The organism is Streptomyces sp. NPDC044033, assembly GCF_056434425.1.
Window position 1 is genome coordinate 57,043 of record NZ_JBWKFF010000016.1, and the last position, 56,830, is coordinate 113,872.

Genomic DNA, 56,830 nt, shown 5'->3' on the forward strand with positions numbered 1-56,830 from the left:
AGGACCGCGGCGGCGACGTGGTCGTGCGGCTGTACGAGTCGCGCGGCGGGCGGGCCGACGGGGTGCTCCGCGCCGGATTCCCGCTCGCCGGGGCGGAGGTGACGGACCTGCTGGAACGGCCGCTGCGGCCGGCCGACTCGGGGCCGGAGGGGGTGGTGGTATCGCTGCGGCCGTTCCAGATCCTGACGCTGCGTCTGCGGCCGTACCGGGATCGGATGTGACGGACCGACAGGCGGCCCGCGGCCGTGGTCACGTAACGTCAGAGGTGGTTCCTATATGACGTGACGTCAGGGGCGGGGCACGTTGCGCAGGTTGGAGCGCGCCATCTGGAGCATCCGGCCCACGCCGCCGTCCAGCACGATCTTGCCCGCGGAGAGCGCGAAGCCGCTGACCATCTCGGCGCTGATCTTCGGCGGGATGGAGAGGGCGTTCGGGTCGGTGACGATGTCCACGAGCGCCGGGCCCTTGTGGGCGAAGGCATCGCGCAGTGCGCCCCGCACCTGCTTGGGCTTCTCGACCCGCACGCCGTACGCCCCCGCCGCCCGGGCGATCGCCGCGAAGTCGGTCTCGTGGTGGGTCGTGCCGTACGAGGGGAGCCCGCCGACCAGCATCTCCAACTCGACCATGCCCAGCGCGGAGTTGTTGAAGAGGACCACCTTCACCGGCAGGTCGTACTGGACGAGCGTGAGGAAGTCGCCCATCAGCATGGAGAACCCGCCGTCGCCCGACATCGAGACGACCTGCCGGCCGCGGTCGAGGAACTGCGCGCCGATCGCCTGCGGCAGGGCGTTGGCCATCGAGCCGTGGGTGAACGAACCGATCACCCTGCGACGGCCGTTGGGGGTGAGGTAGCGGGCCGCCCAGACGTTGTTCATCCCCGTGTCGACGGTGAAGACCGCGTCCTCGGCGGCCTCCTCGTCCAGGATCGAGGCGACGTACTCCGGGTGGATCGGCACATGCTTGTCGACCTTGCGGGTGTACGCCTTGACGACGCCTTCGAGCGCGTCGGCGTGCTTCTTGAGCATCTTGTCGAGGAACTTGCGGCTGGGCTTGGCCCGCACCTTCGGCGTCAGGCCGCGCAGCGTCTCGCGAACGTCGCCCCACACGGCGAGGTCGAGCTTGGAGCGGCGGCCGAGGTGCTCGGGGCGCACATCGACCTGGACGATCTTCACATCGTCGGGGAGGAAGGCGTTGTACGGGAAGTCGGTGCCCAGCAGGATCAGCAGATCGCACTCGTGCGTGGCCTCGTACGCGGCGCCGTAGCCGAGCAGGCCGCTCATGCCGACGTCGTACGGGTTGTCGTACTGGATCCACTCCTTGCCGCGCAGCGCGTGCCCCACCGGGGACTTCACCCGCTCCGCGAACTCCATCACCTCGTCGTGCGCGCCCGCCGTGCCGCTGCCGCAGAACAGGGTGACCCGGTCGGCGTCGTCCACCATCCGGGCGAGCGCCTCGATCTCGGCGTCCCCGGGCCGTACCGAGGGGCGCGCGGTGACGAGGGCGTGCTCGATGGACCGCTCCGGGGCCTGCTGCCCGGCGATGTCGCCGGGCAGCGAGATGACGCTGACGCCGCCCTGTCCGATCGCGTTCTGGATGCCGGTCTGCAGGACGCGCGGCATCTGCTGCGGGCTGGAGATCAGCTCGCTGTAGTGACTGCACTCGCGGAACAGCTGGTCGGGGTGGGTCTCCTGGAAGAATCCGGTGCCGATCTCGCTGCTCGGGATGTGGGAGGCGATGGCGAGGACCGGGGCCATCGAGCGGTGCGCGTCGTACAGGCCGTTGATGAGGTGCAGATTGCCGGGGCCGCAGGAGCCCGCGCAGGCCGCCAGCTTCCCCGTGAGCTGGGCCTCGGCGCCCGCCGCGAAGGCCGCCACTTCCTCGTGGCGGACCTGGATCCAGTCGATGGCGGCGTTACGGCGAATGGCGTCCACGATGGGGTTGAGGCTGTCGCCCACGACGCCGTAGAGCCGCTGCACCCCGGCCCTCACCAGGATGTCCACGGTCTGCTCCGCCACGGTCTGCTTCGCCATTGCGCGCTCGTCCCTTCGGGTGCTGCCGGTCGCTCCCGCACCGGTCGCGCGGGGCCACCCTCCATCAACCCACGGATCGCTCCGCTATGCCTCCCAGACGACGCACGCGGTGCGGTCGTCGGCGTACCCCTTCACCCGCAGCTGCGCGTCGGCCAGGAACGCGGCAAGTCCGGGCGGTTCCGCGCCCGGCTCCGTACCCGCCCAGCGCGCGGCCAGCCGCTCGGCGAACGCGGGCTCGCCGCGCAGCGGGTCGGCGAGGCCGGGACTGCACAGGAGGAGGGCGTCGCCGGGCTGGGCGGCGGAGACCTGGAAGCGGAACGGCTCGGTGGGCGGCGGTTCCGGGTCGGCGGCACGGTCGGTTTCGGGGCCGGGGCCGGGGCCGGGGCCGGGGCCGGAGGTGACGATGCCGAGGTCGACGGTGATGCGGTCACCGGCCGCGCCCTCGCCGGGCCCGGCGCTCCTCCGGGGCTCCTGGGATTCCTGGGGCTCCAGGTCCTGCCAGGTCCCGTCGCGGAGCCGGAAGAGGCCGCCCTCGCCGACACCGAAGAAGACCCGCGCGCCGCACTTCGGGTCGGCGGGCAACAGCAGACAGCGCAGGGTGGCCGAGTACTCGCCCGGGTGACGGCCCAGCTCATGGGCGCGGCTCCGCAGCCGCCCGTACGCACGGTCGGTGAGCCGGTGCAGCCCGGAGCTCAGCGCACTGCGGCGACCGTCGCGAATGTCCTCCGCCAGGCGCTCCCGACTCCGCCCGATGGCCCCGCCGATCCACTCGCAGGCGTCCTGGGCGGCGCGGTGCGCATCCTCGGCGGCCCGCGCCCCGCTCGCCACGGCCACCAGTACGAGCGCGCTGTCGCCGGTCCCGAACCGGGCGGTGAGCAGCGCGTCACGGCGCGGCTCACCCCGGTAGCGCGCGGAATCCCCGCGCAGGGACACGGCCCGCAGGGTCACCGCCCCGTACCGCGCGCCATCCAGCACCGTGTCCGGTACGAGCCCGCCGAGATCGGCGGGATCGGCATCGGGCAGCGCGGTCGGCTCCGCCTCGTAGGTGGGCGGCCGATCCCCGACGAAGCCGGCTCCGCCGGGCGGTGAGGGATGAGGGGGTGCTGGGGCCCCGAGGTCGGCTACGGCTTCGGCTACGGGCCCGGCCCCGGCTGCGGTTACGGTCTCGCCCCTGGCTATATCCGGGGCTCGGGTGCCGGTGCCGGTGTCGGTGTCGGCTTCGGCTTCGGCTTGGGCTTCGGCTTCGGCTTCGGCTTCGGCTTCGGCTTCGGCTTCGGCTTCGGCTTCGGGGGCGCTTACGGGTCCGTCCGAGGGCCCGTCGACCGGATGGGCCGCTGTGCTTGGTAGGCCGGGGAGGTGGGGCGGCTCTGCGGCGTACGGGACCGCCGGCAAGTCCGGTGGTCCGGGGAGGCGGGATGGCTCCGACACGTCCGGAGCCCAGTACGAGTCCGGTGGCTCGGGGCCATTCGACGGCCCCGCGTCCCCCGGGCCCCGGAGCGAGTCATCGTCGCCGGAGTCAGAGCCGGAGCCAGAGGCAGAAGCCCCGACCGTCTCCCACGACGGCCACCAAGAGAAGGACACCCCTCCTCCCGGCGGGACGGCCGGTGGCGAGGTCGGGGGGTCAGCCGACGGGTCCGCTCTGGAGGAGTTCGTGTCGGGCTGATTCTCGTCGTACAACTGGCCCCACCAGTCGTCGTCGTTGCCGTCGCGCTGCTCCCCCTGCTGGCTCATGCCCTTATTGTCCACAGTCCGGGGCATACAGGAACAGGGCCGAGCCAAGTCCCCCCGAGTGGGTGTGGGACGGCGGGGCCCCGGTGCGCGGCACCGGGGCCCCGCCCCGTGCTCACCGCACGTCGTAGGCGCGGGTCACCGTCTGGCTGACGGCGTTCCCCTTCGCGTCCGTCAGGGAGGTCTTCAGAGTGACCGGCTTCCCGGACGCGCCGGCGTGGTCGACCACGGCGTTCCAAGTGCCGCCCGTGTGAGACACCTTGGCGGTGGTCCACGTCTTGCCGTCGTCGTACGAGTACGCCAGCGACGCCTTGGTGATCGCGCCCGGCTCGTACCCGGCGTGACCGTGTGCCGAGAGGCGGATGCGCTGGCCGTCGATGGCCGGGAGGGTGTTGAGGCCGTCGACCGGGAGGTCGTAGGCGGGGAAGAGGACCGGCAGCCCTCGCGAGTAGACGTCGGGTTCGAGGTGTGAGCGGAAGCTCCATGTGGTGGTGGTGTCCGTGGAGCGCAGCCAGTTGCGGTCGGAGCTGGGCAACTTGGTGGTGTTCAGCTGGAGTTCGTACGCGGCGTCGCCGTCCGGTACGTCGAAGGCACCGTAGGGGTACGGGCTTTCGCCAATCGTCTCGCCGTCCCGACGCAGCGTCAGGTTGCCGATGTCTCCGAAGGATCCGCCGTACGACCAGTGGTCACCCGAGCCGTCGTTCCAGAACGCGGGCTGGATTCCCATCCGGCCGCCCTGCCGCTCCGCGACGAGCAGCGGCTTGCCCTGTGCGTCACGTGCGGCGTCCGGCCGCAGCACACCCCGGTACCACTCCTCGCTGCGCCGCTCGCCGGCCCGGTAGACGCGATCCTGGTCCTGGAGGACCGCGGCGAACGGGAAGGTGGTCTGCGCCAGGTGCTGCCAGCTGCCGCCGCCCGGCGTGTAGTACTCGGTGCGGGTGCTGGGCGCGTGGACCTGGTCGAAGACGCCGATGCCGATGGAGGCGGCAGGGTTCCACGCGGGTCGCAGCGACACGATGTCGGCGTAGTCGGCCGCCTTGCCGACCGCGTTCCAGCGGGCAGTGACGGCGGCGAGCTTCTTGTCCCGTGCCCGGTAGGAGCGGTCGGAGCCGATGGGTCCGCGCTCCGGGTACGAGAGGTTGTAGACGTAAGGACCCTTGGCGTCGGAGCCGTACGCACGCCAGTTGCTGCTGAACTCGTATCCGCCATCCTTGGCCCGGCCGACCACGGAGGCGTAGACCTTCTTGACGTCGGCGGGGGCGCTGAGCGTCCCGGCCGTCACCCAGGTGCCGTCCCACCAGCGTCCGTACGACAGGACGGTGCGCCGCACCTCCGTCTTCCGGTCGGTGCGCACGCTGAGCCGGTGGGCCTTGCGCGCGTCGAGGACGACGGTGGTGTCCTTGGTAAGGGAGAACTGCGGATGAGCGAGGTAACTGACAGAGTCAGCAGCGGAGTTGACTGCTCCCTCGCCGCTGGTGACGAAGCTGCTGAGCAGGTAGTCGCCGGGGCGGAGCGCGAACAGCTGCTCTTTTGCACCGTCGTTGACGCGCTGCTCCCCCGTGCTGGCGTCGGTGCTGACGACGTCGAGCGAGGACGCGCCCCGCGCGGGCACGCCGTCCCGGTCGATGAGCTTGACCCTGAGCGTGACCGTCTGCGGCTGGATGTAGAGCGAGAAGGGAACGGAGACACTGACTCCCTTACTCTTGGCGAGAATTCGCCCGGATATATCGCCGTACTGAGCGCGCTTCAGATGCGCGGTGGGGTCGAGCCGCAGCGGCACCCGCACCGTGCCGCCCGCCGGAACGGTGATCTGCCGCTTGCCGAGCCCGGCCACCCCCGAGGCGACCGAAGAGCCATCATTGCCGCGCACGCCGCTCACCGACAGCGCCAACGTGACGTCGGACTCCGTGGTGTTGGTGTACGGGACGCTCACGCTCGTACGGTCCGAGGAGTCCTGCGGCCAGTTGAAGCTGCCGCCCTGCACAGCGGGCGCGGCGAGCACCTTCTGCCGGTACGCCGCACCCGCGTCGAGCCGGCCGCCGCCGGTCTCGTCCGCGCCGCCGACCTTGCCCCCGGTCTGCGCGGAGCCGACCAGTGCGGCCTTGACCTGCTGCGCGGTCCAGTCGGGGTGCGCCTGCCGGACGATGGCGGCGGCGCCCGCCACGTGCGGGGTGGCCATCGAGGTGCCGCTCATCGACTGGTACGCGTACACCCCGCGGCCCCCGGCCGCCGCGGCGGAGATGCCGACGCCGGGGGCGGCGACCTCCGGCTTGAGGGTGTGCGTGGTGAGCACCGGGCCGCGGCTGGAGAACTGCGCGGTGGTGTCGTCGCGGTCGACCGCGCCGACGGTGAGGACGTCCGGCACGCAGCCGGGCGAGGTGACGGTCGGCTTGGCCGGTCCGGCGTTGCCCGCGGCGACGACGAAGAGCGTCTTGTCGCCGTGCGCGAGCTGCTTCGCGGCCTCGCTCATGGGGTCGGTGCAGTCGCTGGGCTCCGGGGAGCCGAGACTCATCGAGACGACGTCGGCCTTCTGGTCGACGGCCCACTGCATGCCCGCGATGATCCATGAACTCGCGCCGGAACCCGAGTCGTTGAGCACCTTGCCGACGAGCAGGTCCGCCCCCGGCGCCACGCCCTTCTTCTTGCCGCCGCTGGCCGCGCCCGAGCCGCCGACGGTGGACGCGGTGTGCGTGCCGTGCCCCTGCCGGTCGTCGGTGGAGGGCGAGTCGGTGAAGTTGCGGGAGGCGGCGACGCGGCCCTTGAGGTCCGGGTGCTCCGCGTCCACGCCGGTGTCCAGGACGGCGACCTTGGCCCCCTTGCCGTCGTACCCGGCCGCCCACGCCTGGTCCGCGTTGATCTGCTTCGTCGACCGGTCGAGGGTGGTGGCGACCTTGCGGTCCAGCCACAGCTTCTTCAGCCCGGAGCCCGAGCGGGAGCGGCGGTCGGCCACGTCCTGCCACACCCGGCCCGCCTGCTTCTTGTCGGCCTTGAGCGCGACGCCGTCCACGGCGGGGAGCAGCACTCCACGCCGTGCCCCGCGCGGGGCGGCGGGCGCGCCGCGGGCGACGCTCACGGAGCGGTCGTAGGTGGCGATGAGCGGCAGATCTCCGGTGTGGGCGTCGTCGTAGCCCTGCCGGATCAGACCGGTGACGTTGAACAGCTCCTCGTCGACCCGTTTCGCGGCGAGCGCCGCCGACGCGGACTCCGGGTAGACGTAGAGGTCCTTGCCCGACTGCCGGGTCCGTACGAGCGGTTGGCGGCCCTGCGGGTCCGGCAGGGGCGTTGCGGTGCTGTGCCCCTGGCTGTCGGTGACGACCTGGACCCGGTCGCCGGTCACCAGCGTGACGGTCGCGGCGCTGCCCTGCTTCGCCGCCGCTCTCGCCGCCTCGCTGCCGACCAGCGGTCTCTTCCCCGCGTCACCGTCGTGCGGCGCCCCGGCCGCTGACGGTGCGAACGCGGTGACGGCCAGGACCGCGGCGCTCGCCGCCGCCAGGGCCGTACGCGATATCGGACGCATCGGTCTCCTCAATCTCCCCAAGTGGTGTGCCGAAAGCGGTGTCTCGTAGGCGCTGTGCCGCACGTCGTATGCCGAGTGGTTCATCGAGTGGCGCGCGTGGCGTTCGGGGACGGCGGACAACGCCCGTGGCTGCGGCTTCCGCTGGTGCGGGAGCTGCCGTCCGGTGCTGTGGTGCCGTCACATTGGCAGAGCGGCGGGGAGTGCGGGGATGATGTCCGAGGCGGAATTGTGCCGTGGCTCATTTCCGCCACGGGGCGCTGGAACCGGTGGCGGAACCGGCGGGAACGGCCTATGGGGAGGGCACATCGCATGCTGACCGCGCTCGGTCTGGACGAGGCACAGGAAACGGCCTACCGGACGCTCGTGGCGCTCGGCGCCGCCGAGCTGACCGACCTCGCACACCGGCTGACGCTGCCGGAGGAGGAGGCCGTACGCACCCTGCGCCGCCTGGAGCGCCAGGGGCTGGCCGCGCAGTCCTCGGCCCGCCCCGGCCGCTGGGTCGCGGCGCCGCCCGCCGTCGCCCTGGGGGCGCTGCTGACCCAGCAGCGCCATGAGCTGGATCAGGCGGAGCTGGCGGCGGCGCTGCTCGCCGAGGAGTACCGGGCCGAGGCCGCGGAGCCCGCGGTGCACGACCTGGTGGAGGTGGTGACGGGGGCGAGCGCCGTGGCGCACCGGTTCCTGCAACTGCAACTGGGGGCGGCCGAGGAGGTGTGCGCCCTGGTCACCGGGGTTCCGCAGGCGGTGACGGGGATCGAGAACGACGCGGAGGAGCAGGCCGCGAAGCGCGGCGTCCGCTACCGCGCGGTGCTGGAGCGGGCGGTCCTCTCCGGTCCGCACGGGCTGGCCGAGCTGTCCGCCGCCCTGGGCCGCGACGAACAGGTGCGGGTCGTGGACCGAGTGCCCACCAAGCTCGTGGTCGTCGACCGTACGCTCGCGATGGTGCCGCTGACCTCGCGGTCCGCCGAGCCCGCGGCCCTCGTCGTGCACGCCAGCGGCCTGCTCGAATCGCTGATGGGGCTCTTCGAGGGGGTGTGGCGCGACGCGTTGCCGCTGCGCCTGGGCGTGGCGGGCTCGATCCGCGAGGACCCGCCGGAGGGGCCGGACGGCACGGATCTGGAGATCCTCTCGCTGCTGCTGGCGGGGCTGACCGACGCGAGCGTCGCCAAGCAGCTCGATCTCGGACTGCGGACGGTGCAGCGGCGGGTGAAGGGGCTCATGGGCCTGGCGGGGGTGACCACCCGGCTACAGCTGGGGTGGCACGCGTACGAGCGCGGCTGGGTGTCCCGCAGCGGGCGGTGACGACACGGGCCCGCGGTGACGACACGGGCGCGCGGACGTACGTCGGACGCAGGGCGGACGTACGCCGGACCCAGGCGCGCGGACGTACGCCGGATGCGGGCGCACGGCCGTACGCCGGATGCGGGCGCGCACGGCCACGCGCCCGCGCGCACGAGCGGTCGGCAGCCTCGCGTCCGCTTCGACGACGACCGGGAAAATCATGATGTGTGGGGCCTTCGCGCCCGTAAGCGATGATTGTCGATATTCGCCCGGAAGCGGACCCGCACGGCTTCCGGCAACCTTGGCTTATGGAGACGCCGCAGCTACTCCTGGTCGGGCTGGTGATGCTGCTCGGCCTGCTCGGCGTGGTCACCCCCGGCGTGCCCGGGCCGCCGATCGTCTGGGCCGGCGTGCTGTGGTGGTCGATGACCACGCGGACCACGCCGGCCTGGGCCGTACTGGCCGGGGCGACCGCGGTGCTGCTGCTGAACCAGGCGGTGCAGTGGCTGCTGCCCGCCCGTTCGCTGCGGGGCGCCGGCATCACCCGGCGTACGTTCCGGCTGGCCGGGGCCGCCGGGGTCGTGGGGTTCTTCGTGGTGCCGCTGATCGGGGCGGTGCTGGGCTTCGTCGCGGCGATCTACGGCGTGGAGCGGCAGCGCCTCGGCGGCCACGGCCAGGCGTGGGCGTCCACGCGGGGCGTGATGCGGGCGATCGGGACGAGCGTGCTGGTCGAACTGTTCGCCTGCCTGCTCGCGGTGGGCGCGTGGGCGGGCGCGGTCCTCTGGGGCTGACCCGGCCCGTACACCTCACACGCTCGCGACGCACACCGCACACACCACACTCATCGGATCTCTGTCAGAACTATTGACGACTCCTTCCGCACTTCCTACGTTCCTCCGGTGGAAACCTCGGATGAATCAGAGGAACCAGAGGAATCAGTGTGAGCTCATCGCACGCGCCTGGAGGCGGAATGGACACCTCGAACGGAACATCCAGCGGTACGTCCAGACGGGCCGTGCTCGGCGGAGCCCTCGCCGCGGGCGCGGCGAGCGCCGTAGGGCTCGGGGCCCCGCCCGCGTACGCACTCCCCACCGCCTCCGCCCCCGGTCCCGCCCCCGGTCCCGAGGACACCGGCCTCGCGGACGATCAGCGGCACGGACGCGACCCCTGGCGCGAGGTGCTGTCCGACGCCGATCTCGTCTGGCGGACGATGCCGAAGACCTGGTACGAGGGCCCGTTCCTCGGCAACGCGCTGCTCGGCTCCGGCATCTACGCCGAACCCGGCCGCAACGCGATCCGGTTCAACGTCCAGCACAGCGAGGTGCAGGACCACCGCCCCGAGTTCGGCTCCCTCTTCGGCCTCGCCCGGCTGCCCATCGGCTGGTTCACCCTCGAACCGGTCGGGAGGATCACCGGCCTCGACTGGCGGCTCGGCCTGCACGACGCCGAACTGACCGGCACTCTCACCACCGAGGCGGGCACCCTCACACTGCGCGCCATGGTGCACAACTCCCGCTCCGTGCTCACCGTGGAGGCCGTCCCGAGCGCGGGCGAGCGCGGCTTCCGCTGGACCTTCCACCCCGCCGAGGCGATCAGCCCGCGCGCCGCCTTCAAGCCGCTGCCCGCCGGGTACACCGGCAACCCGCCCGCCGCCGTCGAGAACCACGGCGGCATACGGGCCGCGGTGCAGCCGCTGCTGGCCGGCGGCCAGCACGTCACCGCGTGGCGGGAGCGGGCGCACGGGCACGGCGGCGGGCGCACGCTGTACGCCACCGTCGCCTGGTCCCACCCCCGGACCACCGCCCGCGCGAAGGCGCTGCGGACCGTCCGGAGCGCGTCGGCGCTGCCGTACGACGCGCTCGCGCCCTCCCATCGCGCCTGGTGGCACCGGTACTACCGGAAAAGCTTCCTGTCGGTCCCCGACGCCCGGCTCCAGCGCTTCTACTGGGCCCAGCTGTACAAGGCCGCCTCCGCCGCCCGCCGCGACGCGCCCGTCATGGCGACGTCCGGCCCCTGGCTGGAGCCCACGCCCTGGCCCGCCACCTGGTGGAACCTCAATGTGCAGCTGGAGTACTGGCTGATCCACGGCTCCAACCACCTCGAACTCGACGCCGTGACACGGGCGCTCGGCGAGTTCCGGCACCGGCTCGGCGACGAGCTGGCGAAGCCGTACCGGGCGGATTCGGCGGGGATCGCCCGTACCACCGACATGACGCTCCTCAATGGCGCGTCCGTCGCGAACGGCGGCTACGCGGTCGGCGTGCCCGGCCAGGACCCGCCCACGCCCGAGGTCGGCAACCTCACCTGGGCGCTGCACAACGTCTGGCTGAGCTACCGCCACACCATGGACGAATCGATCCTCCGCGATGTCCTCTTCCCCTTGCTGCGCAAGGCCGTCACCTACTATCTGCACTTCCTCACGCCCGGCGGGGACGGCAAGCTGCACCTGCCCGCCACCTTCTCCCCCGAGTACGGCGTCAACGCGCCGGACTGCAACTACGACCTGATGCTGCTGCGCTGGGGCTGCTCGACCCTGCTGGACGCGGCCGAGACGCTGCGCGTCCGCGACCCGCTCGCCCCGCGCTGGCGCGAGGTGCTCACCAAGCTGACCCCGTACCCGACCGACGCCGACGGCTTCATGATCGGCGCGGGGGTGCCGTTCGCCAAGTCCCACCGCCACTACTCCCACATGCTCGCGGTGTACCCCCTCTACGAGGTGACGTGGGAGCAGCCCGAGCACCGCGCGCTGATCGAGAAGTCGCTGAACCACTGGGTCGGCTTCGAGGGTGCCCTCCAGGGCTATACCTTCACCGGGGCCGCCTCGATGTCCGCCCAAATGGGGCGCGGCGACGCCGCGTTGACGTACCTGGACGAGCTGATGGCCCGTTTCATCCAGCCGAACACCATGTACAAGGAGTCCGGCCCGGTCATCGAGACCCCGCTGTCGGCCGCGCAGTCCCTGCACGACATGGTGTGCCAGAGCTGGGGCGGGGTGGTCCGGGTCTTCCCCGCGCTGCCCGGCTCCTGGCGCGAGGCGGCGCTGCGGGACTTCCGTACGCAGGGCGCGTTCCTGCTGAGCGCGGTCCGCGAGGAGGGCCGGACCCGGTGGGTGCGGCTGCACAGCGAGGCGGGCGCGCCCTGCGTGGTCCGGCACGGGATCGAGGGGCCGGTGGAGGTCCGCGACGAGCGCGGGCGACGGCTGCGGTACGAGCGGGCCGCCGGGAACGGTGCGCATGACCGTACGGGCGGCACCATCCGCATCGCGCTGCGCGCGGGCGAGACGGCGCTGATCACAGCGCGCGGGGACCGCCCCGACCTCACCGTCGGCCCGGTCCCCGCGAACGCCCCCGCCCCGCGCTGGGGGCTGCCGGACGCCTGAGCGAAGCCCCGAGGATAAGGGGTGCGTCCGGGATATCCCCGATGGCCGTGATCCGCCCGGAGCCGATGATCGGCTGATGGACTCTCATACAGGCCCCGGGCGGGCCGAGCAGGAAGCCGCGGCGGCCGGCCCTCCCCCGGCCCCCGAGCGTGGGGGGACCGGCGCGCCCCGGCTCCGGCGCGCCGGAGCGCGGCTCAAGGCGTGGGTGGTGACGGCCCCGGCCACCACCGCCCTCTGGGCCTTCCTCGTCGTCCACTCGGTGGTCCTCGTCCATCTGGACCCGGGCGGCCGGGCCGAGGTGCTGCGCAGCCACAGCACCAACCTCACCCAGCTCGCCGAGCACCCCGCCGCCGTCCTGATCGACTCCGCCCTGTGGATCGAGATACCGGATCTGCCGATGGTCGCCCTGCTGGCGCTGTGCGTCCTCGCGCCCGCGGAGCGCCGGCTCGGCACGTTCCGGACCGTCGTGGTGTTCTTCGTCGGCCATGTGCTGGCCACGCTGATCACCGCCGGGGTGCTGACCACCCTGCTCCACGTGGAGAGCGCGCACTTCCCGGACCGCGGTTTCGGCGGCGCGATCGACGTCGGCGTCAGCTACGGCAGCCTGTGCGTGGCCGGGCTGCTCACCTACCGGGTGCCGAGTCCGCCCGTACGCCTGCTGGCCATGGCGGGGCTGCTGGCGGCGGTGTGCGCGTCCGGCGCGTTCTTCGAGGACTACACCGCTTTCGGGCACAACACCGCCGTCGTCCTCGGCTTTCTGCTCTATCCGGTCGCGGCGCCGGTGTGGGGCAGGAGGGCGGAGAACCACGGCGGTGCGTCCGTCGGCGTGGCCGGTTAGCCGCGGACCTGGCCCGCGATGCGCCCCGTCAGGCGGTCGAGGGACAGGGCTCCGGGGCCGGTGAAGACCAGGAGCAGGAAGGCGAAGGCGAAGGCGGCGGAGAGTTCGCCGCCGTTCTGGAGCGGCCACAGGGCGGTGGCCTGGTGCGCGTCGAAGTACGCGTAGGCCATCGAGCCGGAGCAGATCAGGGCAGCCGTGCGGGTGCCGAAGCCGGCCATCACCAGGCCGCCGCCGACGAGTTGGATGACGGCCGCGTACCAGCTCGGCCACTCGCCGGCGGCGACCGTGCCGCCCTGCGGTCCCGCGCCGCCGAGCACGCCGAAGAGGCCGGCGGCGCCGTGGCAGAGGAAGAGCAGGCCGATGACGGTGCGGAAGAGGGCGAGCGCGTACGGCCGGGCGGCATCGAGCCGCTCGGTGAGCGGCTCGTACGGGCCGGCGGCGGGAGGGGGCACGGTGGGCGGCGCGGAGGTACGGGCCGCGGTGGTGGCAGGCATGGCGGGCTCCTCGGATCGGTTGGCGAGCGGTCGTCCCGAGGCCGCTCGGAGCGGATCAGTCGCCTTCCACCATTGCCGAGGTCCGGCGTCCCCGCGTCGTACGGCGGGCGGCTCGTGCCGTACTCCGCGGGCGGTACACCAAGGGCGCCGGGCGCTATGACTCCAGGGCCAGCAGCAGCCGCTTGCGCTCCAGGCCGCCCGCGTACCCGGTCATCGAGCCGTCCGCGCCGATCACCCGGTGGCAGGGGCGCAGCACGAGCAGCGGGTTGGCGCCGATCGCGCCGCCGACGGCGCGCACCGCCATCCGGGAGGCCCCGATGCGGGCGGCGATCTCGCCGTAGCTGGTCGTCCGCCCGTAGGGCACGGCGTCCAGCGCGGACCAGACCCTTTCGCGGAACTCGGTGCCGTGCGTGGCGTATTCGAGCCCGAAGTCCCGCAGCTCGCCCGCGAAGTACGCCATCAGGCGGCGCTCGGCCTCCGCGAAGGCGGCGGGTTCGCGCCGGTCGTCGGGGCCCGGCCGTACGGCGCCCTTCTGGCCGGGTACGGACAGGGAGGCCAGGGCGGTGCCGCCGGGCGCGGTGGGCGAGGGCTCGCCGGTGAGCAGCAGCAGCCCGAGGGGGCTGTCAATCTCGGTGTACAGCACTGTCATCCGCTCTTTTCCGTTTTCGTCGTCGTCGTCGCGGCGTTCCAGAGGTGGTGCAGCGCGTACGAGCGCCAGGGCCGCCAGCCCTCGGCCGCCTCCGCCGTCGCGCCGACCGCCGCCAGCCCGTGCCGGACGCCCGCGTCGCCCGGCAGGAACACGTCGGGGTCGCCGAGCGCCCGCATCCGCATGTAGCGGGCGGTCCACGGGCCGATGCCGGTCAGGGCGAGCAGCGCCTGTTCGGTGGCGTCGCGGTCGACGCCGGGGTCGAGGGCGACCCGGCCGTCGGCGAGCGCGCCGGAGACGGTGCGCAGGGCGCGCCGCCGGGCGTCGGGCATCCCCAGCTCGGCGAGGGTCGCGTCGGCGAGGATGCCGGGCTCGGGGAAGACGTGGGTGAGGGCGCCGTCGGGGGCGGAGAGGGGTTTTCCGTACGCCGCCACGAGTACGCCCGCGAGTCGGCGGCCCGCCGCCACGGTGACCTGCTGGCCGAGTACGGCCCGTACCGCCAGTTCGTCGCTGTCGGCCGAGCCGGGCGAGCGCAGTCCGGGCCGGGCGGCGACCAGCGGGCCCAGCCAGGGGTCGGCGCCGAGCCGTTCGGCGACGGCGTAGGGGTCGGCGTCCAGATCGAACAGCCGCCGCAGCCGGGCCACGGCGGTGGCGAGGTCCCGGAGGTCGGTGAGGCGCAGCCGGCACTCCAGCCAGCCGCCGTCGGCCGCCACCGCGCCGGACGCGGTCGCGCTGCGGGCGTTCCGGCGCCCCGCGCCGCCGTGCTCGTCCACCTCCGCGACGGCGGTGCCGTACGGGAGGCGGAGGGTGCGCCGGTAGGTCCGGGCGCCGGGCGGGCCGAGGGTTTCCTCGATGCCGGCGATGGCCCGGCGCTCCAGGAAGCCGAAGATCTCGTGGGCGGCGTACGGGCCGCGGTAGGCGAGCCGCAGGGGGATGCCGGCCGGGGCGGGGTGGTCGCGTTCGTCCTGCGCCGTGTTCCTGACGTGAGCGCCGGAAGCCGGGCGGGCGGAGGTCCGCAGTCCGGTCGGTGTGCTGGCGTAGATCGCGCGGATCGTGTCGTTGAACTGGCGGACGCTGGCGAAGCCCGCGGCGAAGGCCAGCTCGGTGACGGGCAGCGTGGTGGTTTGCAGCAGCACACGCGCGGTGTGGGCACGCTGGGCCCGCGCGAGGGCGACGGGCCCCGCGCCCAGCTCCTCGGTGAGCTGCCGGTGCACCTGCCGGGAGCTGTAGCCCAGCCGCGCGGCGAGGCCGACGACGCCCTCCCGGTCGACGACGCCGTCGCCGATCAGGCGCATGGCGCGGCCGACCAGGTCGGCGCGGACGTTCCACTCGGCCGACCCGGGGGCGGCGTCCGGCCTGCATCTGCGGCAGGCACGGAAACCGGCCCCCTGGGCCGCGGCGGCCGACGCGTAGAACCGCACGTTGGCGCGTTTCGGCGTGACCGCCGGGCAGCTCGGCCGGCAGTAGATGCCGGTGGTCGAGACGGCGAAGAAGAACTCTCCGTCGAAGCGCGCGTCCCGCCCGCGCACCGCCTCATACCTGGTCTCTTCGTTCATCACGCCTACCAGTCTGCGGTACCCGCACCCCGACGACCGGCGGAAATCGGACGTGACGCTCGGGGGCGGGCGGGGCCGGCTGGCTACTTCTTCAGCGGCCCCCGCTTCCGCTCCGACATGTGCCGTCCGAGCGCCTGCTGCTGCTGCCAGCCGCGGCGCCGTTCGGCCCGCAGCCGGACATCCGTACGGGCGGCGAGCCGCTCGTTCTCGCGCAGCAGCTTGCGGTAGCTCGTCAGCCGCCGCTCCGGCAGCTCACCGGATTCGACCGCGGCCAGCACCGCGCAGCCCGGCTCCGCGACATGGCCGCAGTCGTGGAAACGGCACTCCTCGGCGAGCGCTTCGACCTCGGCGAAGACCTGCGCGACCCCGCTCTGGGCGTCCCACAGGCCGACGCCGCGCAGCCCGGGGGTGTCGATGAGCACTCCGCCCTGCGGCAGCGGCAGCAGATTGCGCGTCGTGGTGGTGTGACGCCCCTTTCCATCGCGATCGCGAATGGTCTGTACGTGCTGCGCCTCCGACCCGAACAGTGCGTTGGCGAGCGTGGACTTGCCCGCGCCGGACGGTCCGAGGAGTACGGCCGTACCCCCGGTGAGCACCGCGGCGAGCACGTCGACGCCCTGCCCCGTCTCCGAGCTCACCGCGAGGACGAGCACTCCGGGCGCGGCGCCCTCGGTGTCGGCGACGAGGTGGCCGAGTACGACGGGGTCGGTGACGAGGTCGGCTTTGGTGAGCACGACCAGCGGCGTGGCCCCGCTCTCCCAGGCGAGCGCGAGGAACCGCTCGATGCGCCCGAGGTCGAGTTCGGCGGTCAGCGGCACGGCGATGACCGCGTGGTCGACGTTGGCGGCCAGGATCTGGCCCTCGGACCGCTTGCTGGAGGTGGACCGTACGAACGCGGTGCGGCGCGGCAGCAGCGCCCGTACGTATCCCTGTTCCAGGTCGACGGCGGCCCAGTCGCCGGTGCACATGATGCGCACCGGGTCGCCGGTGGTGACGAGGGAGGTGTCACCCTGCACGGTGGCCGTGGTGTCGCCGTCGGCCACGACGAGATCGCAGCGGCCGCGGTCGACGCGCACGATCCGCCCGGGCACGAGCCCCTCGGCGGCGTAGGGAGCGAAGCTTTCGGCGAACCCCTCGTCCCAGCCGTAGGCCGTGAGCGGGTGCGCGGAAATGGTGTCTGACAACGGGATGACCCTTCACAAGGTCGGCCCCGGCCGCGCGCCGAACGGCGCGCGCAGAGAAGGAAGTCGAGTCAGCCGGAGACCGTGGGGGTGGGATTGATGAACTCGTGAACCTGGGCAGCGCCCAGCGCGATGACAGCCGTCACGAATCTCACCTCCGCTTCCCTCGCACAGCCTCCGACGGCGGCCGTCGGCCGCCGTCCTGAACACGGCAGATGCTAGCCCGCCCGCTCGCACGGGCGCCACGGGTTTTTCCGGCCGGTGTCCATACGCGGCTCCCTTCTCACTCCGTATCGGAGCCGATCGCCTCCAGCAGCGGGATACGCGCCGCCCGGCGGCCCGGCCACAGGGCCGCGAGCACGCCGATGGCAGCGGTGGCGAGGAAGCACAGCGCGATCCGGTCCCAGGGCATCGCGAGGGGGACGCCCTCCTGGCTGAGGACCGCAGCCGCCCCGACGACGACTCCGGCGAGCAGCCCCATGGCGGCCCCCAGGAGGGCGATGGCGACCGATTCGAGGCGCAGGACCGAGGCGAGGTGGCGGCGGTCCAGGCCCAGGGCGCGCAGGAGGCCGATCTCCCGGACGCGTTCGGAGACGGCCATGCCCATGGTGTTGACCACGCCCAGGGCGCCGATCAGGACGGTGACGCTGAGCAGGCCGTACATGATGTTCAGGACCGGGGCGCTCCGGTCGGCCGCCGCCTGCCTGGCGGCGGCGCGGTCCCGCACCAGGAGCGCGGGGTTGTCCAGGGTGCGCTGGATGGCGTCGCGGAGCGCGGCGGTGCGGCCGTGGGCGGCGTCGACGAGTACGGACTCGACGCGCGGGCGGTGCCGGGCGTCGGTGGTGCGCGGGAGGGCGGCGGCGGAGAGGAGGACGGGGTGCGGGGGCGGTTCGCCCGTTCTCGCGCCGCCTTCACACGGGGTGCCCGCGTCGCCTTCACACGGGGTGAGCGGGCATCGGTCCTCTGACGCATGGCGTATCGCTCCTGCACGGCTCTGTACGGCTCCGCACGGTTCTGTACGGAAAGAGAGCGGCCGCGCCCGGCAGTTGTGCTCCGGGGGACGTCCGCCGCTCGATCGTGCGCCGCGGCGCGGGGACGGCGGATCGGCCGTACAGCCGACGTGCCCCCGCCCCCATCGGCCGAAAGGCCGACGGGGGCGCGCTGGGGAGAGCAGGGGAGGGAGGGGCGGGAGGGGGTTACCCGGCCGGAGTTCCGCGCCGCGCCGCCGGAGTTCCGCGCCGCGCCGCCGCCTCGGCGACCAGCGCGAGCACCACCAGCACCACGGCCACCAGGCCCGTACCGGGAGACCACAGCCACTCGACGAACGCCGTTATGGCCGCGCCCGCCACGATGGCGAGCAGCCGCCCGCCCACCCACCGGTCGGCCGGGCGCAGCGACCGGTTCCCCGCGCGGCCCGCGAGGGCGGTGAGCGTGCCGGTGATGTAGTTGGTCGGGGAGACGCAGATGCTCCCCTGCACCCCCATGGCCAGGGACACGGCCAGCAGCAGCGCGAAATGCGGCCAGCCGCTCTGTCCGAGGCCCGCTGCCCACACCACCGCGACGGCCACGAGCAGGGCGGTCTCCACGATCAGGACGGTCCGCCATCGACCTCGCGAGCGCGCGACCAGCCACGCTCCGAAGGCCGCTCCGGCCACGTATCCGATCAGGGTCGTCCCGGCACGGAAGGCCACTCTGTCGCCCCCGGAGCCGAGGGACACGCCGATCAGGATGAGGTTTCCCGTCATCACCCCGGCGAAGACCTTGCCGAGACAGATGAAGGCGAACGCGTCCACCGCTCCGGACGCCGCACTGAGGGACAGCAGCGCGCCGTCGGCGCGCAATCGGCCGTGACTCTGGTCGTCTGCTGTTACCCCTACAGAACTCGCTGATGTGGTTGCAGAACTCATTTGATCAACGTAAACCTGTCCGCATTCCGGATAACCCCGGTACGGCGTGTTACGGCGCGGAGGTCACTTCTTGTCCTGCTTGGAGTGGTGGAGCCGGGATTTTATGTCCTCCGGGGGCAGGAACGAGGCCCAGCGCTCCGGGAATTCGGACGGGGGTTCCACGTCCTCGTCGGCCGGGCCGTCCTCCTCGTCCCCGTCGTCCTCGGTGTCGTCGACCAGCCCCCGCGCGGCCCGCTCCACCGCGTGTGCCGCGGCGGCGGCCAGCACGGCGGCGTCCCGGGTCCGTTCGACCTCGGCGCGCGCGGCGGTCGTGGCGACGGACGGCCAGACGCGGTCTATGGCGGCGTTGACGGCGGCGCCGACGAGCACCGCGAAGGCGGAGACACCGATCCACAGCAGCACGGCGACGGGGGCGGCGAGCGAGCCGTAGATGGTGGGGCCCTCGACGGTGTGCGTGAGGTAGATCCGCAGCAGGAAGCTGCCCAGGACCCAGATCGCCAGGGCCACGAGGGCGCCCGGAATGTCCTCCTGCCACGGCGAGCGGACCGGTACGGACACGTGGTAAAGCGTGGTCAGGAAGACGATGGACAGCAGGATGACCACCGGCCAGTACAGGATGCGCACGAGGTCCGCGCTCCAGGGCACGAGCGAGACCACGGTCTCGGGGCCCACCACCATCAGGGGCAGCACCACCGCGCCTATCAGCAGCGCGACGATATAGAGCAGGAAGGCGAGCAACCGCGTCTTGACGATGCCGCGCCTGCCCTCCAGCCCGTACATGATGGTGATCGTGTCGACGAAGACGTTGACCGCCCGGGAGCCGGACCACAGGGCGATGGCGAAGCCGATGGAGGCGACGTCCGGGCCGCCGCCCTTGACGATGTCGTCGAGCAGCGGCCGGGCGATCTCGTTGACGCCCCGCTCGGACAGGACGGTGGCGGACGCCTTGAGGATGTTCTCCTGCACGCTGGCGATGATGTGGGAATCGGTCCACACATCGAGGTAGCCGAGCAGGCCGAGGATGCCGAGCAGCAGGGGCGGCAGGGAGAGCAGGGTGAAGAAGGCCGCCTCGGCGGCGAGCCCGGTGACCCGGTACTCCATGCAGGAGTTGACGGTGTCCTTGAGGAGCAGCCACGCCAACTTGCGTTTGGACACGTTGCGGTAGAGGGCCCGAGCCCTGCGGAGGAGCCCGACCGGCCGATCCGGTGGTTGATTCGCTGGCTGCACCTCCTCACCGTATCCGCCATCCTGGGGATGACCTGCACGGCAGGGAGACAGTGGAGGGTGGTGCCGCGCCGACTCGGCACCACCCTCCGACCGCTCACCGCCACCTTCGGCCACCGCGCCGGCGGTCCGCAACAGTTGCAGTGCGTTGCAACCATTGGATATCGGATCTCCCCGATGGCGGCGTGCACGGCCCGCCACAGCGGCACCATGGCAGCGTGAACCGCAGACCAATCCCCCAAAGTTGCCTGCCGGCCGTCCGGGATGCCGTCCTGGGCGACGGGAAGCCACCGGCGTCGCTACGCCCCGTGATCGGCGACTCCTGGCACCGGGTGCGCCGCAGCGGCCTCGACCCGGACACCGGGCGGCCGTCCCGGCCGCTGTCGGCGGAGGAGATCGAGCACCGCCGGCACGCGTCCGCGCTGAGCCAGTTGCTGCCGCAGCTCAAGACCGGGCTGATGTCCGCCGCCGACGCCGAGCGCCATCTGCTGGTCGTCACCGACCCCGAGGGCAGAGTGCTGTGGCGGTACGGCGACCGGGCGGTGCGCCGCAGCGCCGACCGGATCGAATTCGGCCTCGGCGCCGCCTGGTCGGAGGAGGCGGTCGGCACCAACGCGATCGGCACCGCCCTGGTGGAGCGGCGGCCGGTGCAGGTCCACTCCGCCGAGCACTTCGTGCGCAGCCACCACTCGTGGACGTGCGCGGCGTCGCCGCTGCACGATCCGCGGGACGGCCGGCTGCTGGGCGTGGTGGACGTCAGCGGCCCGGCCGAGACGTTCTATCCGGCGACGCTGGCGCTGGTGACCGCGGTGGCCAAGGTCGCCGAGGGGGAACTGCGCGCCCGGCACTGGGAGACCGTGGACCGGCTGCGGTCGATGGCCGCGCCCCTGCTGTGCCGGCTGGGCGGCCGCGCGCTGGTCGTCGACCGCGACGGCTGGACCGCGGCGGTCGTCGGGATGGCCTCGGCGGGCCGGGTGGCGCTGCCCAAGTCCGTACAGGCGGGCCGCCTCTGGCTGCCGTCGCTCGGGATGTGCTCGGTGCAGCCGCTCCCGGACGGCTGGCTGGTGCGGCTCGACGACTCCGAGGCGCAGGCCGACGAACGGGCCCGGGCGGCCAACCGGGTCGTGGTGGACCTGCGGCGGCCCCGGCCCTGGACCATCACCGTCTCGGGCGAGGCCGGCCACTGGGCCCAGGACCTGACCCCGCGCCACGCGGAGCTGCTCTACGCGCTGGCCCGGTACCGGGCGGGGCGCACGGCCGCGGAGCTGGCGGTGGACCTGTTCGGCGACGCGACGCGCACGGTGACGGTACGGGCCGAGATGTCCCGGATGCGGCGCACGCTGGCGGGGGTGCTGACGCACCGCCCGTACCGCTTCGCGGAGGGCGTCGACGTGCAGTTGCGCTGCCCGCCGGACGCGGCGGAGCTGCTGCCCGGCTCGACGGCCCCTCTCGTGCTGGGCGCGCGGCGCGGCCGGGACGCCGTGCCTTGACTCGGCGGGGCCCGCGCCCGCGGACGTCGTGGGCGCGTGGTTGGGTGACGCGCATGAGCGATCGCATCACGGTGACCACCTGGTACCTGGAACAGACCTCGCCGGCCGACCTGACCCCCGCGGACGGCGCGGACAGGGCGGAGGGTGTCCGGATCGTACGGGCCGAGGTGCCCTCGCCGGAGTTCAGCCGCTTCCTCTATACGGCCGTGGGCCAGGACGTGACATGGACCGACCGGCTCGGGTGGTCGTACGAGCGGTGGCGGGAGTTCCTGGACCGGCCGGGCGTGGAGACCTGGGTGGCGTACGACCGGGGGACGCCGGCCGGGTTCATCGAGCTGGACGGCGGGGCCTCGGGCGCGCGGACCGGCCAGGGCGACCAGGGTGGACAGGGGGAACAGGGCGACCAGGGCGAATCAGTGGTCGAGATCAGCTATTTCGGGCTGCTCCCGGCCTTCCGCGGACGCCGTATCGGCGGGCGGCTGCTGTCGTTCGGGACGGCGCGGGCCTGGGACCTGGCCGACCGCCGGCCGGGGCGGGCGGCGACGAAGCGGGTGTGGGTGCACACGTGCAGCAAGGACGGGCCGCACGCGCTGAGCAACTATGAGCGGCGCGGCTTCCGGGTGTTCAGGACGACGACGGAGGAAGAACCCGCGACCCCGACGCCGGGTCCGTGGCCCGGCGCGTAGCGGCGCCGCGCCCCGGACGCCCTCGGGGGCGCGGACCCGGCGCGTAGCGGCGCCCTGTTCGAAGCCCCCGGCGCGTCATGACAGCTCCTTCGAAGCCCTCGACGCGTATCGACGCCTCATCCGAAGCCCCCGGTGCGTATCGACGCCCCTCGTTCAGGCCCCTGGGACGGCGTGGCGGCGGCCTCCCTTCAGGCCCCAAGGCGGCGCCCCGGCGGGCGCCTCACGACACGCTGTCCCAGAATACGGGACACATCCGTCCGCACTACGGACAACGGTGGACTGCCCGCAGACCCCCGTGCCACGCTTCCGTCATGTCTCGCGCCGGAATTGCCTTGGTGAGTCGACTCCACGTCGACTTCGGCCGCATGTCCAGCGCCATCTGTCCGGCGGGCTGAGAGTCCCAGCACCGCCGACCTCTCCCGCCGTCCCGGTCGTCCCCGTCGCCGCGGACGAGCCGCACCCCTGATACGCCCATCGCCGACGTGGCTCCCTGTGCCCTGCCGGGTACGCCTGCCTGCCCGGGGGCGTCCGGGGTGCCCGCGGGCACGATCCGCTATCTCAGAGCCGCCCGAAGGACACCGCCATGGCTGCCACCACGCCGGAACGCCCCGTCACCGCCCCGTCCCGCCGCAAGACCGGTCGCCACCGCGGCGAAGGCCAGTGGGGCGTAGGACATCACACGCCGCTCAACGCCAACGAGCAGTTCAAGAAGGACGACGACGGTCTCAATGTGCGGACACGTATTGAGACGATCTACTCGAAGGCCGGTTTCGACTCGATCGACCCCAGCGATCTGCGCGGGCGGATGCGCTGGTGGGGCCTGTACACCCAGCGCAAGCCCGGCATCGACGGCGGCAAGACGGCGATCTTGTCCCCGGAGGAGCTGGACGACAAGTACTTCATGCTGCGGGTGCGCGTCGACGGCGGCCGGCTGACCGTCCGGCAGCTGCGCGCCATCGGCGAGGTCTCGCAGGAGTACGCCCGCGGCACCGCCGACATCACCGACCGGCAGAACATCCAGCTGCACTGGATCCGGATCGAGGACGTGCCCGCGATCTGGGAGAAGCTGGAGGCCGTCGGGCTGTCCACGACCGAGGCGTGCGGCGACTGCCCCCGCGTGATCATCGGTTCGCCGGTGGCCGGGGTCGCCGAGGACGAGATCATCGACGGCACGCCGGCGGTGGAGGAGATCCACGACCGCTACATCGGCAGCCCGGAGTTCTCCAACCTGCCGCGCAAGTTCAAGACCGCGGTCTCCGGCTCGCCCGTGCAGGACGTGGTGCACGAGATCAACGACATCGCCTTCGTCGGGGTCGTGCACCCGGTGCACGGGCCCGGGTTCGACCTGTGGGTGGGCGGCGGCCTGTCCACCAACCCGCGGCTCGCCGAACGGCTGGGCGCCTGGGTGCCGCTGGAGGAGGTGGCGGACGTCTGGGCCGGGGTCGTCGGGATTTTCCGCGACTACGGCTACCGGCGGCTGCGCAACCGCGCCCGGCTGAAGTACCTGATGGCCGACTGGGGACCGGCCCGGTTCCGGCAGGTGCTGGAGGACGAGTACCTCGGCCGCGCGCTCCTCGACGGGCCCGCCCCCGAGGAGCCCGTCTCCCGCTGGCGCGACCACGTGGGCGTGCACCGGCAGCGGGACGGCCGCTTCTACGTCGGGTTCGCGCCGCGCGTCGGCCGGGTCGACGGGGCCACCCTGACGAAGATCTCCGAACTCGCGGAGGCACACGGCTCGGACCGGCTGCGCACCACCGTCGAGCAGAAGATGATCGTCCTGGACGTGGCCGAGGACCGGGTCGACTCGCTCGTCGCGGGCCTGGAGGCGCTGGACTTCCAGGTCGCGCCCTCGCCGTTCCGGCGCGCCACGCTGGCCTGCACGGGCATCGAGTTCTGCAAGCTGGCCATCGTCGAGACGAAGGCGCGCGGCGCCCGGCTCATCGACGAACTGGAGCGCCGGATGCCGGAGTTCGAGGAGCCCGTCTCCATCAACCTCAACGGCTGCCCCAACGCCTGCGCCCGTATCCAGACCGCGGACATCGGTCTCAAGGGACAGCTGGTGCTGGACGAGCACGGCAACCAGGTCGAGGGTTACCAGGTGCACCTCGGCGGCGCGCTGGGCCTGGAGGCCGGCTTCGGCCGCAAGGTCCGCGGCCTCAAGGTCACCTCGGACGAGCTCCCCGACTACGTCGAGCGCCTGCTGACCCGCTTCGAGGCGCAGCGCGCGGAGGGCGAGCGGTTCGCGGTCTGGGCGGCGCGCGCCTCGGAGGCCGATCTCTCATGAGCGAGCGCGCCGCACCGTTCCACTGCCCGTACTGCGGTGACGAGGACCTGCGCCCCTCCGAGGAGGGGCACGGCGGCTGGGAGTGCCACAGCTGCAACCGCGCCTTCCAGCTCAGGTACCGGGGGCTGCTGACGCGGGGCCTGACCGCCGGCGCCCCCGCCGAAGCGTCCGAAGGAGAAGGCTCGTGACCGCTACCACGGACCTGCCGCACCTCGCCGAGCAGGCGGGCCGGAAGCTGGAGGACGCCTCCGCGCTCGACATACTCGGCTGGGCCGCCGACACCTTCGGCGCCCGCTTCTGCGTCACCTCCTCCATGGAGGACGCGGTCGTCGCCCACCTCGCCTCGCGCGTCCTGCCGGGCGTACGCGTCGTCTTCCTGGACACCGGCTACCACTTCCCGGAGACCATCGGCACCCGGGACGCGGTCGCCGCCGTCATGGACGTCGAGGTCGTCACACTGACGCCTCGTCAGTCGGTGGCCGAGCAGGACGCCCGGTACGGCCCGCGGCTGCACGACCGCGACCCGGACCTGTGCTGCGCGCTGCGCAAGGTCCAGCCGCTGGAGGAGGGGCTCGCCGGGTACGACGCGTGGGCGACCGGGCTGCGCCGTGACGAGTCCCCGACCCGGGCCGGCACCCCCGTCGTCGGCTGGGACGCCAAGCGGCGGAAGGTCAAGGTCTCGCCCATAGCCCGCTGGACACAGGATGATGTCGACGCGTACGTAGCCGAGCACGGCGTGCTCACCAACCCCCTGCTGACGGACGGCTACGCCTCGGTGGGCTGCGCGCCCTGCACCCGCCGGGTACGGGCGGGCGAGGACGCGCGCGCCGGGCGCTGGGCGGGCAGCGGCAAGACCGAGTGCGGGCTGCACGGCTGATATGACGAGACCTCAGGAGACTGCGATGAGCCTGCCGGACCAGGGGGCCACGATCTGGCTGACCGGTCTGCCGAGCGCCGGCAAGACCACGATCGCGTACGCACTGGCGGAGCGGCTGCGCGCGGACGGGCACCGGGTGGAGGTGCTCGACGGCGACGAGATCCGGGAGTTCCTCTCCGCCGGGCTCGGCTTCTCCCGCGCGGACCGGGACACCAATGTGCGGCGGATCGGCTTCGTCGCCGGGCTGCTCGCCGCGAACGGGGTGAAGGTGCTGGTCCCGGTCATCGCGCCGTACGCGGACTCCCGGGAGGCGGTGCGCGAGCGGCACCAGAAGGCCGGCACCCCGTATCTGGAGGTGCACGTCGCCACGCCCGTCGAGGTGTGTTCCGTACGGGACGTCAAGGGGCTCTACGCCAAACAGGCGGCGGGTGAGCTGACGGGGCTGACCGGGGTAGACGATCCCTATGAGGCCCCGGTCGATCCGGACCTGCGGATCGCGGCGCACGAACAGGGTGTCCACGAATCCGCGGCGGCGCTGTTCGCGCTGCTCAGTGAGAGGGGACTGGCATGACGACGGTGGCAGCTGTGGGGGAGGACACCGAGAACCCTTACGCTCTGTCGCACTTGGACGCGCTGGAGTCCGAGGCGGTGCACATCTTCCGGGAGGTGGCCGGGGAGTTCGAGCGGCCGGTGATCCTCTTCTCCGGCGGCAAGGACTCGATCCTGATGCTGCACCTGGCGCTGAAGGCGTTCGCGCCCGCGCCGGTGCCGTTCGCCCTGCTGCACGTGGACACCGGGCACAACTTCCCCGAGGTCCTCGACTACCGCGACCGCACCGTCGCGGAGCACGGGCTGCGCCTGCACGTCGCCTCCGTCCAGGAGTTCATCGACGACGGGCGGCTGCGCGAGCGCCCCGACGGCACCCGCAACCCCCTCCAGACGGTGCCGCTGCTCGACGCCATCGAGACGGGCCGCTTCGACGCCGTCTTCGGCGGCGGCCGCCGCGACGAGGAGAAGGCCCGCGCCAAGGAGCGGGTGTTCTCGCTGCGCGACGAGTTCGGCGGCTGGGACCCGCGGCGCCAGCGCCCGGAGCTGTGGCAGCTCTACAACGGCCGGCACTCCCCCGGCGAGCACGTCCGCGTCTTCCCGCTGTCCAACTGGACCGAGCTGGACGTGTGGCAGTACATCGGCCGCGAGAAGATCGAGCTGCCCGCGATCTACTACGCGCACGAGCGCGAGGTCTTCGCGCGCTCCGGCATGTGGCTGGCCCCCGGCGAGTGGGGCGGCCCCAAGGACGGCGAGCGGATCGAGCGGCGCACGGTCCGCTACCGCACGGTGGGCGACATGTCCTGCACCGGCGCCGTCGACTCGGACGCCGCCACCATCGAGGCGGTCATCACGGAGATCGCCGCCTCCCGGCTCACCGAGCGGGGCGCGACGCGCGCCGACGACAAGATGTCCGAGGCCGCCATGGAGGACCGCAAGCGCGAGGGGTATTTCTAACCATGACCACGACCTTCGACACCTCCCTCGGTACGGGCGCCACCTCGCTGCTGCGCTTCGCGACGGCCGGGTCGGTCGACGACGGCAAGTCCACCCTGGTGGGCCGGCTGCTGCACGACTCCAAGTCGGTGCTGAGCGATCAGCTGGAGGCCGTCGAGCACGCCTCCCGCAACCGCGGCCAGCAGGCGCCGGACCTCGCGCTGCTCACGGACGGGCTGCGCGCCGAGCGCGAGCAGGGCATCACCATCGACGTCGCGTACCGCTACTTCGCCACGCCCCGGCGGCGGTTCATCCTCGCCGACACCCCGGGGCATGTGCAGTACACCCGCAACATGGTCACCGGCGCGTCCACCGCCGAGCTGGCCGTGGTGCTGGTCGACGCCCGCAACGGGGTGGTCGAGCAGACCCGCCGGCACGCCGCCGTGGCCGCCCTGCTGCGGGTGCCGCACGTGGTCCTCGCGGTCAACAAGATGGACCTCGCGGACTACGCGGAGCCCGTGTTCGCGACGATCGCCGAGGAGTTCACCGCGTACGCCGCCTCACTCGGCGTCCCGGAGATCACCGCGATCCCGATCTCCGCGCTGGCCGGCGACAATGTGGTCACCCCGTCCGCGAACATGGACTGGTACGGCGGGCCGACCGTCCTGGAGCACCTGGAGACGGTGGCTGTGGTCGCCGACCCGTCCCGCGACCCCGCGCGCTTCCCTGTCCAGGTCGTGATCCGCCCGCAGACCCCCGAGCACCCCGACTACCGCGGCTACGCCGGGCAGATAGCGTCCGGCGTGCTCCGCGTCGGCGACGCCGTGACGGTCCTGCCGTCGGGCCGTACGAGCACCATCACCGGCATCGACGCGCTGGGCCGGGGCGTGAACGTGGCCTGGGCCCCGCAGTCCGTGACGCTGCGCCTCGCCGACGACCTCGACATCTCCCGCGGCGACCTCATCGCGCCGAGCGCGGGCGCGCCCGCGACGACGCGGGACATCGAGGCGACGGTCTGCCATGTCGCGGACCGGCCCCTGAAAACCGGCGACCGGGTGCTGCTCAAGCACACCACCCGCACGGTCAAGGCGATCGTCAAGGACATCCCCTCGCGGCTGACGCTCGACGACCTCTCCCAGCACCCGGCCCCCGGCCGGCTGGCCGCCAACGACATCGGCCGCGTCGTGCTGCGCACCGCCGAGCCGCTGGCGCTGGACGCGTACGCCGACTCCCGGCGCACCGGCTCCTTCCTCCTCATCGACCCCACCGACGGCACGACGCTGACCGCCGGGATGGCGGGCGCCGCGTTCGCCGACGACGGCGACGAGGCCGACGCGGGCTGGGACTTCTGATGGCGGCCCGGGACTTCTTCTCGACCTTCGACAAGGAGGGCGGCCGCGTCGGCAGCGGCTCCCTCGGCAGCGGCCAGGGCGGGGTCGGGCGATGTGCGTGCTGACAGCGGTCTCCCCCCTGTGTGCCATCCGGTCCCGAAGCCCCGCTGAACCGCCGGGCGCGCCTTAGGGCGCGCTGTTCCCGGCCCTGTGAGAGGAACCCCTCCCATGTCTGCCGTACACCCGCCCCGCCGCCGCCTGCTGGCGGCCGCCGCCCTTCCGCTGCTGATCGGCGCCCTGGGGGCCTGCGGATACGGCTCCCAGCGGCAGGACGACTCCGGCAAGGTCGCCGCGGCGGGCAAGAAGATCGACGGCCTCGACTCCGTGAAGATCGGCTACTTCCCGAACCTCACACACGCGACGGCGCTCGTCGGCGACCACGAGGGGATCATCCAGAAGGAGCTGGGCGGCACCAAGGTCAAGTCGACCACGTTCAACGCGGGCCCGTCCGAGATCGAGGCGCTCAACGCGGGCTCGATCGACATCGGCTGGGTCGGCCCGTCCCCGGCCATCAACGGCTACGTCAAGACGCACGGCACCGGCCTGCGGATCATCTCCGGTTCCGCGTCCGGCGGCGTGAAGCTGGTGGTGAACCCCAAGAAGATCAAGTCCCTGGACGACGTCAAGGGCAAGAAGATCGCCACGCCGCAGAAGGGCAACACCCAGGACGTGGCGTTCCTCAACTGGATCGCCCAGCGGGGCTGGAAGGTCGACCCGCAGAGCGGTAAGGGCGACGTCTCGGTGGTCCGTACGGACAACAAGGTGACCCCGGACGCCTTCAAGTCCGGTTCCGTGGACGGCGCGTGGGTGCCCGAGCCGACCGCGTCGCGGCTGGTGGCCGACGGCGGCAAGGTGCTGCTGGACGAGTCCACGCTGTGGCCGGACCGCAAGTTCGTGATCACCAATGTGATCGTGTCGCAGAAGTTCCTGGCCCGGCACCCGGACGCCGTCGAGGCCGTGCTGCGCGGCTCGGTGAAGACCAACACCTGGATCAAGGCGAACCCCGCCAAGGCGCGGGCCTCCGCCAACGCCGCCCTCGGGACCCTGGCGGGCAAGGCGCTGCCGCCCGCCATCCTCGACCCTGCCTGGCGGAGCATCGCCGTCACCGACGACCCGCTGGCCTCGACCCTGGACGCCGAGGCGCGGCACGCCGTCAAGGCGGGGCTGCTGACCGAGCCCGATCTGCACGGCATCTACGACCTGACCCTCCTCAACAAGGTGCTGGGGGCCGCGGGCAGGCCGACGGTGGACGCCGCGGGGCTCGGCAGGAAATAGCGCCCCGCCCCCCCATCCGCACCGCACACCCAGCTGACAGGAGGTGACCGGCGATGGCACCGGCACTGACCACCGAGAAGCCCCTGAAGGACAACGGCGGCGCGGCCGCACCGGCCGCCGTACGGATCGACCACGTCCACAAGGTCTTCGGCCGCCCCGGCACGGCGCAGCCCGTCCTGGACGACATCACCCTCGACATCCGGCCGGGCGAGTTCGTCTGCATCCTCGGCGCCTCCGGCTGCGGCAAGTCGACGCTGCTGAACCTGGTGGCGGGGCTGGACGAGCCGACGGCCGGCGCCATCGAGGTGACCGGCGGCCGGCCCGCGCTGATGTTCCAGGAGCACGCGCTGTTCCCGTGGCTGACCGCGGGCCGGAACATCGAGCTGACGCTGCGGATGCGGGGCGTACCGCGGGCCGGGCGGCGGGCGGAGGCGGAGCGGCTGCTGGAGCTCGTACGGCTCGGCGGCGCGTACGGCAAGCGGGTGCACGAGCTGTCCGGCGGCATGCGGCAGCGGGTGGCGCTGGCCCGCGCGCTCGCGCAGGACTCCAAGGTGCTGCTGATGGACGAGCCGTTCGCGGCGCTGGACGCGATCACCCGGGACGTGCTGCACGGCGAGCTGACCCGGGTGTGGGAGGGGACGGAGCTGTCGGTCCTCTTCGTCACCCACAACGTCCGCGAGGCCGTGCGGCTCGCCGAGCGCGTGGTGCTGCTGTCCTCGCGGCCCGGCCGGGTCGCGCGCGAATGGGCGGTGGACATCCCGCAGCCGCGCCGCATCGAGGACGCCGCCGTCGCGGATCTGTCCGTCGAGATCACCGAAGAACTGCGTGGGGAGATCCGCCGCCATGGCCAGCACTGAGACCACCGCGGAGGAGACCGGCGGGCCGGGCGGCCGGCACGACCTGGCGAGCGTCGAGGCCGGTCTGGACGCGCTCGACACCGTGCAGGTCAAGCGGGTGCCGATCTCCCACACCCTGATCCACAAGGTGCTGCCGCCGGTGGTCGCCGTGCTGCTCGTACTGGCGGTGTGGAAGCTGCTCGTGGTGGCGGAGGTCACCGACGACTACAAGCTGCCCGACCCCTCGGCCGTCTGGCACAGCCTGCGCGTCCTGTGGCTCCAGGGCACGCTCGGCGACATCGTCTGGACGAGCGTCTCGCGTGGCCTGCTCGGCTTCCTCGCCGCGCTCGCCATCGGCACGCCGCTGGGGCTGCTCGTCGCCCGTGTGAAGGTCGTACGCTCCGCACTCGGCCCGATCCTCTCCGGCCTCCAGTCGCTGCCGTCGGTGGCCTGGGTGCCGGCCGCCGTGATCTGGCTCGGCATCACCGACTCCGCGATGTACGCGGTCATCCTGCTCGGCGCGGTGCCCTCCATAGCCAACGGCCTGGTGTCCGGCATCGACCAGGTGCCGCCGCTGTATCTGCGCGCGGGCCGCACCATCGGCGCCACCGGGCTGCGCGGGGCGTGGCACGTGCTGCTGCCGGCCGCGCTGCCCGGGTACATCTCGGGGCTCAAGCAGGGCTGGGCGTTCTCCTGGCGGTCCCTGATGGCCGCCGAGCTCATCGCCTCCTCCCCCGATCTCGGGCTGGGGCTGGGGCAGTACCTGGAGAACGCCCGTACCGACTCCGACATGCCGGGCGTGCTGCTGGGCATCCTCCTCATCCTCTTCGTCGGCATCGCCATCGACCTGATCGTCTTCAGTCCGCTGGAACGCCGTGTGCTGCGCAACCGCGGCCTGCTGGCGGGCGCCCGCTGATGGGCGTGCGGCACCTGGCGGCCCCGGCCCCCGCCCTGCTCGTCGTCGCCCACGGCAGCCGCGACCCGCGGCACGCGGCGACCGTCGCCGCGCTCGTCGCGCGCGTCCGCTCGCGGTGTCCGGGCCTCCGCATCGAGGCCGGCTACCTGGACTTCTGCGCGCCGAGCGTGCCGCAGGCGCTGTCGCGGCTCGCGGCGGACGGGGTACGGGAGGTGGTCGCCCTGCCGCTGCTGCTGACCCGGGCGTTCCACGCGAAGTCCGACATCCCGGCCGTCCTGCACGCGGCGGCGGCCCGGCTGCCGGGGCTGACGGTCCGTCGGGCCGAGGTGCTGGGGCCCTCGCCGCTGCTGGTGAGCGCGCTGGAACGGCGGCTGTACGAGGCCGGGGTGGGCCCCGAGGACCGTGGCTCGACCGGGGTCGTGCTGGCCTCGGCGGGCTCCAGCGACCCGGAGGCGGTCGCGGTGATCGACGGCATCGCGCGCCGGTGGCGGCGCGCCGGCTGGTGCGCGGTGCGGCCCGCGTACGCCTCCGCCCGGCTGCCGGGGACCGCGGACGTGGTGCGGGAGCTGCGCGCCGAAGGGGTCCGGCGCGTCGCCGTGGCCCCGTACGTCATCGCGCCCGGCCGGCTGCCGGACCGTATCGCGCGGGGAGCGCGGGAGGCGGGTGCGGACGTGCTCGCCGATGTGCTGGGGCCGTGCGAGGAGTTGGCGCGGCTGATGGCGCTGCGGTACGAGCGGGCGCGGTCGGCGCCGATGGCGCGAAACGGCGGGTTCGCGGCGCTCAGCGCGTGACCGGGCGGCGCGGCCGGCCGGTGAGCGGGTGCCAAGGGGACGTACAGATCCTGTCTTTTCCTCCCAAGAGCCGTACGTGACGCCCGCGGCCATGCATACACTGCGATGCACGTTGGCCACGGTCAGTACGGACCGAGGAGGTGCGATCGTGCCGATCAGAAATGTGGAGACGGTGCTCGAACCGGGTCGCCTGGCTCAGCTCGCCGAAGCGGGCGCTCCGGGCGATGAGTTACGGGAACGGTTCGAGCGGGACGGATATGTGAAGCTGCCGGACGTGGTGCGCGGCGCCCGGCTCGGCGCGCTGCGGGCCGAGACCCGGCGGCTGGAACGGATAGCGCGGCGGCGGGACTTCACGGTGACGCGCGCGGACGCGTCACCGCGCCGTATGGCGACGGTGGGCGGGCAGGTGGTCGGCGCGCTCGCGCCCTGGGTGCCCCGGCTGTACGCGGACGCGTCGCTGACCGCGCTGATCCGGCGGATCTCGGGGGTCGAGGTGGTCGAGGCGCCGGACCTGCTGGAGCGGTATGTGCTCAACGTGCTGCACCGGCAGGGCGATACGCACGGCGCGCACCTCGACGGCCAGCCGCTGTCCTTCGTGCTCTGCGCGGACGCGCCGACCTCGCCGCGGGACGGCGGTCTGCTGGAGTACGCGCCGGGTGAGCTCGACCCGGCGGGGCTCGGGAGCGCCGTGGCCCTGCGCGCGCACCACCGGCCCGGCGACGCGTATCTGCTGCGCGGCGACGCGTCCGTGCACCGCGTCACCCCGCTGCGCCGCGCCGGGGTGCGCCGGACGGTGCTGGCCCTCTCCTACGGAGCGCGGTCGCCCGTACCGCGCGTCCCGGGGCAGGGGCGGGCGAGGCGCTCGGCCCTGCTCGGGGACTGACGGCCGGCCGGGGCGGCCGCCGGGCGCCCGGCGCCACCCCGTCGTCAGCCCTCGGGGTAGAAGATGAAGAGCGTGCAGCCGGTGGCGGACTGCGGTACGTGCGAGGAGCCGGCCGGGGCGTGGATGAAGCTGCCCGCGGGGTAGTCGCGGACACCGTCGTTGAAGACGCCGGAGGCGACGTAGACCTCTTCGGGGCCGGGGTCATGTATGTCGAGCCCTTCCCAGCAGCTGCCGGGGTCGAACTCCACGATATGCGCCGAGGCGCCGCTCTCCCCCGTCCACAGGGTGCGCAGCCGAATGCCGGGGAAAAGCTCCTTGGCCGGTACGTTCGCCGCCTCGGCCCATACGTAACCGTCCATGCCGCTCGCGTCGCCGCTCATGTCGTGCTCCTTGTCGTTCAGTTGCGGCAAGGATGCCATGGGCGGCGAGGCCGCCCCCAGGGCCGGTCCGGGTGGCGTCACCACCTGGAAAAGGCCCCAATCGCGTCCCGTTGCTGATTTCCGTCACGACTTCTCACATCGATATATGGCTGAACAAAGGGCAGTTGTCATGATTGGCGTCGACGTCAGGCCACCCCCTGTCGCGGCATGGTTTCACCACCTGCTGACGAGTCCGGTCATCGAGGTCGACGGCCGGGAATACGCCGCGAAATGGGGTACCGCGAAAATTCCGGTGAGCCCCGGCGGGCACCGCCTCAACGTGTATTTCCGGTACCGGGGGCAGAAGAGCGCGCGCCTCGCCGAGGCCGGCAGGGACTTCACCGTGGAAGAGGCGTCGGCGGGCGTGGACGTCGCCGTCCGGCTCGGCCCGCGCAATGGCGGCCGATTCCGGATCGGCGCACCGGTGGTTCACCGATAAGCACCTGGCCGCACGGATCCATCGACCGCCGTGCCTCGTGGGGGGAAGGCACGGCGGTCGATGGCGCTTTCGGTGCGGCGTCGGCCCGCGTGCGGCCCGGGGGCATCTCGCGGTCGTCGGCAGCCTGTTGTGCGGTAAGCGTTGCGGTGACGCTCCCGGAGCGCGGGAAGATCCGCTCCGGGGTGACTCGAAACACTGTCGGATTGACGCGCTCAATACAACCGCCATAGCCATGTGTGAGATACGCAACGTACCTATGTAACTCCAAATACCGACCAACAGCGGCAAATTGGACAGCCATTCGGCGGCGGTCGCGCCGGGGGAATTCCCGGGGCTCCTTCGGCGCCTTCGACGGCTTCGCACCTTCGTCGGCCTAGACGGCCTCAACGGCTTCGGCGGCCTCAACGGCTTCGACGGCTTTCGGCAGGGCGGGCCCATCCGGACGCCCGTCCCGCACGGGCGGGCCGCGCCGGCAGGGCCGGTGCGCGGAGCCGACACCGCGGAGCCGACACCGCGGAGCCGACACCGCGAAGCCCCTCCGTGCGGAGGGGCTTCGCGGTGGTACGCGCGTACGGCAGCCGCGGCAGTGGGCGCCGGGCCCGTCAGCCGGGCAGCTCCGCCTCGATGAGGTCGGCGGCGCGCGGGGTGCCGCCCTCCGCGGCCAGCTCCGCCTTGAGCTCGGCGCAGCGGACGGCCACCGCCGGGTCGTTCACGAGTGAGAGCACGGCCTCGCGCAGCCGCTCGGCCGTGGCCTCCTCGTTGGGTACGTGCCGGGCGACGCCCAGCCCTTCGAGCACCGCCGCGTTGCCGAACTGGTCGACGGCCTGCGGCACGGCCACCATCGGGACCCCGCAGGCGAGCCCCTCCTTCGAGCCGCCCGCTCCGGCGTGGGTGATGAACGCGTCGGCCTGGCCGAGGACGGCGACCTGCGGCACCCAGTGGTGCACCTCGATGTTGGCGGGCAGCGCCGTGCCCTCGGGGACGATCTCCTCGGCGCCGACGTGCTTGCCGATCTGGAGGACGACGTGCCAACCGGGCAGGTCCCCGAACGCCTTGACGCACTCGCGGTAGAAGTCCGGCAGTTTGGTGAACGTGGAGCCGAGGGAGATCAGCAGCACCTTGCCGTCCGGGCCGAGTCCGGCGGGCCGCTGCCAGTCGCCCTGGTGGCCGCCGTCGCTCTGGCAGGAGCCGACGAAGGTGGTGCGCCGCTCGTCGACCCGGTCGGCGTGGGGCTGGAGGGCGCGCGGGATGAGGGCGATGATCCGGTCGGGCCGGCCGATGAAGAGGTCGGGGTCGATGGTCATCCCCTGCTCGGCGAGCCAGTCGCGGAAGAGCTGGTCGTAGGCCGCGCCGCGCGGGGTCTCCTTCATCGCCCGGAAGGGCTCGGAGACGGGCTCCTCGTCGTACCCCTCCCAGGCGACCAGGTTCGGGGAGAGCTGCACGACGGGGACGCCCCAGCGGTGCGCGAGCACCCTGCCCGGATAGGCGGTGATGTCGTACAGGACCAGGTCGGGTCGGTCGTTCTCGTAGGCGGCGGCGAGCTGCGGCAGCGCCTGGATCGCGTCGTTCAGGAAGATCTCGACGTGGTCGATCAGCTCGCTCCCCCACGCCTCGGGCTGTTCCTCCGTGGGCAGCGTCGAACCGTAGATCACGGGCTCCGCGCCGACGCTCGCGACCAGGTCGGCGAGGGGCTCGGGGATGGCATAGGTGACGCGGTGGCCGCGGGCCACGAGCTCGCGGATGACGTCCAGGCTCGGCCGGACATGGCCGTGGGCGGCGATGCTGAACATGGCGATATGGGAGCGCTGTGGCGTTGGCATGGGCGGCACGCTATGCGAGACGAGACGTATCGTGCAATCTTATTTCCGGGCGCACGCGCTACGGGCGCACGCACTACGGGCAGGCGCGCTACGGGCAGGCGTGTTACGGGCGCACGCGCTCCGGGCTCACGCCGTCGGCGCGCGGGCTCCCCCGCCCCGGCCGCACCGTCACCGCTGGTACCGCGCCAGCACCAGGTTCCCGTCCTTCACCAGCCGCCGGCGCAGCTCCCCCATCCCGATCGCGCCGCTGTAGTACTCCTGGAACGCGGGCGTGGCGATCTTGTCCTTCCACTCCGGATAGCCGCGCACCGAACGGGCCGGCGCCGGGCGCAGATCGGCGGCGAGCGCCGCGCCCGTGGACCAGCCGTGCCGCGCGCCGCGCAGCTCCGGGGCGGCGAGCGCCTTGGCGCCCGTAGGCAGCATCCAGTCGCCCTTCGCGAGCCGCACCATGTTCGCCGGCCGCAGCAGGAAGTCGATGAACCGCGCCGCCTCCTTCTTGTGCGGGCTGTCCTCGGCCACGGACAGGGTCTGCGGGCTCACGCCCTGGCTCCGCTCGCCGCCGGGTCCGGCGGGCGCGGGCAGCACGGTCCAGTCGAAGCCCTCGGGCGCCTGCTGGACGATCTGCTGGCGGTAGGAGAAGCCGAGCGGCACCATCGCGTACTTGCCGCCGAAGAAGCCCGGGAGCGTGTCGGCGCCGCCCATGGAGAGCGTCGTACGGGCGGCCGAGCGGTCCCGTACCACCTGGTCGCGGATGGTGCGCGGCACCCGCTGATCGGCGCCGTCGAAGCGGACGGCGACCTTTCCGTCGGCGCCCCGGTGGAAGACCTGGCCGCCGGTGGACAGCGACAGGTTGAGCGTCGCGGAGACCGGGTCTTTCAGCGGCCAGGCGACGCCGTACGTGCCGTCGCGCGTCATCCTCCTGGCGGCCTCCTCGAACTCCGGCCAGCTCCAAGGATGTTCGGCGTCGGGGACGCGGACGCCCGCCTTCCTGAGCAGCGCGCGATTCGCCATGATCACGCGGGGCTCCTGGAGGAACGGCACTCCGTAGACGCCCTTCCCGAACGTCGCGGTCTGCCAACTCCGCCGCGGGATATCGGATTTCAGGCGCGCGGGCAGCAGGCGGGTGAGATCGGCGAGGTAGCCGCCGTACGCGAAGTCGGCGAGGTCGTCGGAGGCGTCGTGGATGATGTCCGGCGCCTCGCCGCCCTCGAAGGCGGTGAGCAGCTGGTCGTGGACGCTCTCCCAGCTCCCCTGTACGTACTCGACCCGGACGTCGGGGTGGGCCGCGTTCCACTCCCGCACCAGGCGCTTGTTGACCTCCACCGACTCGTCCTGCCAGGCGAGCGACTGGTAGCGCAGGGTGATCCGGCCGTCGTCGCGGTCCGTTCCGGAGGCGCAGCCGGCCGCGAGGAGGACGAGCACGCCGATGAGGACGGCGAGTGCGGCGGGTGGGCGCGTCCGCATCAGTTCTTCACCGCCCCGGCCAGCATCCCGCCGGTGATCCGCCGCTGCACGAACGCGAAGAGGACGAGCGAGGGGAGGGTGGCGAGCAGCGCGGCGGCGGCCAGCGGGCCGAGGTCGGCCACCCCCTCCGCGCCGATGAAGTGGGTCAGCACGACGGGCATGGTCTGCCTCTCCGGAGATTTGAGCAGGACCAGCGCGAAGAAGAACTCGTTCCAGGAGGTGATGAAGGCAAAGAGGACGGTGGCGACGATGCCCGGGGCGAGCAGCGGCGCGGTGACGGAGACCAGGGTGCGCAGCCGCCCCGCGCCGTCCACGGCCGCCGCCTCCTCCAGTTCGCGCGGTACGGCCCGTACGTACCCGGTGAGCATCCACAGCGCGAACGGCAGCGCCCACACGACGTACACCATGACCAGCCCCGGCAGGGTGTCGACCAGGCGCAGGTTCTTCAGGATCAGGAAGAGCGGGATGATCACGAGGACGACGGGGAACGCCTGGCTGACGACCACCCAGCCGGTCGCCGCCCGCGTCAGCCGGGAGCGGCGGCGGGCCAGCGCGTAGGCCATGGGGGTGGCGACGACCGTCGCGATCAGGGCCGCCGAGGCGGCGGCGGTCAGGCTGTTGAGGGCGGCGCGCAGCAGGGGCTGCTCGTCGAACGCCTGCCGGAAGTTGTCGAGGGTGGGGTGGTCGGGGATCCAGCCGGGGTGGAGGGAGGCCAGCTCGCGCGCGGGCTTGAAGGCCGTGGAGAGCAGCCAGGCGAGGGGGAAGGCGAGAAAGCCGAGGTAGCACAGGAGGGCGAGGTACTGGCCGGCGCGGGCCGTGGCGCGCCGGGCGGAGCGGCCGCCGCTCACTGGTCGTCCCCGTTCAGCCGGCCGGCCAGGTAGACGGCGAGGAGCACGGCGACGACGGCGACCATGACGCAGCCCATCGCGGCCGCGTACCCGAACTGGCCGTAGCGGAAGGCTTCTTCATAGGCGAAGAGCATGGGCAGCCGGGTGTGGCCGCCGGGGCCGCCGTTGGTCAGGACGTAGACGAGGGCGAAGGAGTTGAAGTTCCAGATGAAGTTGAGCGCGCTGATGGCCAGCGCGACGGGTCTGATGGCCGGCCAGGTGACGGCGGCGAACCGCCGCCAGGCCCCGGCGCCGTCCATGGCGGCGGCTTCATGGAGCTCGCCGGGCACGTTCTGGAGCCCGGCGAGGAGCGCCACCGTCGTCTGCGGCATGCCCGCCCAGACGCCGACGAGGACGACGGCGGGCAGCGCGGTGGACAGGCCGCCCAGCCAGTCGACGCCGGTACCCAGCGTCTCGTTGAGAATGCCCGCGTCCGGGTGATAGACGAGCCGCCACATGATGCCGACGACGATCTCCGGCATGGCCCAGGGCACGATCGCCAGGGCGCGGGCCGCCCAGCGCAGCCGCAGGTTCTGGCCGAGGAGGAGGGCGAGGCCGAGGGCGAGTACGAACTGGGGGACGGTGACGCCGACCGCCCACACCAGGCCGACCCGGAACGACTCCCAGAAGAGGGTGTCGTGCGGCAGGTCGCGGAAGTTGAGGAGGCCGATCCAGCGGGTGGGCTCCGTGCGGCCCGCCTGGGAGTCGGTGAAGGCGAGCGCGATGCCGTAGAGGAGCGGGCCGACGCTGAGCACGAGGATCGGGATCAGCGCGGGCAGCACCAGGAACCAGCTCCCGGCGGCGCGCGGCCCGGCCGCGGGCTTGACCGGCCGCTGGGGCGCGGTCGCGAGGGTCACGGCAGGGGCTCCTTGGGGTCGGCACGGCGGCGGCTCGTACGGGCGCCCGGTCCGAGGCCCACGTCATCGTGCTGAGGGCGGGTACCGCAGTCAAGGGTTGTGCGGGCGCCAGCGTGGCGTGTCCCCGCCATCCGGTGCCCGCCACCCGGCACGGGGGCGCGTCGGCGGGGAGAGGACAATTGCCGTGATCGACTCAATGGCCTGCGGAGGGTACGGCGTGGCGGACGCAGCGGCATCAGCGGATACAGCGGATTCAGCGGGTACGGCATTCACGGAACAACGGGCGCGCGAGCTCCTCGCGGCGGCGGGGCTGCCGGGGCTCGCCGCCGACGCGGCACTGGTCGCGCTGGGCGAGAACGCGGTCTTCAGCGGGCAGGGTCTGGTGGCCAAGGTGGGGCGCGATCCCGAACTGCTGACGCGCGCCGCGCGCGAGCTGCGGGTGGCCCACTGGCTCGCCGGGTGCGGCGTCCCGGCCGTACGGGCCGCCGAGCCCGAGGTCCGTACGGCCGACGGCCGCCCGGTCACCGTCTGGCACCGGCTCCCCGAGTCCGTACGCCCGGCCGGCCCCGCCGATCTCGCCGGCCTGCTGCGGCTGGTCCACGCGCTGCCGTCGCCCGGCCCGGCCGACGGCGGGGAGCTGCCCCGGCGCGAACTGCTCGGCGGCGTCGAGCGGTGGCTCCGGCTGGCCGGCGACGCGATCGACCCGGCCGACGCGGCGTATCTGCGCGAGCGCCGCGACGGCTTCGCCACCGCGGCCGCCGCCCTGACGCCGCACCTGCCGCAGGGCCCGATCCACGGCGACGCGCTGCCGCGCAACGTCCATGTCGGCCCCGACGGCCCGGTCCTGGTGGACCTGGAGACCTTCTCCGCCGATCTGCGCGAGCACGACCTGGTGGTGATGGCGCTCAGCCGCGACCGCTACGGGCTCGGCCCGGCCGCCTACGACGACTTCGTCGCGGCCTACGGCTGGGACGTGCGCGAGTGGGACGGCTGCGCCGTACTGCGCGGCGCGCGCGAGACCGCCAGCTGCGCCTGGGTCTCCCAGCACGCCCCCGGCAACCCGGCCGCCCTCGTCGAGTTCCGGCGCCGCGTGGCCTCGCTGCGCGAGGGCGACGCCACGGTGCGCTGGCGCCCCTTCTGACGTTCCGGCGGCGCGGCCTCCGGGGCCGCGCGGCGACAGCCGCGGCGCCACAGCCGCGCGCACGAGGCCGTCATGCCGAAACGGCAAGGAATGATGCCGATCTTCGGCGCGTCGACTAAGACTGTCCCCTCACGGAAGCCGAGGGGAAGGAACCCCATGGAGCACGTCGACGCCGCAACGTACTGGGACAAGATGTACGCGGGGCGGCCCGCGCCCGCCGATCCGCGGCCCAACGCCCGCCTCGTCGAGGTGGTTTCCGAACTGCCCCCGGGGGACGCGCTGGACCTCGGATGCGGTGGCGGCGGCGACGCGCTGTGGCTCGCGGACCGGGGCTGGCGGGTCACGGCTCTCGACGTCTCGGCCGTGGCGACCTCCCGGCTCACCGAACTGGCCGGCTCGCGCGGCCTGAGCGAGCGGATCACCGCCGAGCAGCACGACGCGCGCGCCTCGCTGCCGGACCTGCGGCTCGATCTGGTCACCGCCCACTACTTCCACGCCCCCTACGACATGGACCGGACGGCAATCCTCCGCTCCGCCGCCCATCTGCTGCGCCCGGGCGGCCGGCTCCTGGTGGTCGATCACGGGTCGACGGCGCCGTGGTCGTGGAACCAGGACCCGGACGTGCGCTACCCGACCCCCGAAGAGGTCGCGGCGCCGATGCGCCTCTCCCCCGAGCGGTGGACGGTCGAACGCGCGGACTCGCCGCGCCGGATCGCGACCGGCCCCGACGGGAGCACCGCCGAGGTCATCGATCACGTCCTGCTCATCCGCCGGAACGCGTGACATCGCCCCGTCACCATCACCGCCACCGCCGAGCGCCGAGCGCCGAGAGCGCCCGGCCGCTCTCACACCGCCGGGTTCTCCCGCCCCGTCGCGGCGGCCGATGCCGTCCGGCGCGTACCGGCCCCCGGGGGCGCCTTCCACAGCGCGATGGTCGACACCGTGAACATCAGCAGATTCCCGATGCTGAGCTGCGCCCCCTGGACCGCGGTCCCCACCGGACCGGGCAGCACCGCGGCGATCAGTCCCCCGAGCGGAAGGAAGATCAGCGGGTTCACCACGCACATCCACCGGGGGAAGGCGGTGGCGCCTCGGAGCACACAGACGGCCATCCATACGGAACCCACCGCCCAGCAGGCCAGCAGCACCGCGTAGGGAATCATCAGCACGTCCGCCATGTCGCCCGGCAGCCCGGTCAGAGCGGCCGACCGCGCGCCGGAGGCGTCGACCGCCTTCGCCGCCTGGCCCCAGTAGTAGAAGGAGCCATGGGCGAAGGGAGCGAGGGCGAAGCCCGCGGTCAGCAGCAGGAACGGCGGCACGGAGAGCAGCCGGCGCGCCGGCCGGAGCCCCTGGTACAGGTGCCAGCACGCGACCAGGTAGAGGGGACCCGTCAGCACGCCGAGCAGCGCTCCCCAGGCCAGTCGCGGTGTGGACGCCGACAGCATCGCGGCCAGTGAGTCCCCGGCCGTTCCGTCGTAGCCGTTCAGCAGGGGATGATCCGCCGCCGACGCCATGGGTTTGCCCAGGAGCAGAATGTCCCCGACGAGCCAGGCGATCGACGCCAGAACGCCCGCGATCCCGGCGAGCCGCACTACTCTCATCCCGCTCCCACCCATCCGCACATCGCCGGCCCTCGGCGCGGTGATCAAAGTATGGTTAGCCTAACCTAACCATACGGGGTGGTACAGGGCCGTTCCGCCGGCCCCGGGGAAGCGCTCAGGGCGCACCCACCCACCGCCGGATCGCGGTGTCGAGCCGCCCCGAGGCGTCCTCGTCGGAGGACACGGCGGCCCACGCGATGACGCCGTCCGGACGTACGAACAGGCTCGGTCGCGATGTGGGCGACGCCTCGGGGGCGGGGTCCGCCACGTAGGCGATCCAAGGCTTCAACTGGCGTACCGCCGCGGCGTAGTCGCCGCCCGGCGACCGGTCGACGACCACGAAACGGCCGTCGTGGGCGTGGTCGGCGAACCGGCTTCCGGACGCGAGCCCGATGTCGCCGGCCACCGATCCGACCGGCGCCGCGGCCTCATCGGCGACGTCATAGTGCTGCGCGATGCCGGCGGTCAGCGCGATCATGCGGTTCATCACCCCCGGCACGTTGAACAGTTCGCCGCCGACGACCCTCCGGAGCCGCGCGGTGTGCTCGTCGCCGCGCATCAGCGCGACCTGCGCCCGCGTCCAGTCCAGGACCCACGCCGCGATCGGGTGGCGTTCGCTCCCGTACGTGTCGAGCAGGCCCGCCGGGGCCCACCCGTTGACGGTCGCGGCGAGTTTCCAGCCGAGGTTGACCGCGTCGCCGAGGCCGAGGTTCAGCCCCTGGCCGCTGAACGGCGCGTGCACGTGCGCGGCGTCGCCCGCGAGCAGCACGCGGCCGTGGCGGTACGAGCGCGCCTGCCGGGTGTTGTCCGACCACCGGGTCGCACGGCCCTGGAGCCCCTTGACGGTCACCTCGGTTCCCGTGACGTCCCGCACGGCGCGCTGGAGTTCCTCGACCGTGACGGGGGCGTTCCGGTCGTCGGGCTGCGGGCCGAAGCGGGCGAGGAGGATGCGGCCCGGGATCGGCCCGTACGCGTAGATGCCGCGCGGGGTCCAGGTCCACCCGCGGCTCAGTTCGCTCGGGTCGTCGAAGTCGGCGATCGCCTGGTAGCCCACCACTTGGGGATCGGTGCCGTCGAATTCGATGCCGGTCTGCTTGCGGATCACGCTCCGGCCGCCGTCGGCCGCGACGACCCACTCGGCGTTCACCTCGCCCTCGCTGGTCTCCACCACGACGTCGGCGTCGTCCGCGAGGCCCCCGCCCGTACCGCGCACCCCGTGCACTTCGACGCCGCGGCGGATCTCGACGCCGAGCCGGGCGCAGTACTCCCCGAGCAGCAGCTCAAGATCGTGCTGCGGCACCAGGAAACCGCCGACCGCCGCGGTGTGCGCGGCCAGTACGGGGTCGCTCTGGTCGACCAGGGCGTCGCGGTACAGCATTCCGGCGAAATGCCCGAGGGCCGGGAACTTGCGGGGCGCCCACTTCCGCCAGTCCGCCTGCCCGCCCCGGCCGGCCGTGTCCGGCCGCTCGTTCGCCGGCCGCTCGTTCGCCGCCCGCTCCTTCGCCGCCCGCTCCTTCGCCGGCCGCTCCGCCTTCCGGCCGGCGAAGGCGTCGACCGACTCCATCAGGCGGCGCTGGACGCCCTCCGCGGCCGGGAGCAGGCCGCGCCGGTCGAGGATCTCGGCGCTGGCGATATTGATCGACCCGGCCTTGATGGTCGGATCGGGCTCCTCCAGCCGCTCCAGGACCGTCACCCGCACTCCCTGGAGTGCCAGCTCGGCGGCGAGGAGGAGGCCGGTTGGTCCGGCTCCGACGACGACCACGGCGGTGCGCTGCATGACAGACCCTCGTTCCTGACTGAGTTGCCCCACTCGAATAACCTTACCGAGTAAGCTTACTCAGTAAGGTTAACCCGGTAAGGTAAAGTTGTCACATGGCGAAGCGAGGGGACCGGGGAGGGGCGCAGACGCGAGCGCGCATCGCCTCGACCGCGACCGAGTTGTTCCTTGAGCGCGGGTTCGACGACGTGACCGTCGCCGACGTCGCCGCGGCCGCGGGCGTGTCCAAGGTGACGGTCTTCGCGCACTTCGACCGCAAAGAAGACCTGCTGCTCGACCGGCTCCCCGGCGCCATCGACATCATGCGGACGGCGATCCGCGAGCGCGCCGACGACGCGACCCCCTTCGAGGCGCTGCGCGAGACCGCGCTCGCGCTCGCCGCACAGCTGCACCCGCTGTCCGGGCTGCTTGAGGGAGCCGAGCCGTTCCTGCGGACCGTGATGGACTCCCCCGCGCTGATCGCACGGTTCCGCGTATTCGAGTACGAGATCGAGAGCGAACTGGCCGCGGCCCTCGACGCCGACACCCGGTTCACCGGCGACAGCGCGCTGACCGCGGCGCTGATCGTCGCCGCGTACCGCACGGTCGCCGTCGAAACGGCGCGGCGGCGGCTCGCCGGAGGAGACCTCGGCGAGATCAGGGCGGCACATCAGGAACGTCTGAAGGCCGCGTTCGAGGTGCTGGCCGACGGCCTGTCCTGACCTGACCTGGTAGGACGTGCCCCGAGGCGGGCAGCCGTGAACCGGGGCCGGGCGTCCGAAGACGTGTCCGGGCGGTGTCCTGGACACGTCTGGCTGTCCTGGACACGTCCCGGACAGCCAGACAGTGGAGCCGCCGCGTCAGGCGTCGTTAGGCTCCGGCCATCGTCGCGAAGCAACACGGCTGCAATGCCGCGACGTTCGCACCTCAGATGCCCCAAGCGTGCGTACTCGACAGCGCTTCCGCACCTTCGTGACGTCCTCAACCCGCTTTCCGAAGGAGGATCATGTCCAAGGTATTGGAATCCATGAGCAACAGGCTTCTGGGCCTGTTCGTTCCCAAGGTGGAAGCATCCGCCTCGGCCTTCGCGTGTCAGTGCTTCAACCAGTGCTGGCAGTGCGCCCGGAGCGCCTGCTGCGTCAACACCTACTGCGGCTCCATCAACTGCTGGCGCAAGTGCCCGAGTTGCTGACGTCGAAGACCTGATCCGAAGAACGGCCGGGTGCACCGGTGGATCGCGACTGACGGCGCGCCTCCGGTTCGCCGCCCATCGGTGCCCCCGGCGCTCTGCACCGCCCGGGCGCGTCGCCGCCTCGGCCCGCTCTGTCGTCCCGTCCGTCCACAGGAGGTGACATCCGGTGCAGTACGCGGAGTTCGGCATTCGCATTCTCATCGGTACGGTGTTTCTGGCCGCCGCCGTCAGCAAAGTGGCCGGCCGGCGGTCATTCGCCGCGTTCATCGCGTCGCTCGGCCAGTTGAACGTCGTGCCCGGTTCGGCGACCCGCGCCGTCGCCGTCGTCGTGGTGGCGACCGAGTGGCTCGTCTGCTTGCTGCTCCTGGCGCCTCGGGCCCGAGGCGCGGACCTGGGGCTCGCACTCGCCGCGGCGCTGCTCACCGTCTTCGCAGCCGCCATCGCCCGCGTCATCGCCCGTGGTACGCGTGAGGTCTGCCGCTGCTTCGGCAGCGGGTCCACGGCGCCGCTCGGCATTCGGCACATCGTGCGCAACCTCATGCTCGCCGCGCTCGCCGCGTTCACAGCGTTCACAGCGAGTGCGACGCCGCTGCATGAGACAGCTCCGGCCCAGCCGGCGGGGCTGGCCGTGGCAGCGATGGCGGGACTGCTCGCCGGCGGCTGTATCGCCGCGCTCGACTCGATCGTCGCGCTGTTCCGTCCCATGAGCCCTGTAAGCCCCAAAGGCCCCACAGCCGCTATGGGCACCCGTAGTTCCACCCGTATCAGGCCCGGTGCGTGACACCGACGGCGGTGCCCACCGCAGCCCGCGCTCGCCCGGGCAAACCGGCCCGCGGCAGCCGGCCCACCGGTCACCCACACCGCATCCGCACCACATCCGCATCAGCCCGCACCACACCCGCAACACACCCGCACCAGAAGGGAGACGCCCGTGCCCGTCCTCATCGCCACCGTCGTCCTAGTCGGTCTGTTGTGCACCCTCGACCTGGTCCTCACCGTCGGCGTCATCAAACGCCTCCGCGAGCACACCGAGTTGCTCTCCGAGCGTGGCCGCGGCCGGCTGTCCCTCGGTCCCGGCGACGAGGTGGGGGAGTTCTCCGCCTCCTCGACAGAAGGCGAACCCGTGCAGGACGCGATGATCGAGAGTGAGACGGTCGTCGCGTTCTTCTCCCCGACCTGTGGCCCGTGCAAGGAAAAGCTGCCGAAGTTCGTCGAGTACGCGCGCGGCGTGCCGCGCGGGCGCGAGCAGGTGCTCGCCGTGATGACGCTCGACAGCCCGGAGGACGCGGAGGCCGCCGCGCCCAGTCTGGCGGCGCTGGCTCCGGTGGCGCGCGTGGTGACCGGGCAGGACGCCGACGCCATCGCGGGCGCCTGCAAGGTGCGGGGCTTCCCGGTGATCCTCAAGATCAACCGGAGCACGGACGGCCGCCTGCTCGTCATGACCGACGAGGTCGACGTGGAGCGCCCGGCCCTCACCTCGTACTGACCGACGCCGGCCCCGCGCTCCCTCGGTCCCTCGGTCCCCGGGAAGGATGAGCATGCCCCCTCCGACGCCTCAAGAGCCGGGCCATGACTCCAGCGACCCCGCCTCCTGCGCTCCACCACGCGAGGCAGCGCATGGCAGACGTCCGGGCGACCGCCGCCGCTACCAGGCTCTCGGCTCGCTGCGGCTGGTCGTGCGGGCGGCGGGCGGCTCCCTCCTGCTCTACGCGGTGCCGGTACTGGCCACCGGGTTCTTCCCGGTCATCACCGCCTGGTCCGTCAAGCTCATCGTCGACCGGCTCGCCACCGGGGCCACCGCACGTGAACTCCTGCTTCCGGCCCTGGTGCTCATGTCCACCGGCATGGCGACCGGAGCCATACCGCATCTCACGCACTATCTGCGGACCGAGATGGACCGCAGAGTCGGGCTGTTCGCGCAGGGGCGGCTGTTCATAGCCGTGGGGCGGTTCGCCGGGCTGGAGCGGTTCGAGAACCCCGACTTTCTGGACCGGCTGCGTCTCGCCCAGCAGACCGTCGTCGCCTCACCGGCCGCCACGCAGGCCGTCGACGGGATTCTCGGAGCCGTACGCTCGCTGTTCACCATCGTCGGATTCCTCGGTTCCTTGCTGGTCATCAGCCCGCCGACCATGGCGCTGGTGCTGCTGGCCGCCGTGCCCACCCTGGTGGCCGAGCTCATGCTCTCCCGTCGGCGCGCCGCCACCGCCTGGGACATAGGGCCGGAGGAGCGGCGCCAGTTCTTCTACATGGGGCTGCTGGCCAACGTCGAGGCGGCAAAGGAGATACGTCTCTTCGGCACCGGCGGCTATCTGCGGGACCGCATGATCAGGAGCAGGCGCGGCGCGGACGCGGCGCGGCGGGCCGTCGACCGCCAGGAGGCCCGCCTGCGCACCGGACTCGGCCTGCTCGCCGCCCTGGTGGCGGGCGCCGGACTGCTCTGGACGGTGCGTGCCGCGGGGGGCGGCGGCCTCACCCCCGGCGACGTGGCCGTCTTCCTGGCAGCCGTGGGCGGGGTTCAGGCGGCCTTGACCACCTTCGCGAGCGACCTCGCGGGGGCGCACCACGCCCACCTGCTCTTCGGCCACTACCAGGCCGTCGTTCACGCCGGGCCGGAGCTTCCCATGGCCGCCGAGCCCCGCGAACTGCCCCCGTTGCGGGACTGCGTCGAACTGCGCGACGTCTGGTTCCGCTACTCGCCCCGCCACCCCTGGGCCCTGCGCGGCGTCACTCTCCGGCTGCCCGCCGGGGCCTCCATCGCCTTGGTGGGGCTCAATGGCTCGGGTAAGTCCACGCTGGTCAAACTGTTGTGCCGGTTCTACGACCCGACCCGCGGCAGCATCCTGTGGGACGGCGTCGATCTGCGCGACGCCGACATAGCCGAGCTGCGCAGCCGCGTCAGCGCCGTGTTCCAGGACTACATGGAGTACGACATGACGGCCGCCGAGAGCATCGCGCAGGGGGACCTCGGCGCGCTCGACGAGCCAGGGCGAATACGGGACGCGGCGAAGAGCGCCGGAGTCCACGAGACGCTGAGCGCGCTGCCTCAGGGATACGACACGCTCCTGTCCCGGATGTTCTTCGCCGAGGAGGACAAGGCGGACCCGGCGACCGGGGTCATGCTGTCCGGCGGTCAGAGCCAGCGCCTGGCCTTGGCCAGGGCGTTCGTACGCGACCGGCGGGACCTCATGATCCTCGACGAGCCGTCGGCGGGGCTCGACGCGGCGGCCGAGCATGAGATCCACAACTCGCTGCGGGCTCACCGGCAGGGCCGGACCAGCCTCCTCATCTCGCACCGGCTGGGCGCCTTGCGCGATGCCGACGTGATCGTCGTCCTGGAGAGGGGACGGGTCGCCGAGGAGGGCACCCACGACGCACTCGTCGCACGCCAAGGACGGTACGCCCGCCTGTACGCGCTCCAGGCGTCCGCCTACCGGGCCGGCACAGATCCGTCCGCCCCTCCTCCTCACCCTCTGGCCCGCGTCAGTACAGGAGACAGCACATGAATCCAGCCGATGGCCCCCGCTCCTCGCCCGCGTCCGTACAGCGCACACGGGCTGAGACGGCCATCGCCCGCGCGCAGGACCAAGCCCGGCGCGCACGGGCCAACCGGATCGCCCTGCACGCGGCCGTCGTCTGCCTCTGGGCGGGCGTGGGAACCCTGGCGGTCGCCGCTGACCGCCCGGCCTGGGCGGCGCTGTGCGGCGTGCCCGCGCTGGCCGTCACCGCCGTACTCGCGGCCGTCCGCGCCGCGGAGACTCGGCTGGTCACGGTGAACGTATCCGGCAGCAGCATGGAACCGGCGTACCACGAAGGGGACCGCGTCCTGGCGCGCCGCCGGGTGGTTCCCGTACGCGGAGCGGTGGTGGTCGTGGAGCGGCCGCCGTATCGGGCGCCCTGGCCGCAGGCCCCCATAGGGCCTGCCGCCCCCACACACGCCATCTACGCGCGGCACTGGTTCATCAAGCGGGTGGCGGCGGTCCCGGGTGATCCCGTTCCCCGTGCGGACGTGCCTGCCCTGGCCGACGCGGCCGGGGCGAGCGTGCCGGAGGGGATGCTCGTGCTGCTCGGCGACAACCAGGACGAGAGCTACGACTCGCGTTCCGTCGGCTACTTCCCCTCGGCACGCGTCCTGGGCACGGTCGAGGAGTCGGGCCGGGCCGCGCTGTCGCCGCCCCGGTCCACGGCGCGGATGAGGAACACCTGACGGCCCTTGCCGGTGCAGGGCTGCATGACGGCTTCCGCGCCCGGTTCCGTGCTGGAACCCACGATGCCCACGCATCCCTGGCCATCGACGTGCAACACGAATCTGCCGAGAGCCAGGTTCCCTGACGGTTCGACTCTGAACAGGCTGCCTGCCGCGCAGTCGTCCATGGGTTCCAGCAGCCCCGCCCCACTGCCGCTGGTCAGTGCCTTCAGGCAGCCCTTGCCGTAGTCGGGGTGGTGCCACTGGAGGCGGTACAGGTCTTTGCCGACCGGCTCCAGCAAGGTGCTCTGTGGGGCGGTCGCGTCGCAGGGCCGTTGCACCGCGACCAAGGGCGTGTACCGCCAGTCCCGTACCCGCCCGTCGGTCAGGCACAGCTTGGGATCGTCCGCGACTTGGATCGTCACCCACCCGCTGGGCGGGGCGTGCCCGGGGCCGGCCGGGTCGCTCGCGCGCGGGGAGGAACCCGTTTCCGCTTGCCGCTCGGGGGACATCTGCAGGGCGGCGACGGCGGTGAGGGCGGCCGCCGCCGCGGCAGCGACGACCGTGGCGAGCCGTCGCCGCCGGTGCCGCAGCCACGTGCGCGGTCCGCCCGCACGCGTCGGCCCGGGCAGCGCGACCGACACGATCGGCATGGCCGGGGTGACCGCCGGAACCGGTTGGGACACCCCGGCGACCCGGTCCCTGGCCTCGGCCCACTCCGCGACGCGGTGTCCTTCCCCACAGGCCCTCACGAAGGCGGCCAGCAGATCAGGCCGCGGTGGCAGGTCCCGATTCAGCATGTGCGAGACGGAGCTGCGCGGCAGGGCGTCCCCGACCGCCGCGGCTCGCTCTTCGAGTTGTCGGTACGACAATCTGGACTGCTTCTTGAGTTGACGCAGCAGCTCCAGGAAGGCCCATAAGTCTTGGGCCTCTCCGGGCTGACAACCTCCCTGAGTCCCCATGCACACGATCGTGGCGTCCGCTCCCCCGACCGACAACCCGCCCGGCTTCCCGATCGCATCCGGGGTGCGTAGTTCACCTGCCCAGTCGGCCGGAGGCCATGGGCCGGCCTGGACCGACGCTGACCAGGCGTCAGCCCCCCGCGCCGGCCTCGGCCTCCCGGCGGCCGGCCGCGAGCGGGATGACCGGCCAGGCCGGCTCGATATACGCGGTGGGGTTCGACGTGCGGCGCAGATAGCTCTGCAAGGAGGCGGACTGCTCGGCCGCTGCGGTGACCTGAAGGTCGTGCAGGTCCGCGAGCGGCATCGCCGCTATGGGGTCGTGCGTCTCACCCACGCGTCGTGCCGTACGGGCGGCGGCCACCGCGTCGGCCTCCGCGTGGTGCGCGGCGTCGAGCGGCACGCCGTAGTGGGCGCAGAGCGCTTGCAGGGTGCGCTTCCCCTTGCGGTACCGGTCCGCGTATTTGTCCAGTACGAGGGGGTCGACGACCGGCCAGGGGCCGGGACCCAGCCGCGCCGACAGCGGTTCGACGCCGTGGCGGCGGCACTCGCGGTCCAGCAGGGACAGGTCGTACCGCGCGTTCATGACCACGAGCGGCGCGCCCGAACGCAGCACCTCCGCGACGGCGTCCGTGATCTCCGCTATGGCGGGCGCGGCCGAGGCGCCGTGGGCGCGGGCCCGGTCCGTGGAGATGCCGTGGATGGCGGCGGCCTGCTCGGGGATCGCGACCCCGGGGTCGAGGAGCCAGGTGCGCTCCCCCGCGACGCCGCCGCCCGGCTCCAGCCGGACGAGCGCCGCGGTGACGACGCGGTCGTGCTCGATGTCCGTACCCGTCGTCTCCAGGTCGAATCCGGTCAGTGTCCCCCGATGCCAGCTCATCGCGGCCCCTCCTCTGTGATGCTTCCCCCGACTGGTCCCCAGCCTCGCATGCCCCACTGACAATGCCCCCGGCCCGGCGTTCACCCCGGTGGCGGCGCCCCGGCGGCGACGCCCTGTCACCAGCCCCTACGACACCGGCCGCGAGTCCGCCCACACCCCGTCGAACTCCTCCCGGTATGTCGCGAAGAGTCCGGTGTCGCCGTCCTCGTCCTCCCGCACCACGTCCCTCTCCCGCCCCCCGCCGCGCAGCACCAGCACCGGCGCCTCCATGCCCCGCGCCTTGCGGAGGTAGGACTGGACGACGGCGAGGCCGTCCGCGCCGTCGCCGTTGACGAGGTAGGCGGTGAAGCGCGGCGTCTCGTCGAAGACGCGGATCTCGAAGGCCGCGGTGTCCCGGAGCCGGTCGCGCACCCGCCGCATGTGCATGATGTTCATCTCGACAGAACGGCTCATCTCGCCCTTTTTGATGCCGAGTTCACGCTCCCGGCGGCGGACGGCGCTGCTCGCGGGGTTGAGGAAGAGCAGTCTCGACCGGCAGCCGGCCTCGGCGAGCCGCACGAGCCGCCGGCCCGAGTAGTTCTGCACGAGGAGGTTCAGACCTATACCGACCGCGTCGAGCCGGCGGGCGCCGCCGAAGAGATCTTCGACGGGCAGCTGCCGCTGGAGGCGCACCCGGTCGGCGTGGACGCCGATGACGTCCGCGTACCGGTCGCCGACCAGGTCCTCCACCGCGTCCACGGGCAGCCGGCCGGTGGTCGGGTTGCGGGTGCCCGTGCCGAGGATCTCCAGCAGCCGGGCGGAGGCCCGTTCGGCCTGGGCGAGCACGGTCACGGACAGGGCGCGGTTGCGGGAGACGACGTTGCGGGAGACCTCCAGCTCGTCGAGGGCCAGTTCCAGTTCGCGCCGGTCGTCCATGTAGGGCTCGAAGCAGGGCCAGTGCTGTACGAGCAGTTCGCGCAGCTGGGGCAGGGTGAGGAAGGAGAGCACGTTGTCGTCGGCGGGGTCGAGCAGATAGCCCTTGCGGCGGCTCACCTCCCGTACGGCCGCGGCGCGCTGCACCCACTCCTGCCCGGCGGGGCCGGCGGCGGCGACGACCCACTCCTCCTCGCCGTGCACCGGTTCGTAGACCGGCCGCAGCACCGCGGCGACGACCGCCCGCAGCCGCTGTTCGACGAGGTTGAGCCAGATGTAGGCCCGTCCGGCGCGCCGCGCCCGCGTGCGCACCTCGCTCCACGCGTCGGCGCCCCAGTCCAGCTCCGCGCCGATCTCCATCGGCCGCGCCAGGGACACCGCGCCGGGTGGTGCGTCGGTCGAGCCGTCCCCTTCGGAAGCTTCGCTTCCGGGGGGCAGCTCCAACCCTCCCGAGCTCACCTGTGCACCGCCTTCCGCCCCCGTCCAACGATCAAGGCAGACTACTGTGCGGCGGGAGTGCGGTGCAGCCCGATGAGGGCAGACCTCCATCAACTCTCCTCCTCGCAATGCCCGTTACGGCCAGGCTCGGCGGAGGGAGTGAGCGGATTCATAGCGGCCGCCCGCGGCGGGGCGGCCCGGGAGGCGGCCGGGCCAGGCCAGGGCGGCGTCCGGACCCTGCCGGGGCGGCGATTCCGGGCCCGGTCTCCACCCATTTGTCCGAGGGTCACCCGGTTGGACGGACCGAAGCGGGAGGTGATTGCTCTCCATTTGGGGAAGATCTGCCGAAAGGACCGCCCGAAGGCGTCAGTTGGGCGAGGATTCCCTTCCGACCTGGAGCAGGGGTCCCGCGGCGCCCGATGTAGAAGTGGAAGAGTCGACTCATGCAGGTCTGGCCGGGACAGGCGTACCCCCTCGGTGCCACGTACGACGGCGCCGGCACCAACTTCGCGGTCTTCTCGGAGGCCGCCGAGCGGATCGAGCTGTGTCTGCTGCACGACGACGGCTCGGAGACGGCGGTGGAGCTGCGCGAGACGGACGCGTTCGTGCGCCACGCCTATCTGCCCGGGATCATGCCCGGTCAGCGGTACGGCTTCCGGGCGCACGGCCCGTACGAGCCGGAGCGCGGGCACCGCTGCAACTCCGCGAAGCTGCTGCTCGACCCGTACGCGCGGGCGGTCGGCGGGCAGATCGACTGGGGCGAGGCGGTCTACGGCTACCACTTCGAGAAGCCCGAGAAGCGCAATGACATGGACTCGGCGCCGCACATGATGTCCTCGGTGGTGGTCAACCCCTACTTCGACTGGGGCGACGACCGGCCGCCGCGCACCGACTACCACCGCACGGTGATCTACGAGGCCCACGTCAAGGGGCTGACGATGCTCCATCCGGAGCTGCCGAAGGAGCTGCGCGGCACGTACGCGGCGCTGGCCCACCCGGCGGTCATCGGGCATCTGACGAAGCTGGGGGTGACGGCGCTGGAGCTGATGCCGGTGCACCAGTTCGTACAGGACCACCGGCTGGTGGACTCCTCGCTGGCCAACTACTGGGGCTACAACACCATCGGTTTCTTCGCCCCTCATAACGCGTACGCCTCCTGGGGCGACCGCGGGCAGCAGGTGCTGGAGTTCAAGTCGGCCGTACGGGCGCTGCACGAGGCGGGCATCGAGGTCATCCTGGACGTGGTCTACAACCACACCGCCGAGGGCAACCACCTCGGGCCCACGCTCTCCTTCCGGGGGCTGGACAATGTCTCGTACTACCGGCTGACCGACGATCCGCGCTACTACATGGACACCACCGGCACGGGCAATTCCCTGCTGATGCGCAGCCCGCACGTGCTCCAGTTGATCATGGACTCGCTGCGCTACTGGGTGACCGAGATGCGGGTGGACGGCTTCCGGTTCGATCTGGCGGCGACGCTGGCGCGCCAGTTCCACGAGGTGGACCGGCTGTCATCCTTCTTCGATCTGGTGCAGCAGGACCCGGTGGTGAGCCAGGTCAAGCTGATCGCCGAACCGTGGGACGTGGGCGAGGGCGGCTATCAGATCGGCAATTTCCCGCCCCTGTGGACCGAGTGGAACGGCAAGTTCCGGGACACCGTGCGGGACATGTGGCGCGGCGAGCCCCGGACCCTGGCCGAGTTCGGCTCCCGGCTGACCGGCTCCTCCGACCTCTATCAGGGCGACGGCCGGCGCCCGCTGGCCTCGGTCAACTTCGTCACCTGCCACGACGGCTTCACCCTGCACGACCTGGTGTCGTACAACGAGAAGCACAACGAGGCCAACGGCGAGGACAACCAGGACGGCGAGAGCCACAACCGCTCCTGGAACTGCGGGGCCGAGGGCGACACCGACGACCCCGGCGTGCTCGCGCTGCGCGAGCGTCAGACGCGCAACTTCATCGCCACCCTGATGCTCTCCCAGGGCGTGCCGATGCTCAGCCACGGAGACGAGTTCGCCCGGACGCAGGGCGGCAACAACAACGCCTACTGCCAGGACAACGAGATCTCCTGGGTGCGCTGGCCGTCCCCCCGGCAGGAAGGCGACGAGGTCGGGGCGGACGCCGACCCGGCCCGCAGGCTGTGCGACTTCACCCGCGCCATGGTGTGGCTCCGCCGCGACCACCCGGTCTTCCGCCGTCGCCGCTTCTTCCACGGCCGGCCGATGCAGGGCACCCACGACGACCTGTCCGACATCTCCTGGTTCACGCCCGAGGGCGAGGACATGGTCCAGCGCGACTGGCAGGCCGATCAGGCCAAGTCGCTGACCGTCTTCCTCAACGGGAGCGCCATCTCGGAGCCGGGCCCGCGCGGCGAGACGATCGCCGACGACTCCTTCCTGCTGATGTTCAACGCGCACGACGAAGCCATGGAATTCACCGTTCCGGTCGACCACGGCAGGCAGTGGCAGCTGATCGTCGACACGGCCCGGCCGGACGGCGTCGAGCGCGACGGCCCCAAGGTCCAGGGCGGCGACCGGCTCACCCTCGCGGACCGCAGCCTGGCCGTCCTCCAGCGCCCGGCCTGAGGCCCCGGCAGCGCCCCCGAGACGACCCGTAGCGCCCCCGCCCCGCGACCCGATAGTGCGTGTACCGCGCACACGCACCGGCGGAGTGCCCCGTCGCGGGTACGTACGTTCCCATGAGGCCCGACCCCGCAGCACCGCCCACCGCCACCTACCGGCTTCAGCTCCAGCCGGAGTTCCCGTTCTCCGCCGCCGAACGGGCCGTCCCCTATCTCGCCTCCCTCGGCGTGTCCCATCTGCATCTGTCCCCCGTGCTGGAGGCCGTGCCGGGCTCCGCGCACGGCTATGACGTGGTGGACCACAGCGCCGTACGGGCGGAGCTCGGCGGCGAGGACGGGCTGCGCGCGCTGGCCCGTACCGCGCACACGCACGGGCTCGGCCTGGTGCTCGACATCGTGCCGAACCACATGGCGGTCCCCGCCCCCGAGCGGCTCAACCGCCCGCTGTGGGAGGTGCTGCGGGACGGCCCGGCCTCGCCGTACGCGCGCTGGTTCGACATCGACTGGGCCGAGCACGGCGGCAAGGTGCTGCTGCCCGTCCTCGGCGGCCGGCTCGGCGAGGAACTGCGCCACCTCACCGTGTCCGGCTCGACGCTGCGCTACTTCGACCACGAGTTCCCGCTCCGCCCCGGCACCGAGCGGCTGCCGCTGCCCGGTGTGCTGGAGCACCAGTGGTACCGGCTCGGCTGGTGGCGCCTCGCCCGTACGGACCTCAACTACCGGCGCTTCTTCACCATCTCCGACCTGATCGCGGTGCGCGTCGAGGACCCCGGGGTCTTCGACGCCACCCACGCCAAAGTGGTGGAGCTGCTGCGCGACGGCGTGCTCGACGGCCTCCGCGTGGACCACCCGGACGGCCTCGCGGACCCGGCCGGATACCTGCGGCGGCTGCGCGAGGCGGCCGGGGACCGGTGGACCGTCGTCGAGAAGATCCTCGGCCGCGGGGAGCGGCTGCCCGCCGACTGGCCGGTCGCCGGGACCACCGGCTACGACGCGCTCACCCACGTCGACGGCCTCTTCGTCGACCCCGGAGGCGCCGAAGAACTCACCCGCGCCTACCGCGCCTTCGCCGCCCCCGCCGACGACCGGGGCGGCGACTGGCCCGCCACCGCGCGCCGCGCCGCCCACAAGGTCGCCGCCCACCAGCTGACCTCGGAGATCGAGCGGCTGGTGCGCACCGCCGACCGGATCTGCGCGGCGCGGCCCCCGCTGCGCGACCACGCGCCCGCCGCGCTGCGCACCGCGATCCGCGAACTCCTGGTCCGGCTCCCCGTCTACCGCCCGTACGCCGTGCCCGGCTCGCCCCCCACGCCCGGGGACGCCGCACTGCTCCAGGAGGCCGCCGAAGGGGCCCGTACGGCCTTCGCGGTGCCCGCGGAGGCGCACGCCGTGGATGTCGTGCGGGACGCGGCGCTCGGCCTGCTCGGGGACGGCCCGGACCAACGGGACTTCTGCGCACGGTTCGCGCAGACCGCCTCCGCGCTGCGCGCCAAGTCCGTCGAGGACACCGCCTTCTACCGCTACACGCCGCTGCTCTCCGCCACCGAGGTCGGCGGCGCGCCCGAACACCCGGCCGTGCCGCCGCGGGAGTTCCACGCCTACTGCGCCCGTACGCAGCGCGACTGGCCGTCCTCGGGCACGGTCCTGTCCACGCACGACACGAAACGGAGCGCCGACGTCCGCGCCCGGCTGGCGGCGCTCACCGAACATCCGGACCAGTGGCGCGAGTTGCTGGCGTCACTGGAGCCGCCGGCCCCCCTCGACCAGGACGCCCACCACACGGCGGCCGGCTCCGCGCCCGACGCGCATGTCGCCTGGGTGACCTGGCAGCTGGCCCTGGGGCTGGCCGGTGCGGACGCCGATACCGCAGCCGGGCGGCTGGTTCCGGCGGTGCTCAAGAGTGTGCGCGAGGCCGCGCTGCGCACCACCTGGACCGAGCCCGACGCGGCGTACGAGGCAGCGGTGACGGCGTTCGTCGAGGCGGGCCCCGGCGGCCCGGCGAGCGCCGAACTCACCCGGTTCCGCGCGACGCTCGCGCCGTCCGTACGGGCCAACACGCTCGGAGCGGCCCTGCTGCACCTGACCATGCCCGGCGTCCCGGACCTCTATATGGGCACCGAACGCGAATATCTCGCCCTCGTCGACCCCGACAACCGCCGCCCGCCGCACCTGCCGGACCAGCCCCTCGGGGAGGCCGACGAGCCCCCGCGCGGCCTCTCGGACGAGAAGCTGCTGCTGACGCGCGCGGCCCTGCGGCTGCGCCGGGCGCACCCCGAGTGGTTCGGCGCCGCCGCCTCGTACGAGCCACTGACCGCCACCGGCCCGGCCGCCGGCCACTGCACCGCCTTCGCCCGCTCGGGCGCGGTGGTCAGCGCGGTCACCCGGCTCCCCGCGCGCCTCGCGGAGTCCGGCGGCTGGCGCGGCACGACGCTGCGGCTGCCGGACGCGGACGGCGGCTGGCGCGATCTGCTGACGGGCCGGGGCGCGGCCGGCGCCGTCCCGCTGTCCGAGCTGCTGGACCCCTGCCCGGTGGCGCTTCTCGTACGGGCGTGAGTGCGGGGATGAACGCGTACGGGCGTACGGGCGTGAGCACGGGCATCAGCCCGTGC

The 56,830-nt window shown here is 72.7% G+C and carries 49 protein-coding genes (1 of these 49 cut by a window edge); 29 read left to right on the plus strand and 20 right to left on the minus strand.

Translation table 11 applies throughout. From position 1 onward, the window contains the following. Nucleotides 1–221, plus strand: partial view of an alpha-mannosidase gene (locus tag AC07AB_RS26050; protein ID WP_478571222.1) — the 3' portion only. Its footprint begins 2,983 nt before the window's first position; the window shows 221 of its 3,204 coding nt (coding positions 2,984–3,204); the start codon falls outside the window, past its left edge; the stop codon is at nt 219–221. 66 nt (nt 222–287) lie between these two features. On the opposite strand, the gene AC07AB_RS26055 is transcribed toward AC07AB_RS26050, so the two are convergent. From AC07AB_RS26055 to AC07AB_RS26065, 3 genes are all read right to left on the minus strand, one after another. After that, on the minus strand, nt 288–2,030 hold the full coding sequence (locus tag AC07AB_RS26055) for a pyruvate dehydrogenase (protein WP_478571224.1): 1,743 nt from the start codon (nt 2,028–2,030) through the stop codon (nt 288–290). 84 nt (nt 2,031–2,114) lie between these two features. Beyond that, nucleotides 2,115–3,458: a protein phosphatase 2C domain-containing protein gene (locus AC07AB_RS26060; protein WP_478571226.1), complete on the minus strand. Its 1,344-nt coding sequence runs from the start codon at nt 3,456–3,458 to the stop codon at nt 2,115–2,117. 415 nt (nt 3,459–3,873) lie between these two features. Beyond that, nucleotides 3,874–7,275 (minus strand): S8 family serine peptidase, encoded by a 3,402-nt coding sequence (locus tag AC07AB_RS26065; protein ID WP_478571229.1) that lies wholly within the window; start codon nt 7,273–7,275, stop codon nt 3,874–3,876. Between the two features lie 309 nt (nt 7,276–7,584). Here AC07AB_RS26065 and AC07AB_RS26070 point away from each other — a divergent pair, with 309 nt between their 5' ends. The 4 genes from AC07AB_RS26070 to AC07AB_RS26085 all read left to right on the plus strand — a co-directional run bounded on the left by AC07AB_RS26070 (nt 7,585) and on the right by AC07AB_RS26085 (nt 12,770). Then, complete coding sequence (locus AC07AB_RS26070; RefSeq protein WP_478571231.1) at nt 7,585–8,574, plus strand: helix-turn-helix domain-containing protein; 990 nt, start codon at nt 7,585–7,587, stop codon at nt 8,572–8,574. A 287-nt stretch (nt 8,575–8,861) separates the two neighbouring features. Continuing rightward, nucleotides 8,862–9,344 (plus strand): DUF456 domain-containing protein, encoded by a 483-nt coding sequence (locus tag AC07AB_RS26075; protein ID WP_478571234.1) that lies wholly within the window; start codon nt 8,862–8,864, stop codon nt 9,342–9,344. A 179-nt stretch (nt 9,345–9,523) separates the two neighbouring features. Beyond that, a complete protein-coding gene (locus AC07AB_RS26080) occupies nt 9,524–11,932 on the plus strand; it encodes a glycosyl hydrolase family 95 catalytic domain-containing protein (protein WP_478571236.1) in 2,409 nt (802 codons plus the stop codon). Nucleotides 11,933–12,008: 76 nt separating this feature from the next. Further along, nucleotides 12,009–12,770, plus strand: coding sequence for a rhomboid-like protein (locus tag AC07AB_RS26085; protein WP_478571239.1), 762 nt, complete (start codon nt 12,009–12,011; stop codon nt 12,768–12,770). Here the strand turns inward: AC07AB_RS26085 and AC07AB_RS26090 are convergent. The 7 genes from AC07AB_RS26090 to AC07AB_RS26120 all read right to left on the minus strand — a co-directional run bounded on the left by AC07AB_RS26090 (nt 12,767) and on the right by AC07AB_RS26120 (nt 19,781). Continuing rightward, nucleotides 12,767–13,264 (minus strand): DoxX family protein, encoded by a 498-nt coding sequence (locus tag AC07AB_RS26090; RefSeq protein ID WP_478571242.1) that lies wholly within the window; start codon nt 13,262–13,264, stop codon nt 12,767–12,769. The two genes, AC07AB_RS26085 and AC07AB_RS26090, sit on opposite strands and share 4 nt — an antisense overlap. Before the next feature lie 154 nt (nt 13,265–13,418). After that, nucleotides 13,419–13,913 carry a methylated-DNA--[protein]-cysteine S-methyltransferase gene (locus tag AC07AB_RS26095; protein ID WP_478571245.1) on the minus strand — a complete coding sequence of 165 codons (495 nt, stop codon included), beginning with the start codon at nt 13,911–13,913 and terminating at the stop codon, nt 13,419–13,421. Further along, complete coding sequence (locus AC07AB_RS26100) at nt 13,910–15,466, minus strand: AlkA N-terminal domain-containing protein (RefSeq protein WP_478571611.1); 1,557 nt, start codon at nt 15,464–15,466, stop codon at nt 13,910–13,912. The genes AC07AB_RS26095 and AC07AB_RS26100 overlap by 4 nt, the downstream gene beginning before the upstream one ends. A gap of 83 nt (nt 15,467–15,549) precedes the next feature. Further along, the gene (gene rsgA, locus AC07AB_RS26105; protein ID WP_478571248.1) at nt 15,550–16,650 is read right to left on the minus strand and encodes a ribosome small subunit-dependent GTPase A; all 1,101 of its coding nucleotides are present in this window, start codon (nt 16,648–16,650) and stop codon (nt 15,550–15,552) included. Nucleotides 16,651–16,930: 280 nt separating this feature from the next. Beyond that, nucleotides 16,931–17,374, minus strand: a complete 444-nt coding sequence (locus AC07AB_RS26110) for an ABC transporter permease (RefSeq protein ID WP_478571250.1) — start codon at nt 17,372–17,374, stop codon at nt 16,931–16,933. Between the two features lie 469 nt (nt 17,375–17,843). After that, nucleotides 17,844–18,554: a YoaK family protein gene (locus AC07AB_RS26115; protein WP_478571253.1), complete on the minus strand. Its 711-nt coding sequence runs from the start codon at nt 18,552–18,554 to the stop codon at nt 17,844–17,846. 63 nt (nt 18,555–18,617) lie between these two features. Then, the gene (locus AC07AB_RS26120; RefSeq protein WP_478571255.1) at nt 18,618–19,781 is read right to left on the minus strand and encodes a YihY/virulence factor BrkB family protein; all 1,164 of its coding nucleotides are present in this window, start codon (nt 19,779–19,781) and stop codon (nt 18,618–18,620) included. Between the two features lie 215 nt (nt 19,782–19,996). Here AC07AB_RS26120 and AC07AB_RS26125 point away from each other — a divergent pair, with 215 nt between their 5' ends. The 13 genes from AC07AB_RS26125 to AC07AB_RS26185 all read left to right on the plus strand — a co-directional run bounded on the left by AC07AB_RS26125 (nt 19,997) and on the right by AC07AB_RS26185 (nt 32,689). Further along, complete coding sequence (locus AC07AB_RS26125; protein WP_478571257.1) at nt 19,997–21,268, plus strand: GAF domain-containing protein; 1,272 nt, start codon at nt 19,997–19,999, stop codon at nt 21,266–21,268. Between the two features lie 53 nt (nt 21,269–21,321). Then, nucleotides 21,322–21,954, plus strand: coding sequence for a GNAT family N-acetyltransferase (locus AC07AB_RS26130; protein ID WP_478571260.1), 633 nt, complete (start codon nt 21,322–21,324; stop codon nt 21,952–21,954). Between the two features lie 583 nt (nt 21,955–22,537). Further along, the gene (locus AC07AB_RS26135) at nt 22,538–24,238 is read left to right on the plus strand and encodes a nitrite/sulfite reductase (RefSeq protein WP_478571263.1); all 1,701 of its coding nucleotides are present in this window, start codon (nt 22,538–22,540) and stop codon (nt 24,236–24,238) included. Next, nucleotides 24,235–24,426, plus strand: a complete 192-nt coding sequence (locus tag AC07AB_RS26140) for a hypothetical protein (protein WP_478571265.1) — start codon at nt 24,235–24,237, stop codon at nt 24,424–24,426. The genes AC07AB_RS26135 and AC07AB_RS26140 overlap by 4 nt, the downstream gene beginning before the upstream one ends. Next, complete coding sequence (locus AC07AB_RS26145) at nt 24,423–25,115, plus strand: phosphoadenylyl-sulfate reductase (RefSeq protein WP_478571268.1); 693 nt, start codon at nt 24,423–24,425, stop codon at nt 25,113–25,115. Before AC07AB_RS26140 ends, AC07AB_RS26145 begins: the two co-directional genes overlap by 4 nt. A gap of 25 nt (nt 25,116–25,140) precedes the next feature. Further along, nucleotides 25,141–25,686, plus strand: a complete 546-nt coding sequence (gene cysC / locus AC07AB_RS26150; protein WP_478571270.1) for an adenylyl-sulfate kinase — start codon at nt 25,141–25,143, stop codon at nt 25,684–25,686. After that, on the plus strand, nt 25,683–26,618 hold the full coding sequence (gene cysD, locus AC07AB_RS26155; protein ID WP_478571272.1) for a sulfate adenylyltransferase subunit CysD: 936 nt from the start codon (nt 25,683–25,685) through the stop codon (nt 26,616–26,618). Before cysC ends, cysD begins: the two co-directional genes overlap by 4 nt. Nucleotides 26,619–26,620: 2 nt before the next feature. Further along, nucleotides 26,621–27,949 (plus strand): sulfate adenylyltransferase subunit 1, encoded by a 1,329-nt coding sequence (locus AC07AB_RS26160; RefSeq protein ID WP_478571275.1) that lies wholly within the window; start codon nt 26,621–26,623, stop codon nt 27,947–27,949. Nucleotides 27,950–28,156: 207 nt separating this feature from the next. Further along, complete coding sequence (locus AC07AB_RS26165) at nt 28,157–29,263, plus strand: aliphatic sulfonate ABC transporter substrate-binding protein (RefSeq protein WP_478571278.1); 1,107 nt, start codon at nt 28,157–28,159, stop codon at nt 29,261–29,263. 53 nt (nt 29,264–29,316) lie between these two features. Then, complete coding sequence (locus tag AC07AB_RS26170) at nt 29,317–30,120, plus strand: ABC transporter ATP-binding protein (protein ID WP_478571281.1); 804 nt, start codon at nt 29,317–29,319, stop codon at nt 30,118–30,120. Next, the gene (locus tag AC07AB_RS26175; RefSeq protein ID WP_478571284.1) at nt 30,107–31,015 is read left to right on the plus strand and encodes an ABC transporter permease; all 909 of its coding nucleotides are present in this window, start codon (nt 30,107–30,109) and stop codon (nt 31,013–31,015) included. Before AC07AB_RS26170 ends, AC07AB_RS26175 begins: the two co-directional genes overlap by 14 nt. After that, nucleotides 31,015–31,806, plus strand: a complete 792-nt coding sequence (locus tag AC07AB_RS26180) for a sirohydrochlorin chelatase (RefSeq protein ID WP_478571287.1) — start codon at nt 31,015–31,017, stop codon at nt 31,804–31,806. Before AC07AB_RS26175 ends, AC07AB_RS26180 begins: the two co-directional genes overlap by 1 nt. A gap of 148 nt (nt 31,807–31,954) precedes the next feature. Next, complete coding sequence (locus tag AC07AB_RS26185; RefSeq protein WP_478571290.1) at nt 31,955–32,689, plus strand: HalD/BesD family halogenase; 735 nt, start codon at nt 31,955–31,957, stop codon at nt 32,687–32,689. A gap of 44 nt (nt 32,690–32,733) precedes the next feature. Here the strand turns inward: AC07AB_RS26185 and AC07AB_RS26190 are convergent, their stop codons facing one another. Beyond that, complete coding sequence (locus AC07AB_RS26190; RefSeq protein WP_478571293.1) at nt 32,734–33,069, minus strand: cupin domain-containing protein; 336 nt, start codon at nt 33,067–33,069, stop codon at nt 32,734–32,736. Nucleotides 33,070–33,238: 169 nt separating this feature from the next. Here AC07AB_RS26190 and AC07AB_RS26195 point away from each other — a divergent pair, with 169 nt between their 5' ends. After that, nucleotides 33,239–33,547, plus strand: a complete 309-nt coding sequence (locus AC07AB_RS26195; RefSeq protein WP_478571296.1) for a hypothetical protein — start codon at nt 33,239–33,241, stop codon at nt 33,545–33,547. A 602-nt stretch (nt 33,548–34,149) separates the two neighbouring features. On the opposite strand, the gene AC07AB_RS26200 is transcribed toward AC07AB_RS26195, so the two are convergent. From AC07AB_RS26200 to AC07AB_RS26215, 4 genes are all read right to left on the minus strand, one after another. Then, nucleotides 34,150–35,367 carry a macrolide family glycosyltransferase gene (locus AC07AB_RS26200; protein ID WP_478571298.1) on the minus strand — a complete coding sequence of 406 codons (1,218 nt, stop codon included), beginning with the start codon at nt 35,365–35,367 and terminating at the stop codon, nt 34,150–34,152. 168 nt (nt 35,368–35,535) lie between these two features. Then, nucleotides 35,536–36,831 carry an ABC transporter substrate-binding protein gene (locus tag AC07AB_RS26205; protein ID WP_478571300.1) on the minus strand — a complete coding sequence of 432 codons (1,296 nt, stop codon included), beginning with the start codon at nt 36,829–36,831 and terminating at the stop codon, nt 35,536–35,538. Continuing rightward, entirely contained in the window at nt 36,831–37,679 is an 849-nt protein-coding gene (locus tag AC07AB_RS26210; RefSeq protein ID WP_478571303.1) for a carbohydrate ABC transporter permease, read from the minus strand. The genes AC07AB_RS26205 and AC07AB_RS26210 overlap by 1 nt, the downstream gene beginning before the upstream one ends. Then, nucleotides 37,676–38,575, minus strand: a complete 900-nt coding sequence (locus AC07AB_RS26215; RefSeq protein ID WP_478571306.1) for a carbohydrate ABC transporter permease — start codon at nt 38,573–38,575, stop codon at nt 37,676–37,678. The genes AC07AB_RS26210 and AC07AB_RS26215 overlap by 4 nt, the downstream gene beginning before the upstream one ends. A 217-nt stretch (nt 38,576–38,792) precedes the next feature. Here AC07AB_RS26215 and AC07AB_RS26220 point away from each other — a divergent pair, with 217 nt between their 5' ends. Both AC07AB_RS26220 and AC07AB_RS26225 read left to right on the plus strand, forming a co-directional pair. Next, nucleotides 38,793–39,716 carry a phosphotransferase enzyme family protein gene (locus AC07AB_RS26220; protein WP_478571309.1) on the plus strand — a complete coding sequence of 308 codons (924 nt, stop codon included), beginning with the start codon at nt 38,793–38,795 and terminating at the stop codon, nt 39,714–39,716. 156 nt (nt 39,717–39,872) lie between these two features. Continuing rightward, nucleotides 39,873–40,499: an SAM-dependent methyltransferase gene (locus AC07AB_RS26225; RefSeq protein WP_478571311.1), complete on the plus strand. Its 627-nt coding sequence runs from the start codon at nt 39,873–39,875 to the stop codon at nt 40,497–40,499. Between the two features lie 62 nt (nt 40,500–40,561). On the opposite strand, the gene AC07AB_RS26230 is transcribed toward AC07AB_RS26225, so the two are convergent. After that, nucleotides 40,562–41,317 (minus strand): DUF6796 family protein, encoded by a 756-nt coding sequence (locus AC07AB_RS26230; RefSeq protein WP_478571313.1) that lies wholly within the window; start codon nt 41,315–41,317, stop codon nt 40,562–40,564. A 115-nt stretch (nt 41,318–41,432) separates the two neighbouring features. Beyond that, nucleotides 41,433–43,094: an FAD-dependent oxidoreductase gene (locus AC07AB_RS26235; RefSeq protein WP_478571316.1), complete on the minus strand. Its 1,662-nt coding sequence runs from the start codon at nt 43,092–43,094 to the stop codon at nt 41,433–41,435. 95 nt (nt 43,095–43,189) lie between these two features. Here AC07AB_RS26235 and AC07AB_RS26240 point away from each other — a divergent pair, with 95 nt between their 5' ends. The 6 genes from AC07AB_RS26240 (at nt 43,190) to AC07AB_RS26265 (ending at nt 48,469) form a co-directional block, all read left to right on the plus strand. Then, nucleotides 43,190–43,795, plus strand: coding sequence for a TetR/AcrR family transcriptional regulator (locus AC07AB_RS26240; protein ID WP_478571319.1), 606 nt, complete (start codon nt 43,190–43,192; stop codon nt 43,793–43,795). 305 nt (nt 43,796–44,100) lie between these two features. Continuing rightward, complete coding sequence (locus AC07AB_RS26245; RefSeq protein ID WP_478571322.1) at nt 44,101–44,265, plus strand: hypothetical protein; 165 nt, start codon at nt 44,101–44,103, stop codon at nt 44,263–44,265. Between the two features lie 166 nt (nt 44,266–44,431). Beyond that, nucleotides 44,432–45,046 carry a MauE/DoxX family redox-associated membrane protein gene (locus tag AC07AB_RS26250; RefSeq protein WP_478571324.1) on the plus strand — a complete coding sequence of 205 codons (615 nt, stop codon included), beginning with the start codon at nt 44,432–44,434 and terminating at the stop codon, nt 45,044–45,046. Nucleotides 45,047–45,196: 150 nt separating this feature from the next. Then, nucleotides 45,197–45,751, plus strand: coding sequence for a TlpA family protein disulfide reductase (locus AC07AB_RS26255; RefSeq protein WP_478571327.1), 555 nt, complete (start codon nt 45,197–45,199; stop codon nt 45,749–45,751). Nucleotides 45,752–45,803: 52 nt separating this feature from the next. Beyond that, nucleotides 45,804–47,768, plus strand: a complete 1,965-nt coding sequence (locus AC07AB_RS26260) for an ABC transporter ATP-binding protein (protein WP_478571330.1) — start codon at nt 45,804–45,806, stop codon at nt 47,766–47,768. Further along, on the plus strand, nt 47,765–48,469 hold the full coding sequence (locus AC07AB_RS26265) for a S26 family signal peptidase (protein ID WP_478571332.1): 705 nt from the start codon (nt 47,765–47,767) through the stop codon (nt 48,467–48,469). The genes AC07AB_RS26260 and AC07AB_RS26265 overlap by 4 nt, the downstream gene beginning before the upstream one ends. Here AC07AB_RS26265 and AC07AB_RS26270 read toward each other — a convergent pair. The 3 genes from AC07AB_RS26270 to AC07AB_RS26280 form a co-directional block, all read right to left on the minus strand. Next, nucleotides 48,373–49,410, minus strand: coding sequence for an RICIN domain-containing protein (locus AC07AB_RS26270; RefSeq protein WP_478571334.1), 1,038 nt, complete (start codon nt 49,408–49,410; stop codon nt 48,373–48,375). The genes AC07AB_RS26265 and AC07AB_RS26270 overlap by 97 nt on opposite strands. A gap of 130 nt (nt 49,411–49,540) precedes the next feature. Continuing rightward, the gene (locus AC07AB_RS26275) at nt 49,541–50,287 is read right to left on the minus strand and encodes an exonuclease domain-containing protein (RefSeq protein WP_478571336.1); all 747 of its coding nucleotides are present in this window, start codon (nt 50,285–50,287) and stop codon (nt 49,541–49,543) included. A gap of 126 nt (nt 50,288–50,413) precedes the next feature. Beyond that, nucleotides 50,414–51,658 (minus strand): SAV2148 family HEPN domain-containing protein, encoded by a 1,245-nt coding sequence (locus tag AC07AB_RS26280; protein ID WP_478571339.1) that lies wholly within the window; start codon nt 51,656–51,658, stop codon nt 50,414–50,416. A gap of 422 nt (nt 51,659–52,080) precedes the next feature. On the opposite strand from AC07AB_RS26280, the gene glgX reads away from it, so the two are divergent. After that, nucleotides 52,081–54,225 (plus strand): glycogen debranching protein GlgX, encoded by a 2,145-nt coding sequence (gene glgX, locus AC07AB_RS26285; protein ID WP_478571341.1) that lies wholly within the window; start codon nt 52,081–52,083, stop codon nt 54,223–54,225. A gap of 113 nt (nt 54,226–54,338) precedes the next feature. After that, complete coding sequence (gene treY / locus AC07AB_RS26290) at nt 54,339–56,774, plus strand: malto-oligosyltrehalose synthase (RefSeq protein WP_478571343.1); 2,436 nt, start codon at nt 54,339–54,341, stop codon at nt 56,772–56,774. The last annotated feature ends 56 nt before the right edge of the window (nt 56,775–56,830 follow it).

Excerpts from the sequence above, each read along its gene's own strand:
- AC07AB_RS26055 (WP_478571224.1), bottom strand. The coding sequence starts at position 2,030 with ATGGCGAAGCAGACCGTGGCGGAGCAGACCGTGGACATCCTGGTGAGG.
- AC07AB_RS26065 (WP_478571229.1), bottom strand. The coding sequence starts at position 7,275 with ATGCGTCCGATATCGCGTACGGCCCTGGCGGCGGCGAGCGCCGCGGTC.
- AC07AB_RS26070 (WP_478571231.1), top strand. The coding sequence starts at position 7,585 with ATGCTGACCGCGCTCGGTCTGGACGAGGCACAGGAAACGGCCTACCGG.
- AC07AB_RS26075 (WP_478571234.1), top strand. The coding sequence starts at position 8,862 with ATGGAGACGCCGCAGCTACTCCTGGTCGGGCTGGTGATGCTGCTCGGC.
- AC07AB_RS26080 (WP_478571236.1), top strand. The coding sequence starts at position 9,524 with ATGGACACCTCGAACGGAACATCCAGCGGTACGTCCAGACGGGCCGTG.
- AC07AB_RS26085 (WP_478571239.1), top strand. The coding sequence starts at position 12,009 with ATGGACTCTCATACAGGCCCCGGGCGGGCCGAGCAGGAAGCCGCGGCG.
- AC07AB_RS26090 (WP_478571242.1), bottom strand. The coding sequence starts at position 13,264 with ATGCCTGCCACCACCGCGGCCCGTACCTCCGCGCCGCCCACCGTGCCC.
- AC07AB_RS26095 (WP_478571245.1), bottom strand. The coding sequence starts at position 13,913 with ATGACAGTGCTGTACACCGAGATTGACAGCCCCCTCGGGCTGCTGCTG.
- AC07AB_RS26100 (WP_478571611.1), bottom strand. The coding sequence starts at position 15,466 with ATGAACGAAGAGACCAGGTATGAGGCGGTGCGCGGGCGGGACGCGCGC.
- AC07AB_RS26115 (WP_478571253.1), bottom strand. The coding sequence starts at position 18,554 with ATGAGTTCTGCAACCACATCAGCGAGTTCTGTAGGGGTAACAGCAGAC.
- AC07AB_RS26130 (WP_478571260.1), top strand. The coding sequence starts at position 21,322 with ATGAGCGATCGCATCACGGTGACCACCTGGTACCTGGAACAGACCTCG.
- AC07AB_RS26135 (WP_478571263.1), top strand. The coding sequence starts at position 22,538 with ATGGCTGCCACCACGCCGGAACGCCCCGTCACCGCCCCGTCCCGCCGC.
- AC07AB_RS26140 (WP_478571265.1), top strand. The coding sequence starts at position 24,235 with ATGAGCGAGCGCGCCGCACCGTTCCACTGCCCGTACTGCGGTGACGAG.
- cysC (WP_478571270.1), top strand. The coding sequence starts at position 25,141 with ATGAGCCTGCCGGACCAGGGGGCCACGATCTGGCTGACCGGTCTGCCG.
- cysD (WP_478571272.1), top strand. The coding sequence starts at position 25,683 with ATGACGACGGTGGCAGCTGTGGGGGAGGACACCGAGAACCCTTACGCT.
- AC07AB_RS26160 (WP_478571275.1), top strand. The coding sequence starts at position 26,621 with ATGACCACGACCTTCGACACCTCCCTCGGTACGGGCGCCACCTCGCTG.
- AC07AB_RS26165 (WP_478571278.1), top strand. The coding sequence starts at position 28,157 with ATGTCTGCCGTACACCCGCCCCGCCGCCGCCTGCTGGCGGCCGCCGCC.
- AC07AB_RS26170 (WP_478571281.1), top strand. The coding sequence starts at position 29,317 with ATGGCACCGGCACTGACCACCGAGAAGCCCCTGAAGGACAACGGCGGC.
- AC07AB_RS26175 (WP_478571284.1), top strand. The coding sequence starts at position 30,107 with ATGGCCAGCACTGAGACCACCGCGGAGGAGACCGGCGGGCCGGGCGGC.
- AC07AB_RS26180 (WP_478571287.1), top strand. The coding sequence starts at position 31,015 with ATGGGCGTGCGGCACCTGGCGGCCCCGGCCCCCGCCCTGCTCGTCGTC.
- AC07AB_RS26190 (WP_478571293.1), bottom strand. The coding sequence starts at position 33,069 with ATGAGCGGCGACGCGAGCGGCATGGACGGTTACGTATGGGCCGAGGCG.
- AC07AB_RS26195 (WP_478571296.1), top strand. The coding sequence starts at position 33,239 with ATGATTGGCGTCGACGTCAGGCCACCCCCTGTCGCGGCATGGTTTCAC.
- AC07AB_RS26200 (WP_478571298.1), bottom strand. The coding sequence starts at position 35,367 with ATGCCAACGCCACAGCGCTCCCATATCGCCATGTTCAGCATCGCCGCC.
- AC07AB_RS26205 (WP_478571300.1), bottom strand. The coding sequence starts at position 36,831 with ATGCGGACGCGCCCACCCGCCGCACTCGCCGTCCTCATCGGCGTGCTC.
- AC07AB_RS26225 (WP_478571311.1), top strand. The coding sequence starts at position 39,873 with ATGGAGCACGTCGACGCCGCAACGTACTGGGACAAGATGTACGCGGGG.
- AC07AB_RS26230 (WP_478571313.1), bottom strand. The coding sequence starts at position 41,317 with ATGAGAGTAGTGCGGCTCGCCGGGATCGCGGGCGTTCTGGCGTCGATC.
- AC07AB_RS26235 (WP_478571316.1), bottom strand. The coding sequence starts at position 43,094 with ATGCAGCGCACCGCCGTGGTCGTCGTCGGAGCCGGACCAACCGGCCTC.
- AC07AB_RS26240 (WP_478571319.1), top strand. The coding sequence starts at position 43,190 with ATGGCGAAGCGAGGGGACCGGGGAGGGGCGCAGACGCGAGCGCGCATC.
- AC07AB_RS26245 (WP_478571322.1), top strand. The coding sequence starts at position 44,101 with ATGAGCAACAGGCTTCTGGGCCTGTTCGTTCCCAAGGTGGAAGCATCC.
- AC07AB_RS26260 (WP_478571330.1), top strand. The coding sequence starts at position 45,804 with ATGCCCCCTCCGACGCCTCAAGAGCCGGGCCATGACTCCAGCGACCCC.
- AC07AB_RS26265 (WP_478571332.1), top strand. The coding sequence starts at position 47,765 with ATGAATCCAGCCGATGGCCCCCGCTCCTCGCCCGCGTCCGTACAGCGC.
- AC07AB_RS26270 (WP_478571334.1), bottom strand. The coding sequence starts at position 49,410 with ATGGGGACTCAGGGAGGTTGTCAGCCCGGAGAGGCCCAAGACTTATGG.
- AC07AB_RS26275 (WP_478571336.1), bottom strand. The coding sequence starts at position 50,287 with ATGAGCTGGCATCGGGGGACACTGACCGGATTCGACCTGGAGACGACG.
- glgX (WP_478571341.1), top strand. The coding sequence starts at position 52,081 with ATGCAGGTCTGGCCGGGACAGGCGTACCCCCTCGGTGCCACGTACGAC.
- treY (WP_478571343.1), top strand. The coding sequence starts at position 54,339 with ATGAGGCCCGACCCCGCAGCACCGCCCACCGCCACCTACCGGCTTCAG.